We start from the raw sequence: 57671 nt of genomic DNA on the forward strand, positions 1-57671 counted from the left end.
ACTAGACGAATGGGACGCATGGAGCGGGAAAGGAGATTCGAACTCCCGACCCTCGCCTTGGCAAGGCGATGCTCTACCACTGAGCTATTCCCGCATTACTCCGGCTTTCCGGCACCTGACGAGTCGAGTGGCGTCCCATAGGGGGTTCGAACCCCTGTTACCGCCGTGAAAGGGCGGTGTCCTAGACCACTAGACGAATGGGACGCATGTCTCGATCCATCGAGGTGGCGCGAATATTACCGAGCTCTCCCGGGGCTGTCAAGCGGGGTTCCGGCCCTCGTTGGGCTCTCGCGAGCATGGTACAAAATCCATCGCGAAAAGATGCGCGAGATGGTGCCACAATGGGCCTGTCGGCTCGGCAGCCGATGCCGCTACTGAACAGGAGAACCGCCATGCGCAGCAAGATCGAGAAGAGCGACGCCGAATGGCGCGAAAAACTGACACCCGAGCAATACCGGGTGGCTCGTGAAAAAGGCACCGAACCCCCCTTCACGGGCGATTACCAGGTCACCGACGAACACGGCATCTACCACTGCGTCTGCTGCAACGCCCCGCTTTTCGAGAACGAGCACAAGTTCAATGCCAGCTGTGGCTGGCCCAGCTTTGACCGGCCGTTCACGCCAGGCTGCGTAGCGGAACATACCGATACCAGTCACGGCATGCAGCGCACCGAAGTGACCTGCGCGCGCTGCGATGCCCACCTGGGCCATGTGTTTCCCGACGGCCCGCCCGAGACGACAGGGCTGCGCTACTGCATCAACTCGGTGGCGGTACAGTTCCACGCTGGCGAATAGCCGCCCTGCCCGCTCACGCCAACCTGCTGCGGCCGTCCTTCTGCTATGATGACGGCCGTTTTATTTCAGGCTGTCAGGAGAGGCGACAATGCTCGGCTGGTTCCCGGGACACATGAACAAGGCGCGCCGTCAGATCCTGGAAGCGCTGCCGGAGATCGACGTGGTGATCGAGGTGCTCGACGCCCGCCTGCCCTATTCCAGCGCTAACCCCATGCTCGCCGAGCTGACCCGCCACAAGCCGGTGCTGAAGGTCCTCTCGCGGGCCGACCTTGCCGACCCTGAGCGGACGCATGAGTGGACCGCCTACTTCGATGCTCAGCCCGATACCCGCGCACTCGCCGTCACGACCACCCAGGCCCGGGAGCTCAAGCGCATCCCCAAGCTTTGTCACGCACTGGCAGGCCAGGTACGTGCCGACCGCGACGTGCGCGTGATGGTCATGGGCATTCCCAATGTGGGCAAGTCGACGCTGATCAATGGCCTGGCCGGCCGCACCATCGCCAAGACCGGCAACGAGCCCGCAGTCACCAAGCGCCAGCAGCAGGTGCGCATTGGCGGCCGCGTGGCGCTGACCGATACCCCCGGAGTGCTGTGGCCAAAAATCGAGGACCAGGCCAGCGCCTTTCGCCTGGCGGCCAGTGGTGCCATTCGTGATACCGCCATCGATTACGTCGAGGTCGCCTTGGTCACCGCGGCCGAATTGGCCCGGCGTTATCCCGAGGCCCTCAAGGCGCGCTACAGGCTCAAGTGTTTGCCGGCCTACGCGCCCCATCCCGACGCCGAACGCGTCGAGGCCGACGGCCCCCAGCCGCTGGACTTGCTGGCGGTTGCCGGCTTCGACGGCCACGCCATCCTCGGCGAGATCGCCAGCAAACGGGGCGGCCTGCGCGCCGGCGGGGTGATCGACTTCCACCGTGGCGCCGAAGTACTGCTGCATGAACTGCGTGACGGCAAGCTCGGCCGCCTTACCCTGGAAACCCCTGCCGACATCCCCGAGCCTGACCCCTCGACCGAGGCAGAGGATGGCGCCGCTCCCGGCGACTCCGCATAATCACCGAATCCCCGGCTTGCCGCGACCAAGCCCGCACGACCACCGAAGACTGGAAGCCCATGGACACCCACCCGATCCGTAAATCTCACAAGCTGCATAACGTCTGCTATGACATCCGCGGCCCGGTGCTCGACCATGCCAAGCGCCTGGAAGAAGAGGGTCAGCGCATTCTTAAGCTGAATATCGGCAACCCCGCCCCGTTCGGATTCGAGGCCCCTGAAGAGATTCTGCAGGACGTGATGCGCAACCTGCCTACCGCTCAGGGCTACTGCGATTCCAAGGGGCTTTATTCGGCACGCAAGGCGGTAATGCAGGAATGTCAGCGCAAGGAGATTCCCGGGGTCGGCATCGAGGACATCTATATCGGCAACGGCGTCTCGGAGCTGATCGTGATGGCCATGCAGGCGCTGCTCAATGACGGCGACGAGGTGCTGATTCCCGCCCCGGACTATCCGCTGTGGACCGCCGCCGCCAACCTCTCGGGCGGGCGTCCCGTGCATTATCTGTGTGACGAGCAGGCCGACTGGGCGCCGGACATGACCGATATTCGCGCCAAGCTCACCAGCCACACGCGAGCCATCGTGATCATCAACCCCAACAACCCCACCGGGGCCGTCTATCCACCGGCCGTGGTTCGCGAACTGCTCGAGATCGCCCACGAGCACGACCTGGTGGTGTTCTCAGACGAGATCTACGACAAGATTCTCTACGACGGGGTCAAGCATGTCTCCACCGGCGCGCTGGCCAGCGAGGATCAGCTGGTGGTGACCATGAACGGGCTATCGAAGAGTTACCGCTGTGCCGGTTTTCGCTCCGGCTGGATGATTCTTTCGGGGCACCTGGCCAAGCAACGGGCAAGCGATTTCATCCAGGGCATCAACATGCTGGCCTCGATGCGCCTGTGTGCCAACGTGCCGGCCCAGCACGCCATCCAGACCGCACTGGGAGGTTACCAGTCGGTCAACGACCTGATCCTGCCCGGCGGGCGGCTACTCGCCCAGCGCGACATCACCTACGAAAAACTCAACGCCATTCCCGGCGTCAGCTGCGTCAAGCCCAAGGGGGCGCTCTACGCCTTCCCACGGCTCGACCCGAAGGTGTTCAACATCCATGACGACCAGCAACTGGTGCTCGACCTGCTCCTGCAGGAGAAAATCCTGCTGGTGCAGGGAACGGCCTTCAACTGGCCGGAGCCCGACCACGTGCGCATCGTGACGCTACCCTGGGCCGACCAGCTGGACGACGCGCTGGAGCGTTTCGCGCGCTTCCTCTCGCGCTACCGTCAGTAGCACGAAACAATACGTTCAGCCACTTGAAACCTGAGCGTGCCGGGCGTATCTAAGCCATGACTTTTAGGCCGACGAGCCGCGAGGGTCGTCTCTGCCATTCGCTGATGGAGATATAGTCACATGATGAGAATCCTGCTCTTCCTGGGCACCAACCTGGCGGTCATCATCGTTGCCAGCATCACCTTGCGCTTGCTGGGGGTGGAGTCCTACCTCGAAGCCAACGGCATGAACATGACCGGGCTGTTGATCTTCTGCTTCATCTTCGGCATGGCCGGCTCGATGGTGTCGCTGTTCATTTCCAAGTGGATGGCCAAGCGCAGTACCGGCACCGTGGTGATCGAGAATCCGTCCAATGCCACCGAGAAATGGCTGGTGGACACTGTCGCCGAACTCGCTCGCGAGGCGGGCATCAAGACCCCCGAGGTGGGCATCTTCCCTGCCCAGCAGTCCAACGCCTTCGCCACCGGCTGGAACAAGGACGATGCCTTGGTAGCGGTGTCGGCCGGCCTGCTCAACCGCATGCGCCCCGAAGAGGTACGCGCGGTGCTGGCGCACGAGATCGGCCACGTCGCCAACGGCGACATGGTCACCCTGGCGCTGATCCAGGGCGTTCTCAATACCTTCGTAATGTTCTTCGCCAGGATAGTGGCCCAGCTCGTCGACAGCTTCCTGCGTCGCGACGACGGTGGCGGGCTTGGCTTCATGGGCTATTTCGCGGTGGTGATCGTCGCCGAGATCGTGTTCGGGCTGATCGCCTCGATGATCGTCGCCTGGTTCTCACGCTTCCGCGAATACCGTGCCGACAGTGCGGGGGCTCAGCTTGCCGGTTCGGGCGCCATGATCAATGCCCTGGCACGCCTCAAGGCCGAAACCCAGATGCCCGACCAGATGCCGGACACCCTGACGGCCTTCGCCATCACTACCGGCCAGACCCGCAAGATCATGGAGCGTGTCTTCGCCAGCCACCCGCCGCTGGATGATCGTATCCGAGCGCTCAAGGAAGCCGCGTATCGGCAGTAGGTCGCGCTGCTAAGGCTAAGTCGCTCAGAAGTACCAAGGGCTCGCCACCGGCGGGCCCTTGGCGTTTCATCTCCCCTGTCTTAATCGACCACGTGCAAGCCGGCGCCACGCAGCAGCGGCGCCAGATGGCCCGCCTCAGCGCCAAGTTCGACGACCAGGGTGGCGGCCTCGCGACGCAGCGGATAACCGGCTCGACAGGCGTCGAAGCCCTGTGCCATACCCTGGCGCCGTGACTCGCGGCGCAGGCTGTCGTGATCGCGGCGTACGTCGTAGACCGAGCGCAGGCAAAGTCGCAGGGCCTCCTCGGGGGCGAGCCCTGCGTTGAGCGCCAAGCGGCTAACGGCCGGCGGAGGAAGCAGATCCTCGAGTGTCAGCCGCGTCGACAGGCCCAAGTGACGACAAAGCGCATGGTAAACCTGATGGGTGCCTCGCAGCTTGCCGTCCAGGCTATAGCCCGCTACATGCGGGGTGGCGATGGCGGCAAGATCCGCCAGTGCCGTATCGATCGCGGGCTCCGTCTCCCATACATCCAGTACCGCGGTGAGATCGGCCTGTCCGGCGAGGCGCTGACGCAGCGCCGCCCCATCGACACAGTCACCCCGCCCGGCATTGAGCAGCACCGTGTCCGGCGCCAGCGCCGAAATACGCTGTGCATCGAGCAGATGATAGGTAGCGTGAGGTCCACGGCGGACCAAGGGCGTATGCAGGCAAATCACGTCGCAGGCGTCGACCAGCGTATCGAGGTCCACGAAGCCGGCCGTTGCCGGCCGCCCGACACCCTGCAGTTCCACGCGCGGCGGGTCGCAGGCCAGACAGTCGATCCCCATGGCGGTGAGCCGGCCGAGCAGGCGGCCCCCGACATTACCAACGCCGACGATCCCCACGCGCCGGCTGGCGAGCTGCCAGCCTTCCCGCTCGGCCAGGGTCAACAGGCTTGCAAGCACATAATCGACCACCGCCTCGGCGTTGCAACCCGGGGCGCTGGCAAAGGCGATGCCATGCTCCGACAGCGCCTCGCGGTCGATGTGATCGGTGCCGATGGTGCAACTGCCGACGAAGCCCAGCCGTGATCCCGCCCGCCTCGCCGCCTCGATCATCGTCCTGTCGACGCGGGTAATGGAGCGCACCACCAGCGCATCGGCATCACGCAGCGCCGCCGCGTCGATCTCGCGCCCAGGCAGCCGCACCACCTCACCCAATGTCTCGAAACAGGCCTCGGCAGCCGGCACATTGGCATCGACGACAATTTTCATCAGATTGTGCGCGAGATACCCCGACCTTTTAGTGCGGGGAGGGATAGCGCGTCGTCCGCCAGGGCGACCCTATTCCCGCTGCCTCCTTCGCTGGTGGTTGCTATCTTACAGTTTTATCTCTAATTTGTGAGACATGATGAAACGCGCCTACAAGTACCGCTTCTACCCGACGCCTGAACAGGAGCAGCTCATGGCCAGGACGTTTGGGTGCGTGCGTTTCGTCTACAACGCGGTACTTCGCTATCGCATCGACGCCTTCTACGAACGTCGCGAGAAGATCGGTTATGTGGCGGCGAATGCTGAGCTGTCGAGGTTGAAGAAGGCCGTCGACACCGCCTTCCTCAATGAGGTCAGCTCGGTCCCGCTTCAGCAGTGCCTTCGCCACCAGCAGGCCGCCTTCAAGCACTTCTTCGACGGTCGCGCCCGCTACCCCAGCTTCAAGCGTAAGCGGCATCGCCAGTCGGCGGAGTTCACTCGCTCGGCGTTCACGTATCGGGATGGGCAACTGTTCCTCGCCAAGTGCAAGGCGCCGCTGGCGATCCGCTGGAGCCGCGAGCTGCCCAGCGATCCCACCACCGTCACCGTGTCCAAGGACTCGGCAGGCCGCTACTTTGTCAGCTGCCTGTGCGAGTTCAATCCCGAGTCGCTGCCCATCACCCCGAAGATGGTGGGTATCGACCTCGGCCTGAAAGACCTGTTCGTCACCAGCGACGGGCATCGAATCGGCAATCCCCGCCATACGGCGACCTACGCGACCCGCCTAGCCAAGGCACAGCGACGGCTGAGCAAGAAAACGCTCGGCTCGAAGAACCGTGCCAAGGCCAGGCAGAAAGTGGCGCGTCTTCACGCCAAGATTTCCGATTGCCGGAGGGACCGCTTGCACAAGCTGTCCCGCCAGATCGTCAACGAGAACCAAGTGATCTGCGTCGAATCCCTCAAGGTGAAGAACATGCTGCGCTACCCTCGGCTGGCCAAGTCGATCAGCGACGCCGGCTGGGGCGAGTTCGTTCGCCAACTGGCATACAAGGCCGACTGGGCGGGCCGGCAACTGTCGGCCATCGACCAGTGGTACCCCTCCAGCAGACGCTGCTCCGACTGCGGGCATGTGATGCCCGAGATGCCGTTGCAGATTCGCGCCTGGACATGCCCCGAGTGCGCAGCCGAACACGATCGCGACGTAAACGCCGCGATCAACATTAAAGCCGCCGGGCTGGCGGTGTTAGCCCTTGGAGAGAATGTAAGCGGCATGGAGCCCGTCTCCGTGTCCGGTTCTCGGTGAATTGGGAATCCCCTTCCTTCAGGGAGGGGAGCAGTCAAAGCGAACTCCTGACCTTCGGGATCATCTCGCTTGTTCAGTTTGCCCAAGCCCTTACAATACCGCCATAGACCACCCCGAACAGATAACCCAGGCGCCGCAAGGCCGCGACGCCCTTTACCACCGGGAGCTACCGTGATCGTCCGCTGGGAAACCGACCATGACTACGTGCTGGTGCATGTCCATCAGGACATGTTCGGCGACTGGATCTTCAGTCGTGCCTGGGGGCAAATCGGCACGCAGTACGGCGGCCTCAAGCACCGGCTCGCCGACGACCGGAATCACGCCTTGATGTGGCTCGCTGATGAAACCACTATCCTGGCGTCCCGTGGCTTTCGCAAGGTCCTGGAAACCGACGATAACAGCGTGCAGGGTCGCGACGCCGTCAGCCAACTCTCGTTGCTCGACGCGTTGTAGGCGCAAGGCGGCACCGCTAGCCGCCCAGGTAACGCCGCCCACCGCGCATGACGGCACCCCTCGGCGCCGAGGCATAGGGCTCGGCATCACGCTGAAAGCGCGACCAGCTCGCCTCGCCCAGCCAACCCCGCTCGGCCAGCCAGGCCGCCAGGCGTTCGGCCTCGAAGCCGCGATCCAGCTCTTCGCCGGCGTTATCGGCCAGTACCGGAATACGCACGCCGTAGCGCTCGATCAGCGCGTCATCGGCGCTGATCTCCACGCGTTCAAGCTCGACCTCCTCAATCGCCAAGGTCTCCAGCAACGCCTCGAGCTGCTCGCAGAGGTGGCAGCCAAGTGTGGTATAGAGCCTAAGGCGGATCATGCCGGCACCCGGTGGCGAATCAGGAAGCAGTGGTGCAGGCCCGGGCGGCGTTGGCCAGATAAAGAGCGGATCGAAGGGGTCATGCCGACGTCTCCCGGTGACGAATCAGGAAGCAGTGGTGCAGGCTTGGGCGACGCTTAAAATCCGGGTCGAAGGTCTTCGCCGAGATATCTTCCACCTCGTAAAACCTTGTCAGCTCGGAGTCCAGCTGGAAGCGCCGTTGATTGTTGGAGAATACCAGCGTACCGCCCGGGGCGAGTCGTGCCATGGCCAGGCGCACCAGGCGGCCATGGTCGCGCTGCACGTCGAGGGTGTCCGCCATCTTCTTGGAATTGGAGAAGGTGGGAGGGTCGAGAAAGATCAGGTCGAACTCGGTGCCGGCGGTTTCCAGCCAGCGCAGGCAGTCGTCGCGCACTACACGGTGGCGGCTCGGGTCGAGTCCGTTAAGTGCGAAGTTATCGCGCGCCCAGTCCAGATAGGTATTGGACAGATCGACGCTGACGCTCTCGCTGGCTCCGCCGGGCGTCTCGGCGTCCGCTTTCTGCGGCCCCAGGGCGGCATGCACGGTCGCAGCACCGGTATAGCAGAACAGGTTCAAAAAACGCTTGCCCACCGCCATGTTTCCGAGCATCCGACGCACGGGACGGTGATCGAGGAAGAGCCCGGTATCGAGATAGTCGCGCAGGTTGACCCACAGTCGCGCCCGCCCTTCCCTGACCTCGAAGCGCTCGCCGCTGGTGGCTTGTTTGCGGTATTGCGCCTTGCCACTTTGGCGTTCGCGCCGCTTGACCACCAGATTGTCCGGCGCAATGTCGAGCACCTTGGGGATCACCGACAGCGCATCGAACAGCCGCTTCTGGGCCTGGGCAGGCTCGATGGTTTTCGGCGGCGCATATTCCTGCACATGTACCCGGTCATCGTAGACATCGATGGCCAAGGCATATTCGGGCATGTCGGCATCGTATAACCGGTAGCAGCGCTCTCCCGACTGCTTGAGCCACTTGCGTAACCGCTTGTGGTTCTTGATCAGTCGATTGGCAAACATTTGCGCGCCCTCCGAGCGAACCGGCGCGGCGTCTGGCGCTGCCTGCGCGCCCACATGCTCGGGGACCTGCATCAGCAGCAAGCGGGCGTCCAGCGGGCCATTCTTCAACGAATAGACCTTGTGGGCGCGCAGCCCGATACGATGCCCCAGGTCCGGGTTGGCGGTGATCACGGCCAGTTGCCAGCCCGGGAAGGCCGCTTTCACCCGCTCTCCCAGCTGACCATAGAGACGCACCAGCTCCGGCAACTCACCGAGTCGCTCGCCATAAGGCGGATTGGTGATCAACAGCCCTCGGGGTATCTCGGGCAAGCCTTGCGGATTGTCTTGTGGCTTATCTGGTAGATTGACGAGCTCGCCCAGGCTGGCGCCGTGCAGCTCAATCAAGGCCGGAATTCCCGCCCGCATGGCGTTGGCCTGCGCCGCGGCAAGCGCCGGGGGGCTCTCGTCGAAACCGAATAACCGGGCCCTGCAGCGCTTGCGTCCGATGCTCGCCCGCACCTCGGCCTCACGCCGGACCTCTTGCCAAACCGCAGCACGGTGACCGGCCCAGCCATGGAAACCAAAGCGTTCACGCGCCAGATTGGGCGCTATATCCGCCGCCATCAGGGCCGCTTCGATCAACAGGGTACCCGCGCCGCACAAGGGGTCCACCAACGGGGCGCCTTGTTTCGAGAGTGCCGGCCATCCGGCACGCACCAGCAGCGCTGCCGCCAGGTTTTCCTTGAGCGGGGCGTGGCCGACGTCGCGTCGATAGCCACGCCGATGCAGGCTATCCCCGCTGAAATCCACCCCCAGGGTCAGTCGGCCACGATGCAGATTGGCGTAAAGACGCAGATCAGGGCGCTGGAGGTCGACATCCGGTCGCTCCCGCCCTTCCGCCACCAACCGCTCGACGACCCCATCCTTGACGGTCTGTGCCGCGAAGCGTGTATGGCGGATCGCCTCACTATGTCCATGGAAATCCACCGCCAGCGTGCCGCCGGGTTTCAAGTGATTTCGCCAATCGATGGCAGCAGTAGCCTCCCGCAATTCATCGGCGGTTTCGATGCCCTCCTTGCGCACCAGACACAGCACGATGCGATTGGCCAGCCGTGACCACAGGCAAAATCGGTAAGCGGTTTCGAGGCTGGCCCGCACATGCACGCCAGCCACGGTCGTCTTGCCGGGCTCGCCACCCAGCGACGCAAGCTCCTCCGCCAGCAGTAGCTCGATCCCTTTCGGGCAGGTGGCAATAAATTCCAGCATGTCAGGCGGTTGTACTTCATTCATGGACGGGACCATCGACAAGGTGAGCAATAAAGTCGACTTCAAGACGACCGGGTGAACGGGATGTTACAAAACATCAGTCGACAAAGCCGAGCGTGATGGGCTATCACTGAGGTGCTAGCTAGTGAAAAACGCATGTGTTTCCTGCCATTGGGGCTTTACCCAGCATGGCAGTCAAGGTTTGGCGCTGGGTATTCGAAAAAGCCCGAACTTGTTGTAGTGGATCCTTTGTCATGGCGGCATGTCATGGCGAATAATCCAGATCGGTACCTTATCAAGAGGTAGTCCAATGAAACGACAGAAACGTGATCGCTTCCAGCGTGCCTATCTTCATGGCTACAAGGCGGGGGTCTCCGGCCGCTCCCGAGATGACTGCCCCAGTCAAGAAATCAATCTTCGCGAATACTGGATGAGCGGTTGGCGTGAAGGTCGTGGGGACCAATGGTCCGGGATGACGGGAGTCTCGGGCATTCACAAGAACCCCATGGTGATATAACCCTCTTTATCTGTCCCGTATTTACCGCAGTAATGGCGAGATTTGCGACCGCCAAGGTATCGAGCCCGTGCACCATCACGGGCTTTTTTGTGCCTGCCCGCGATCGCCGTGCAAGGCAACGCTATCCGCCAGGGCGCGGGCACATTCCGTCACCAGGCCCGGCCCGCGATAGATAAATCCCGAATAGAGCTGCACCAGATCGGCGCCAGCCGCCAGCTTGGCGACGGCTGCCTGCCCGCTGTCGATACCCCCCACGCCGATGATCGGCATGTCGGGGAGCAGGCGACGCAGCTCGTGGATCATGCTGTTGGAGATCTCGAGCAGCGGTCGACCCGACAGCCCCCCGGCCTCATCGGCATGGGGCAGGCCTGCCACCAAAGGCCGTGATACGGTGGTGTTGGTGGCGATTACCGCATCGATACCGTGCTGGCGAAGCGAGCGAGCAACCATGCCGGCCTCGTCAACGGTCATGTCCGGGGCGATCTTCACCGCCAGCGGGACCCGGCGACCGGCGTCCTGGTCGAGTTGGTCCGCCTCGCTGCGCAGCGTGCCGAGAAGCGAGTCAAGATGCTCACCGAACTGCAGGTTGCGAAGACCCGGCGTGTTGGGTGACGAGATATTCACGGCGACGTAATCGGCATGGGCATGCACCTTGCGCAGGCAGATCAGATAGTCATCGACGGCCTGCTCTACCGGCGTGGTGAGATTCTTGCCAATATTGATGCCGACCACGCCCGCGAAGCGGCTGGCCTTCACCCGCGCCACCAGGTGGTCGACACCGGCATTGTTAAAGCCCATGCGATTGATGATGGCGCCCTGCTCCGGCAGCCGGAACAGCCGAGGGCGCGGGTTACCCTCCTGGGGCTGGGGCGTCACGGTGCCGACTTCGACAAAACCGAAGCCCAGGGCACCCAGCGCATCCAGATGATCGGCATTCTTGTCGAGCCCGGCCGCCAGGCCGACCCGGTTGGCAAACCGCAGCCCCATCAGCGTCGTCGGGTCCTCGACCGCCTTGCCGGCGAGCCGTTTGACGAGCCCCAGCCGCGCTGCCACATCGAGCGTCGAGAGGGTCAGGCCATGCGCCGTCTCGGCATCGAGGCGAAACAGGATGGAGCGGGCAAGCGAGTACATGAGATCTCCCGGGGCGCGGAAACGAACGCTGGCGACTGGCGGCGAGGGCGGAGTATAGCAGTGCAGCCGACCCGCCATCACGAATCGTGATCATCGCATGTGCCGCCGCATGCGGCTTTTATGCTCTACTTAACGACACTCCGGGCCAGCCCTTATAAGTCGGCCCCTCTTGCTTTTCAGTGCCATGGAGGCGATATGAACGACACCACCGAGACGCTGGAACATCGCCTTTCCGGTATTCATGCCGCCCTGGTCAAGGATGAGACCGAACTGGTCGACGAGGTCGTCGCCGACCTGGAGCCGGCCGAGATTGCGCTGCTGCTCGAATCATTGCCGCCCGCCGACCGCATTCGCCTGTGGGAGCGGGTGCCGGCGGAGGTAGACGGCGAAGTCCTGCTGCATGTCCACGATGAGGTGCGCAGCACCCTGCTCGACGACATGGATCATGCCGAGATCGTCGCCGCGGCGACGGGCCTGGACACTACCGACCTGGCCGATCTCTTCGAGGATCTACCACAGCTGGTTGCCGAGGACATGCTGCGCTCCATGGACGAGCAGCAGCGCCAGCGCCTGCAGGAGACCCTCGCCTTCGAGGAAGACAGCGCGGGGCGTCTGATGCGCACCGACACCATCGGGGTGCGCGCCGACGTCAGCCTGGAGACGGTGCACCGCTTCCTGCGCTGGAAGGAAACGGTCCCCGACAATACCGATGCGCTGATGGTGGTCGATCGCAATGGCCTGGTGGTCGGCATCTTGCCGCTGGCGCGTTTGGTCTCCCACGATACCGACATGGCCGTGGCGGACCTGATGGACAGCGACGTGGACTTCATCTCGATGGGCATGAAGTCGCGCGATGTGGCAACGCTCTTCCAGACCCACGATCTCTCCTCGGCTCCGGTGGTCGACGACGAGGGCAGGCTGCTGGGGCGAATCGTCATCGAGGATATCGTCGATGTCATTCGTGACAATTCCGAGCAGGCGTTGATGAACATGGCCGGCCTCGACGAGGAAGAGGACCTGTTCGCTCCGGTGCTGCCCAGCGCGCGGCGTCGGGCGGTCTGGCTCGGCATCAACCTGCTCACGGCCTTCCTCGCCGCTGGGGTGATCGGGCGCTTCGAGGCCGCACTGGATCAAATCGTCGCCCTTGCCGTGCTCATGCCCATCGTGGCGAGCATGGGCGGGATTGCCGGCAGCCAGACCCTCACGCTGGCTATTCGCGGCATGGCGCTGGGTCAGATCAGCCGCACCAACAGCCAGTGGCTGATGCGCAAGGAGATCGGTATCGCCATACTCAATGGTGTCGGGTGGGCACTGGTGGTCGCCCTGCTGGCCATCCTGTGGTTCAAGAGCCTCGGTATTGGGGTGATTATTGCCATTGCCCTGGTGATCAATATGCTGGCCGCGGGGATTGCAGGAATCGCGATCCCATTGGTACTCAAGCGCATGGGTATCGATCCCGCCCTGTCCGGCTCGGTGGTGTTGACCACCGTTACCGACGTGGTGGGCTTCATGGCGTTTCTTGGCCTGGCAACTCTTTTCCTGCTCTAGTTCTGCTCTAGACTAGTCCTGCTCTAGATGCCTTGGCGCGACGCATCCGCTGACAACCCTCAACCCCGCCGATTGGCGGGGTTGAGGATAAGGCAAGTACCTCCCCCGATCGGGGAGGAAAGGTCAATTTTCCTGGTTGCTCTCGGCCAGGTCGACAAGTTCGCGAACGGCCACGGCGAACAGCGGAAAGCCCCCTTGGCTGCCGGTTTTCCCGACCTCGGCGATCAGCCGGCACCAGCGCTCATGCATGGCAGCATGCAACTGCAGCCATTGATCCACTCGCTCTACTGCCTCGCGAGGCCCGCCTTCCATCTTCAGCACGCCGACCGTCAACGCCAGTTGCTGGCGATCGATGTCGTCGCGAAAGCTTTCCCGGGCTTGAGCTTGCCAGCTGTCGCGCACCTTGAGGTCGGTGACCTGCTGAATCATCCAGGGCAGTTCGAGGCGATCGCCGATTTCGTAGAACACCTCGGCGACCTTCTGCGGCTTCTGGTCGGTCTGTCGGGCCGCCTGGATGATGCCAAGGCCGGCATACAGGCTGCCGAAAGCCGCCACCGTAGTGGCCAGCGCCTCGGGCACCCCTGCCGAGACGAAGTCGTCATATCGGGCCCGCCAGTTTTCGTACTCTTCACCACGAAGCCGCTTGCCGATGTTTTCCTGCAGCTGAACCAGACGCGGCGCGAAATAGGCAATGGCATCCTGAGTACTCATGCCGGTGCGATGGCGGAGGAACCAGCGAGTGACCCGACGAATCATGCGCATCAGATCCAGCATCATGGTCGACTGCACTCGACTGGGGATCTGGTTGTCCAGTGCCTCGATCTGTTCCCAGAGACTCGCCAACTGATAGCTTTCACGAGCCACGACATAGGCCCTGGCAATGTCAGCACGGCCAGCGCCCGTGGAGTCTATCAATCGTCGTGTGAATACGATCCCCATGTGGTCGACCAGGTCATTGGCCACCTGGGTGGCGACGATCTCGCGCTTCAGGCGATGCGCGTACATTTGGCCGTGGAAGCGGTTCACCAGCGCGTCCGGGAAGATGCGCTCGACATAGCGGGTAATGACCGGGTCGTCGGGGACGTCCGAGACGATAAGATCGCCCTTGAGCGTGCTCTTGGCATACGAGATGAGCACCGAAAGCTCGGGCAGCAGCATGCCCTGTTCGTTCGCGACGCGTTCACGCAGCGTCTCGTCCGACGGCAGGAATTCCAGTTCACGGTCGATCTGCCCCACCGCCTCGAGCTCGCTGATGAAGCGACGAAAGGGGCCTATGCCCTGGCGAGACAGTTGCTCGGCGAGATCGAGCGCCTGGGTCTGGCGATAGTTGTCGAGAATCACCAGGTCGGCGACATCCTCGGTCATCTCGGCAAGCAACTGGTTGCGCTGCTTGCCCGTCATGTCGCCACTCTCGACGACCTCGTCGAGCAGGATCTTGATATTGACCTCATGATCCGAGCAGTTGACCCCGCCGGCGTTGTCGATGAAATCGGTATAGACACGCACGCCCTTGGCCGCCGCTTCCATGCGCCCGCGCTGGGTCAACCCGAGATTGCCGCCCTCGCCGATCACGCGACAGTTGAGGTCTTGCCCATCGATGCGCAAGGCATCGTTGGCCTTGTCGCCGACCTCGGCGTCGGTCTCTTCACTGCTCTTGACGTAAGTGCCGATACCGCCGTTCCAGAGCAGGTCCACGTTGGACTTGAGCATGGCGCGGATCAGCTCATTGGGAGAGAGCTTGTCCTCCTTGATGGCGAAGACTTGCTTCATCGCTTTGGAAATCGGAATCGACTTGGCACTGCGCTTGAAGATACCGCCACCCTCGGAGATCAGGCGGGTATCGTAATCCTCCCAGCTCGAGCGCGGCATCGCGAACAACCGGCTGCGTTCGGCAAAGCTCGCCGCCGCATCCGGCGTGGGATCGACGAAGATATGCAGGTGGTTGAAGGCGCCGACGAGGCAGATCGTCTCGGAGAGCAACATGCCGTTGCCGAACACATCACCCGCCATGTCGCCAATGCCGACCACGCTGAACTCGTCCACCTGGGTGTTGAGCTCCAGGCCGCGAAAGTGGCGCTTGACCGACTCCCAGGCCCCCTTGGCGGTAATTCCCATCTTCTTGTGGTCATAGCCGTTGGCGCCCCCGGAGGCGAAGGCATCACCCAGCCAGTGCCCGTACTCGAGGGAAATCTCGTTGGCGATATCCGAGAACGTGGCGGTGCCCTTGTCGGCCGCCACCACAAGGTAAGTATCGTCCTCATCGTGGCGAACCACGCTCTGCGGCGGCACCACGTCACCGCCCTTGAGGTTGTCGGTCACGTCCAGTAGCGCACGAATGAACGTCTTGTAGCAGGCGATCCCCTCGCGCTGCATGGTTTCACGATCGGCGCCTTCCGGCATGCGCTTGCAGATGAAGCCACCCTTGGCGCCTACCGGAACAATGACCGCATTCTTGACCTGCTGCGCCTTGACCAGCCCCAGCACCTCGGTGCGGAAATCCTCCTGGCGATCCGACCAGCGCAGTCCGCCACGGGCTACCTTGCCGCCACGCAGATGCACCCCCTCGACGCGGGGCGAGCAGACGAAAATCTCGAACATCGGCCGAGGCTTGGGCATTCCTGTGACCTGGGACGGGTCGAGCTTGAGGGCGATATAGTCCTTGTCGTGTCCCTCTGCGTTGCGCTGATAGTAGTTCGTGCGCAGCGTGGCCTGGATGAGCTCGGCATAGCGACGCAGCAACTGGTCGTCATTGAGGCTGGCCACGGCATCGAGAAGGCCGTTGATCCGGCCCAGGCAGGCGTCAATCTGGCCGTCCCCGGGCCGCTGGTCGGGGTGAAAACGCAACTCGAACAGGACCACCAGTTCGCGGGTAATCTCGGGATGATTGGCCAGCGTGGCTGCCATGTACTCCTGAGATACCCCGAAGCGGATCTGCTTGAGGTAGCGGGCATAGGCGCGCAGCATGGCCACTTCGCGCCAGTCGAGATTGGCCCCAATAATCAACCGGTTGAAGGCGTCGTTCTCGGCTTCCCCGATCCAGATACGCTGGAAGGCCTCGACGAAGCTTTCGCGCATATCCTGAAGATTGACCTCGGTGCTGGTGTGGTGCTCCAGATCGAAGTCATGGATCCAGTAATCGGCATCCGTCGCCTGGATTTCGTACGGTCGCTCACCGATGACTCTCAGCCCCAGATTCTCCATCATCGGCAATACATCGGAGAGCGGGATGGGGTGGTCACGATGGAAGAGCTTGAGATTGACCCCGCTCGCCTCTTCCTCGACCAGTCGATACAGGGACAGCGCCAGCGGCGCCCCTTGGTCCAGTTCACTGATGTGTTGAAGGTCATAAACCGCGGTACGGGCATTGAAATCGTCGCGATAGCTGGCAGGAAAGCCATCACGAAAGCGATCCATCAGACGGTTGGCCTGTTCTTCGCCGAACCCCTCGATGCTGGCGGCCTGCAGATCGTCGCGCCAGTTGCGGGCCAGCTGCGCGACCTTGGCTTCCAGTCGCTTGATATCGTAGTCGCGGGGCTGGCCGTCCTTGAAGCGCAGAATGAACTGGATCCGTGCCAGCACCGATTCCGAAAGATAGGTATTGAAGTCGCCGAAAGTGGCATCGAGCTCCTCGCAGAGCAGTGCCTGAATGCGCAGGCGCAGGTCGGTGGAGAAGACGTCTCGTGGTACGTAGACCAGGCAGGAAAAGAAGCGACCGAAGCGATCCTCACGAATGAACAATCGCACGCGGCGCCGTTCGCGAATTTCGAGAATGCCCAACGCCGTCTGGGTCAGTTCCTCGATATCGATCTGGAAGAGGTCGTCTCGCGGGTAGACCTCGAGGATCTGCAACAATTGCTTGCCGTTGTGCCCCCTGGGGTCAAAGCCGGCGATATCCATGACGGACTTGAGCTTGCGGCGCAGAATCGGAATGTTGCGCGGCGACTCGTTGTAGACCATTGCGGTAAACAGGCCCAGGAAGCGATGTTCACCGATGACGCGTCCCTGTTCATCGTAGCGATCGATGGAAATGTAGTCAGGGTATGTCGGTCGATGTATCCGAGCATGGTGAGCACTCTTGGCGAACGACAGCAGCTGTGGCAACAGCACGTAGTGGTCGCCATCAACGCCCAGATCGGTACGGATACGCTCCCGATAACGTGGCACATCAAGCCGAAAGACGCCCAACTCACTGCCCTCGGCCCGCTCGAGCCGGGCGTTGTGTTCTTCCTCCGATACCTCGTAGGCGTCGTAGCCGAGGAAGGTGAAATTGTCCTGGAGCAGCCATTCGAGGAAGGCAATCGCTTCTTGATGGTCCGCCGGGTCGATCTGCGACGGGCAATTGGCCCGGATTTCCGCCAGGGCCTGGTCGACGCGTTGGCGCATCGGGTTGAAGTCCGCCACGGCGGTGCTGACCTCGACCAGCACCTCGAGCAGACTTTGCTGAAGGTCACCGAGTACCGCGGGGTCCGAGTGCCGATCGATCTCGATGGCGATCAAAGACTCGTAGGCTTCCGAGGATTTTGCCTCGCCGGGGACAGCTACCTGTTCGAGGCGGTGCTGCGCATCGCGCTTGGTTTCCAGCACCGCGTTATGAATGGCATGAACGGTGATGCCGCGCCGATTGAGTTCGATGCGCACCGAGTCGACCAGAAACGGCATATCCGCGTGGAGCACGGCGACGAAGGTATGCGTCGACTGCCAGCCGTGCTCCTCGAACTCGGGATTGAAGACACGCACCTTGGGTTCGGCAGGATCAAACTGCTGGATAAAATGCCAGACGGAAAGCGTGGCGCCATAGAGATCGTCCAGCCGCCGATCCGCCAGGTCATCAAGGGGGACATTGGCATAGAAGTAGCGAGCGAAGGCCTCTACTTCCCTGGCCCTGTCCTTGTCGAGTCGACTAGCCAACCGCTCGGCAAGCTGCTTGAGAAAATCCTTACGGGCGTCTTCATTCGCAACATGCTGCATCCATCACCTCGGCTACCGGCGGTCGCAATGGCGACCGGGAAAATTCGATACGACGGCTCGATGGGCCGTAGTGGTTTCAGCTTACGCCTATGTCTCGCTTCACCCCAGCGGAGTCCCGACTTGCACATGGAACATGTCGGATAGGCATCCCCGCTTGACAGCGGCTCGAAACATTCACTGTCTTCCCCTGTCTCTCGTCAATCTCCTCAATCTCGTCGATCCAATACGACCCCACATTCACAGTGATCAGTCCAGGGAAACTGGTCGAAGAGCGCAAAGTGCGTCATGTCATGAGTCTCGGTCAGTCGCGCCAGATTGTCCGCTAATGTTTCAGGGTTGCATGAAATATAGACGATTCTGCGATAATCGCTGAGCTGCCGGCAGCTCGCTTCGTCCAGGCCCGCGCGGGGCGGATCGACCAGCACGGTGGTAAAGTCATAGTCATCCAGCGCCCACGCCGTGACACGCCGCCCGCCCTTCTCGCCCGTGAGCGCCAGGGAAAATTCTTCGGCCGACATCCGGCCGATGACGGCATTCTCGATGCCGTTGGCCTCGAGATTACGCTGCGCACTCGCCACAGAGGTCCGGGATATCTCGGTGGCCAGCACACGTCTGAAATTCTCGGCAAGCGCCACGGTGAAGTTACCATTCCCACAGTAGAGCTCGACGAGATCCCCCGACTGGCTATGACGCGTCACCTCCCTCGCCCAGCGCAGCATCGAACGACAGACCTCGGCATTGGGCTGGGTGAAGCTGTTCTCGACTTGCTGATAGAGAAACGCGCGGTCTTCCACCTCGAGACGCTCCCAGACATGATCCCGCGCAAGGACCCGCCGCTGCTTGCGCGCACGGCCAATGATCATCGCGCCCAGGACGTCTTGCAGCCGATGCGCCTCGGCCTCCCAGGCCTCGTCGAGCGGGCGATGGTAGATCAGGGTAATCAGCGCCTCGCCCGAAAGCGTGGTGAGAAACTCCACCTGGAAGAGCTTGCGTCGCAAGTGGGCGTTCTCGCGAATGGCGTCCAGCAGGCGTGGCATCAGGGCGTTGATTGGCTGACTGGCGACAGGATAGTCATCGAGACGCACCACCCGCTTCTTGTCGGGCGCATCAGGGTCCCGCTCGAACATCGCATAAAAGAGATCGTCGCCTTCGTGCCAGATTCGAAATTCGCAGCGCTGCCTGAAATGAGTGGGTGGCGAGGCAAAGACCTCCAACCTGGGCGGCGAAAAGCGCGCGAACGCTTGCTCGATGAGCTGGCGCTTGGCAGCAAGCTGCTGGTCATAGCGGGCAGGGTCGACGACGGGAATGGCCACGGGGTCTCCTGGGTGATGAAGCACGATAAGGAATGAAAAATGCCAAGGTGGTAAAAAACGAATGGACGAAGGCAGCGACACCAACGAGACCGCTGACCATCAACCGATGTTAAGCCTCTGCGGTTCGGCAAACCCATAGGTTGCCAGGCTCGCCGTCAACCGAGTATCGGGGGCAGTGACGAAACTGGCCCCCGGAGCACGGTCACAGGAGGCATCAGGCACCACTTCAGCGACACGCCGGGCGATGGCCTCGCCGGAGTCGATCCAGCTGACACCTCTCGGCGAGGCGTTCGCCAGGACTTCCTTCAATAGCGGAAAGTGCGTGCAGCCCAGCACGACCACATCCAGCTCAGGGTCGGCCCACAACGGCGCGAGTGCCTCGTGAATTACCGCGGTATCCACTGACTCACCGGCAAGCCAGCGCTCCGCCTGGACCACCAGGGCGTCGGCGGCGACACGAGTGACGTGGCAATCGGCGGCAAAATCATGAATCAGCTGGAGGGTATAGGGGCGAGATATGGTGGCGCTGGTGGCCAGCAGGCCGATATGGCGTGACTGGCTGAGGCGTGCCGCGGGTTTGATCGCCGGCACGGTACCGATCACCGGCACACTGAGCCTGGCTCTCAAGGGAGCCAGGGCAAGGGTACTGGCCGTATTGCAGGCAAGCACCAGCGCCGAGCAGCCACTGACAGTGACTGCCGCCTCACACACGTCCAGGATGCGCGGTATCAGCCAGCCATCCTCCCGCCGGCCATAGGGCATCATGGCATTATCGCAGGCATAGACCAGCGAGACGCCGGGAAGACGGCGTCGCAAGGCCTCCACGACGGAGAGCCCCCCCACGCCGGAATCGAAAACCAGTACCGGACCAGCCGTCAAGGTCGATGCTCCCCCCTGGCTTGCCTCGACAGTGCAGTCAAATGACGCGAGAAAGTCCCCACATGTTCATGGCATGGGGGCTTGGCGTTCCATTCGGTGTCTAACTTGGTTCTGCAAGGACAGCGGCTGAGCATGCTCGGATACGGGGGCTGATGGCGAAGGGGATGAATTCTACCTCAAATCCCTTCAGATCGGTTGTTCCGGGGCTTCACGGAGTTCCGCGTACAGTTCAGGGTAAGCTTCCTGCAAGCGCTCCAGCTTGGCGGCGGCACCTTCGGGCAGGGCGTCGGCCAGCTCATCCAGCGCCGCATCGTCGAAGTGCTCCCGAATCAACGGAAAAAGCAGTTCGCGCTCATCACGCAGATAGGCACGATGACTATCCAGGTAGGCCTTGAGATCTTCGGCGAAACGATCCATCGGTATCACGGCATCCATGAGGATCATGTCGATATCATTGGAGAGCCGCTTGAGGCGCGCCTTCAATTGCCGGTAATCACTGGCCAACCGTTCGGTGATCTCGACGCTATGCGGCGCGACTCCCCTGAGCTGCTCGGCACAGACACGCTCCAGTGGCATGGTGAATCCGTCCATGTAATCGAGAATGTAGTCGACGACTTCCCTGACCAACTTGAAGTTGGGACGCTCTCCCTTTGCCAGAGTCTTCTGCTTGAGTTGCAGGACGTGCAGAATACGCGCCATGTTGGCATGATCCAGGCGCAATTGGGTCAGCATCGCCATGTCGTGGCCTCCTGTGATTCGGTAAGTGGTAACGAAGGCACCCCCATTGGACGCGCCAATGACATCGGTGTTCATCGGATGATGGTGTACATTGCCGCACCGACTTACCCCGGCAACCAAGCTCACCGGATCGTATCAAGCTAGCGGCTTGTCGCAAATCTTGCCTCTGTCCCAAGGTCGTATTGCCGATTCAGCAGTCTTCAATTTAGCAGTCTGTCGTCGAGGAGTCAGACAATGGATCTTTTCCCCTCGCCCACGTTTGACGAGGACGCCCCGCTTGCCTATCGCATGCGGCCCAGGCAGTTGGACGATTATGTCGGTCAACAGGCGCTGGTGGGGCCCGCTAAACCGTTGCGCCGCATGGCCGAAAGCGGCATCGTGCGCTCGATGATTCTCTGGGGGCCACCCGGGACCGGCAAGACGACGCTCGCCGAGATACTGGCCGCCGAATCCGGTGCCCAGCTGGAGCATCTCTCGGCGGTAATGGCCGGCGTGAAAGAGATCCGCGCGGTCGTGGAGCGTGCTCGCGTGCGCCAGGGCCAGCAACTCCCCACGCTGCTGTTCCTCGATGAGATCCACCGTCTCAACAAGAGCCAGCAGGACGCCTTGCTGCCCCATGTGGAATCGGGACTGCTGACGCTGATCGGTGCAACCACCGAGAACCCCTCATTTGAGGTCAACTCGGCACTGCTCTCTCGGGCGCGGGTCCATGTCCTGACCTCACTCTCCGAAGAAGAATTGGTGGAGGTGTTACGCCGTGCCCTGGCCGACCCCGAGCGCGGGCTCGGCAAGCGTCGCATCGAGGTTGACGACGAGGTGCTGGGCATCCTGGCTCGTGCGGCGGCTGGCGATGCCCGGCGTGCCCTGGGGCTTCTGGAGACCGCCTGCGACTTTGCCATCGCACGAGGCAATGGCGAGTACCTGCCCCGCCAGGCGCTGGAAGACGTGATCGGCTACCAGGCCAGCGCCTTCGACAAGCAGGGAGACCATTACTATGACCTGCTGTCGGCCATTCACAAGTCGGTGCGCTCATCTCGCCCCGATGCCGCCTTGCTCTACATGGCTCGCTTCATGCAGGGCGGTGGTGACCCTCTGGACGTGGTACGTCGCCTGGCGGCCATCGCCTCGGAAGACGTGGGTAACGCCGACCCACGCGCCCTGCCCCTGGTCATGGCCGCCTGGGATGCCTACCTGCGCCTCGGGGATCACGAGGGCCAGCGGGCCATCGCCCATGCCGCCATTCACCTGGCCGTGGCGCCCAAGAGCAATGCCATCGACCGCGCCTGGAAACAGGCCAAGACCTTTGTTGCCGGCCAGCCAAGCCTTGAAGTGCCCGGCTACCTGCGCAACGCGCCTACCCAGTTGATGGAGTCGCTGGGGCACGGCCACGGCTACCGCTACGCCCACAACGAGCCCAACGCCTATCCGGCCGGCCGCACACACGACTGCTGGCCGGAAGGCATTCCCGCCGCCCGCTTCTATGCTCCCAGCGAATACGGCCAGGAGAAACGCTTCAAGCAGATGCAGGAATGGCGCGCCGCGTTGGATGCTGCGGCAGATGGCGAGCCATCCGCCATCCAGGACCCAGCAAAAAAAGACTCGGCAAACGAAAACCCTGCAAGCGAAAACCCCGGCTCACCGTGAAAGTGAGCCGGGGTCCGTATCGCGCCACATCAAGAGTTTGAAATTAGAGCGTCAGCGCGCCGCCTGGCCAGACTCGCGAATCACATCGGTACCTTCGGGGATCTCGAACTGAAAGCGCGAGTCGGCAATGTCGCTATTCTGCTCGACCTCATTGAACTCGATGGCCGTTCGCTGACCGGTGCTGTCGGTCATCTGCAGCTGGCCCAATTGCTCGCCGTAGAAGGTCATCTCGAGTTCCTCGAACAGCGTATCCGGGTCACGGGGCATCAATGTGAATGACTCGGCATTGCCTCGTTGCGAACGCGAGACGGTATAACTTTCGGTTAGCTCATCCGCACTTCCCGACAGCAGCAACGCCGGGGTGTGGGTCACGCGATGATCCAGCTCCCTGACCGTGGCCTGTTCAAGATCCGGGTCGTAGACGATCACTTCTTCACCATCGGAGACCACCAACTGCTGATAAGGCGCGTCCACTTCCCAGCGAAAACGGCCGGGGCGTGACAGCCAGATGCGCCCGCTGGCTTCCTGAAGACGCTGGCCGCTGCCATCGAGAATCTGCTGTTCGAAGTCGGCTGAATAGGTCTTGAGAGGCTCCAGCATCAGTGTCAAGCGCTCGGCGCCTTCGCTGGCAAAGGCCGCCAGCGGCATGGCGAACGTCATGGCCAGTACGGCGAGGGGCTTGTTCATTATCATCGTCTCTGTCTCCCTGGACGGGTCCAACTCGGAAATCGTGTCACTGGGACCCAAAAACCACCGGTGCGTTGCATCGAGGCCGGCGCTTCCATGGTTACTGCAAGGTTGAGCGTCGGGTTGCCTCAGCCGCCTGCCGGGGGCGGCGCAAGGACCTCGCGCGCCCCATTGGTCCCCATGGTAGTGACCACGCCGGCCATTTCCATGGCTTCGACGAGCCGTGCGGCACGGTTGTAGCCGATCTTGAAGCGCCGCTGCACCGCCGAAATCGACGCGCGTCGCGTCTCGGTGACGAACTGTACCGCCTCGTCATACAGTGCATCCTGCTCGGCATCGCCACCATCACCGGCGCCATCGGCTTCAAGCCCCACCAGGGCATCGGCCGACACCCCGCCCGAGAGAATCTCCTCGATGTATTCCGGCTCGCCGCGACGCTTCCAGTCCTCCACCACGCGGTGGACCTCGTCGTCATCGACAAAGGCACCGTGCACGCGGGTCGGCATTCCCGAGCCGGCCGGCAGATAGAGCATATCGCCGTGCCCCAGCAGGTTTTCGGCACCGCCCTGGTCCAGGATGGTGCGCGAATCGACCCGCGAGGACACCTGGAAGGCCATGCGCGTCGGGATATTGGCCTTGATCAGACCGGTGACCACGTCTACCGAGGGGCGCTGGGTGGCGAGTATCAGGTGGATCCCGGCGGCCCGCGCCTTCTGGGCCAGCCGGGCGATCAGCTCCTCGACCTTCTTGCCGACGATCATGAACATGTCGGCGAACTCGTCGATCACCACCACGATATAGGACAGTTTTTCGAGCACCGGCGGTGATTCATGCATTTCCCAGGGTTGGGGCTCCCATAGCGGATCGGCGACTTGCGCACCGGCCCGCTCCGCCTCGTCGAGCTTGGCGTTGAAACCGGCAATGTTGCGCACGCCCATCGAGGCCATCAGCTTGTAGCGGCGCTCCATCTCGGCCACGCACCAGCGCAGGGCATTGGCCGCCTCCTTCATGTCGGTGACCACCGGCGCCAGCAGGTGCGGAATACCGTCGTAGACCGACAGCTCGAGCATCTTGGGATCAACCATGATCAGCCGCAGCTCGTCGGGGGTCGCCTTGAGCAGCATTGAGATCAGCATGGCGTTGACCCCCACCGACTTGCCCGAGCCGGTCGTGCCGGCCACCAGCAGGTGGGGCATCTTGCCGAGATTGGCGACCACGGCGCCACCCCCGATGTCCTGGCCCAACGCCATGGTCAGTGCCGAGGCTTCCTGCTGGTAGCGGTCGGAGTCGATCACCTCACGCAGGCGAATCATCGCGCGCTTGGGGTTGGGAATCTCGATGCCCACCGTGGGCCGACCGGGAATCACCTCCACGACCCGCACGCTCTTGACCATCAGTGAACGGGCCAGATCCTTGGCCAGGTTGCTGATCTTCGACACCTTGACCCCGGCCGCGGGCTTGATTTCGAAGCGTGTGATCACTGGCCCCGGCCAGGTAGCAACCACCTCGGCCTTGACCCCATATTCGCGCAGGCGAACTTCGAGCAGTTCGGCCATGTCGGCTAGCTGAGCGTCGGTGTAGTTGGGCTGGTACGCCTCAGGAGGCGTCAGCAGGCGCAGGCTCGGCAGCTCACCCGAAGGCTCGGGCAGCCCTTCCAGCTGCGGCCGTTGGCTCTGCAGGTGCTCGACGGTCCACAGCGCCGGGCCATCGGGCTGGTCGGCGGCGGCGCGGCCTTGTTCGGCAGTGGCCAGGTGCGGGCTGTGTTCCGTTGCCGGCTCCGACGGGCTGAAGGCTTCAGCTCCCGTCGTCTCGACCGGCAATGTCTCTTCAACCGCAGCATCTTTGCTCTCGAGGTTTTTCCTTTCAACGGCTGCCGATTCGGCCAATGTCGGCTCACGCCGGCCGCTCTCATAGGCCGACGCCGTCGGCGAGGCTTCCGAAGAAGCCCAGGGAGACGGTTCCTTGCGCTGTTTCGTTGCTTCCTTCGGCGCCGACACCGCCTCGTGTGGCGCGTCAGCGGCCGCTGAAACGTCAGGCTCATGGGCGCGAGCCACATCCTCGTCATCGCGACTCGCACGCAGGGCAGGGCCTTGCCAGGCTGCCGGCACATCGTCATCTTCTGCCAGCACGGGCTCGGGGACGCTTTCCGGCCCAGGGCCAACGCCAGGAGCAGACGCGGCGGGTCTTTGGGTAGTCGCTATTTTTTCTCTTTCTGACTTGGTCGGTCTTTCCGACTCGGTAGGTCTATCTGACGTGGCTGGCCTTTCTGGTGTGGTTGATGGATCAGCCGCCGGCGGTGACGGAGGCCATGCCGGCCCAGGCGGCATCGCCGATGGCCCAGCCGGAGCATGTGACTGCCGAGCGGTATAGGCGGCCTCGGGCCTTTTCGCCGAGGGGGTATGCTCGGGCACGTCCCAGGGAATATCGGTCTTGCCGTCGTTACCGAAGCCTGGCTCACGCCGCGCCGACTCCTCGGCTGCCAGCGTAGGTTCGGCGGCGCGGCGTACCCCGGACGCCAGGTGCTGCCACCAGCGCGCAGCGAAGGAGGTTTTCTCCTCCTCGACGGGCGGCTTAGCCGGTTCGGCGGTCGCGGATGATCGAGCCTGCGCATGGCTGCCCTTGTCGTTGCGCTCACTGCGCCGCTCACGCATCAAACCGAAGCTATCGGCGACCCAGCGCCACAGGCGCACAGCACGCAGCCCAAGCTCATCCATGACCGCAAGCCATGATGTCCCAGCGAAAAGGGGGAAGCCGCAGAGGATTGCCGCCAACGCCAGCAGACCGGTGCCACCGATATCGACCAGGGGCATCAGCGCACCGACCAGCCCTTCGCCAAGAATGCCCCCCGACGAGTAGGGCAGTACGCTGTCGGGATGATAGAAATGCAGCGCACCAAGGGTCGTGGTTCCCAACAGCAACAGCACGAGCCCCCCGCTTCGCACGGCCAGGGCCGTGCTGTCCCAGGCAAGGTGCACCTGGCGGGAGCGAAGGAGACGCCAGGCAGCGAACCCCAACATTCCCGGCCACCAGAGCGCACTGACCCCGAACAGCGAGTAGAGTACGTCGGCGATCCAGGCGCCGATGGGTCCCATCCAGTTGGCGACGCTCGTTTCCGGCCCCGTTTGCGACCAGCCGGGATCGCCGGGCTGGTAAGAATAAAATGCCAGCAGCAGAAAGACGCAGGCCGCGAGGAGCATGATGGCCACCCCTTCGCGCGCCGCGCCCTGCAAGCGCAGGCCGAAGCGTTTCGCCGTTTCCCTGGCTTTTGCCGTGTTCACTCGCCGTGGCACGGACTTGTCATGGGCACTCAATCGTCAATTCCCCTTACGCCATCTATGACGTCATACGTTTACATCGCGCTAATCATACCCAGCAAGGGCTTGGCATCACAGGGCCTTTACGGCCTAGTGTCTACTTGAGCTATACCACAGCGGGCGTCACACTAACGTCTACGCCCGCAAGTAAGCGACTCCTGCATGCTGCCCTGGCTTACCGAACATCCTGTTCTCTTCCCCCCGGTGGAGCTCGCGCTGCGCGACCCGGACGGCTTGCTTGCCGCTGGAGGCGATCTCAGCCCGGAGTGGCTGTTGGCGGCCTACCGGCGCGGCATCTTTCCCTGGTATGGCGACGAGCAGCCGATCCTCTGGTGGAGTCCCGACCCACGCATGGTGCTGTTCCCCAAAGAATTGCGGATACGGCGCAGCCTTGCCAAGCGGGCACGCAATGGCGGATTTCGTGTCAGCGCCGATCGTGCCTTTTCCCGAGTGGTCGCGGCATGTGCCGCTCCTCGACCGGGCCAGCCTGGCACCTGGATCACCGAGGAAATGCGTCACGCCTACGAGCGGCTGCATACCCTGGGTGCGGCTCACTCGGTGGAAGTATGGCAGGACAATCGTCTGGTCGGTGGCCTTTACGGTATCGCCATGGGTCCCGTGTTTTTTGGTGAATCGATGTTCTCGCATCGACCCGATGCCTCGAAGATAGCCTTGATGCATCTGGTCGACGCCATGCGGAACGGGGGCGGTAAATTGATCGACTGTCAGATGCACACCGCCCACCTTGCGAGCCTGGGTGCCCGGGACATCGCCCGGGCCGAATTCATCGGCTATCTTGAGAAGTGGCTGGATGATGAGGAGCGGCTAGGGAAGTCGTCAGACGAGGCAACCAAGTCTGGCGTGATTATTCCACCGACCTGGTCGTTCGCAAGTATTGGCAGCGCGCAAGAGTCGACTTCAGGGAGCAAGCCGTCGTGAGCAGCAATACCCCGCGGCAGCCGGTACGTGATCTGCGGTTCTTCCTTACAGTGCCGCATGCCTGCAGTTATCTACAGGGACGCGAAGCCACAACCCTGTTTCTTGATCCTCAGGAAGCGCCTGGGCAAGGCGTTTATGATGCGCTGGCGCTGCTGGGCTTTCGCCGCAGCGGACGTCACCTCTATCGCCCCCATTGCGAGGGCTGCAGCGCCTGCATCTCGGTGCGTATTCCCGTGGATGACTTCATCGCGAGTCGCAACCAGCGCAAGGTAGCTGCGCGCAATGCCGACCTTACCTTGCGTACCCGGCCGGCGACTTTCGATCCCGAGCATTACTCACTCTACGCCCGTTATATCCGCGCCCGGCACGCTGACGGCGACATGTTCCCCCCGAGCCATGAACAATACCGAACCTTTCTGACCCTCAATCAGCCTTATGCGCGACTTCTCGAATTTCGCCTGGATGAACGGCTGGTGGCGGTGACGGCCTTCGATCAACTCGAGCATGGCCTGTCGGCGATCTACACCTTCTTCGACCCCGATGACGCCATGGCTCGCCGTTCGCTCGGCACCTTCGCCGTCCTGTCACTGATAGAGCGAGCCCGTGAGCTGACCATGCCGCATGTCTACCTGGGTTACTGGATCCGGGAATCCAGGAAAATGAACTACAAACAAGCCTTTCGCCCTCTGGAAATGCTGGATGGCAGCCATTGGCGACGCCTGCTGCCCGTGTGATCCCTCGCACTGCTTTTTTGCCTTGACGCCCCGCATGCGGCACAATATCGCGCTATTGTATCGGCATGGTAGCGAGCGCATGCTCTCGCACCAGTCCGCTTGGTTATTTCCATCCGCGAGGAATCGCCTATATGGCACGTGAAGATCATATCGAAATGGAAGGCGTCATCGTCGACACCCTTCCCAATACCATGTTTCGCGTAGAGCTGGAAAACGGTCACGTGGTCACTGCGCATATTTCGGGCAAGATGCGCAAGAACTACATCCGCATCCTGACGGGCGACAAGGTCAAGGTCGAGCTGACTCCCTACGACCTGTCAAAAGGCCGTATCGTCTACCGCTCCCGCTGAGCGGCAAGCGGCGCGTCCGACCGCCTCTTCCTCCCGAGCACAGCGCCTGACACACAAGACAACGCCCCGTCCGAAGACGAGGCGCTGTTTCCTGGCGTCACCACCCACCCTGTCAGGGTGCGTCGGCCATTTCCGTCTCGGTGGAGAGATGCAACTCCCCTTCCTCGACATTGACGTGTACCACGCCGCCATGCTCGGAAAGCTCGCCGAAGAGGATCATCTCGGCCAGCGGCTTCTTGAGCTTTTCCTGAATCAAGCGAGCCATCGGTCGAGCCCCCATATCAGGGTCGTACCCCTTCTCTGCCAGCAGGTCGCGGGCAGCATCGTCCACGTCGAGTTGCACGCGCTTCTCGTCCAGCTGCGCCTGAAGCTCCACGAGGAACTTGTCCACCACGCTGCGCACCACGGAGGTAGGCAGGGAATGGAACTGGATGATGCCGTCGAGCCGGTTGCGGAACTCCGGTGTAAAGGTCTTGCGGATGACTTCCATCGCATCGGTGGAATGATCCTGATGCTGGAAGCCGATAGAGCGCCGCGAAGCCTGCTCCACCCCAGCATTGGACGTCATGATCAGGATGACGTGACGGAAGTCCGCCTCGCGTCCGTTGTTGTCGGTCAGGCGCCCATGGTCCATCACCTGCAGCAACAGGTTGAAGACCTCCGGGTGGGCTTTCTCGATTTCGTCGAGCAACAGCACGCAGTGGGGCTGCTTGGTGATCGCCTCGGTCAGCAGGCCACCCTGGTCGTAGCCAACGTAGCCGGGAGGGGCACCGATCAGGCGCGATACGGTGTGTCGCTCCATGTACTCCGACATATCGAAGCGCACCAGCTCGATGCCCATGATATGCGAGAGTTGCCGCGCCACCTCGGTCTTGCCCACCCCGGTGGGGCCGGCGAACAAGAAGCTGCCAACCGGCTTGTCCGGTGACTTGAGGCCGGCTCGCGACAGCTTGATGGCCGCCGCCAGGCTGTCGATGGCCTCGTCCTGGCCGAACACCAGCATCTTGAGGTCGCGATCGAGGTTGGCCAGCAACTTGCGATCCGAGCTCGAGACGCTCTTCGGCGGAATCCTGGCGATGGACGCCACAACAGCCTCGACCTGATCGACATCGATGGTGTCGACGCGCACCTCTATCGGCAGAAGGCGCTGATGCGCACCGGCTTCATCGATCACGTCGATGGCCTTGTCGGGCAGATGCCGGTCATTGATGTAACGATCGGCCAGGCGTGCCGCACTCTCCAGGGCTGCATCGGTGTACTTGAGCTGGTGGTGCTCTTCGAAGCGCGAGCGCAACCCCTTGAGGATACGGATGGTGTCGTCGACAGAGGGAGCCGGCACATCGACCTTCTGGAAGCGACGAGCGAGCGCTCGATCCTTTTCGAAGATGCCCCGGTATTCCTGGAATGTCGTGGACCCGATACAGCGCAACTCTCCCGACGAAAGCATGGGCTTGAGCAGGTTGGAAGCATCCATCACACCACCGGATGCCGCCCCCGCGCCGATCACGGTATGGATCTCATCGATGAACAGTACCGCATTAGGCTGCTTGCGCAACTCGGCCAGCAGGCTCTTCAGGCGCTTCTCGAAATCGCCGCGATACTTGGTGCCCGCGAGCAGCGCACCCATATCAAGGGAATAGACCACGGCATCGCCAATGACCTCGGGGACGTCCTCCTCAACGATGCGCTTGGCCAGCCCCTCGGCGATGGCTGTCTTGCCCACGCCAGCCTCACCGACCAGCAGCGGATTGTTCTTGCGACGCCGGGCGAGGATCTGGACCACGCGCTCCAGCTCCCGGTCGCGACCGATCAACGGATCGATCTTGCCCAGACGTGCCTGCTCGTTGAGGTTGGTAGCGAAACCTGTCAGCGGGTTGGTGCTGTTATCGCTGCCACCCTCCTCCGACTCCTCTGCCTCTGGCGAAGGAGAAGACTGGCTGTGGCCATGTCCTGCCACCTTGGAAATGCCATGGGCGATGTAGTTGACCGCATCGACACGCGCGACGTTCTGCTGCTTGAGGAAGTACACCGCCTGGCTCTCCTGCTCGGAGAAGATGGCGACCAGCACATTGGCGCCAGTGACTTCGCTCTTGCCTGAGGACTGGACATGGAAGACGGCGCGTTGCAGCACGCGCTGAAATCCTAGCGTTGGCTGGGTCTCGCGATCGCTCTGATCATCGGGAATCAGCGGCGTGGTGGAATTGATGAAATCCTGCAGGTCGGACCGTAGCTTGTCGAGATTGGCCCCACAGGCTCTCAGCACATCCGCGGCAGAGGCATTATCCAACAGCGCCAGCAGCAGATGTTCAACGGTCATGAACTCGTGACGCTTGGAGCGCGCCACGGTGAAGGCCGTGTTCAGGGTCAGTTCAAGTTCTTTACTAAGCATGGCAGTCCCCTTCTCGCCGCATAGGGCTTGCGTCGGATCTATCAAGGTCCGGCATCATCAACATCGGGTACAAACGCCGCCGTTGCAAGTCTCTTCGGCCAACGGCATTACATTCACCCCAAGCGACCATGTCCGGGGGGTCAGTCCGCCGCCTCGATGTCGCTGAGCAGCGGATGCTGACATTCTCTTGCATATTGATTGACCTGATGACTTTTGGTTTCAGCAATATCATGCGTAAAGATACCGCAGGTAGCCTTGCCCTGGGTATGCACCGTCAGCATTACTTGCACCGCGGCCTCACTATCCAGGTAAAAGAAGGTCTGCAGCACCTCTACCACGAACTCCATCGGGGTAAAATCGTCGTTGTGCAATACCACTTTGTACAAGGGCGGCTGAGCAAGATCCGGCTCCGCGTTTTGCACCGCCAGATCATCATCATCCTGCTCCCCGGGCTCCCCAGGGCGCGTCATGCCAGCATTGAGCGACGCATGAATTGCCCACCGCGCCTTCTCGTCTGTCTTCAACATAAGGGCCACTATCCATCTCGACAAGCCGACCGACGATAACTGACTCAACTGTCTTTCGACGCCATCGCCGCGGCAGGGTTCATCAACTCGATACCGTATCTGACTCGCTACAAGGGTTTTATCGCGCTTTGGAGCTTTAACGCAAAGGCCCCCACCCGCCATGCGGCGAGCGGGGGCCCGGATCCGGCATCATGCGTTACATGTTATCGGCGACGGCCTGGCCGAACTCGGAGCACTTGAGTAGCTTGGCATCGTCCATCTGGCGATGGAAGTCGTAGGTGACCTCGCCCTTGGAGATGGCCTTCTCCATGCCCTTGAGTACCAGATCGGCGGCTTCGACCCAGCCCATATGACGCAGCATCATCTCCGCGGAGAGAATCAGCGATCCCGGGTTGACCTTGTCCTGGCCGGCATACTTCGGCGCCGTACCGTGCGTGGCCTCGAACATGGCCACCGAATCGGACAGGTTGGCGCCCGGGGCGATGCCAATGCCACCCACTTCCGCTGCCAGGGCGTCGGAAATGTAGTCGCCGTTGAGGTTAAGGGTGGCGATCACGTCATACTCGGCCGGACGCAGCAGGATCTGCTGCAGCATGGCGTCGGCAATGACATCCTTGACCACGATATCCTTGCCGGTCTTGGGATTCTTGAAGGTCATCCAGGGACCGCCATCGAGCAGCTCGGCGCCGAACTCTTCCTTGGCGAGCTCGTAGCCCCAATCCTTGAAGGAGCCTTCGGTGAATTTCATGATGTTGCCCTTGTGCACCAGGGTCAGCGACTCGCGGTCGTTATCGATGGTGTACTGCAGGGCCTGACGGACCAGACGCTTGGTGCCCTCGACAGAAACGGGCTTGACACCGATACCGCAGTTCTCGGGGAAACGGATATTGGTGACACCCATCTCCTCGCGCAGGAACTTGATGACCTTGTCAGCGTCCGGTGTGCCGGCCTTCCATTCGATGCCGGCATAGATATCTTCGGAGTTCTCACGAAAGATGACCATGTCCACATCGGCCGGCTTCTTGACGGGGCTCGGCACGCCTTCGAACCAACGAACCGGACGCTGGCAGACGTAAAGATCGAGCTTTTGACGCAGCGCCACATTCAAGGAGCGGATACCACCGCCCACCGGCGTCGTCAGCGGCCCCTTGATGGACACCACGTAGTCCTTCACGGCTTCCAGCGTCTCTTCCGGCAGCCAGGTGTCGGCATCGTAGATCTGGGTGGACTTCTCGCCGGCGTAGACCTCCATCCAGTGGATCTTGCGCTCGCCGTTATAGGCCTTCTGCACGGCCGCATTGATAGCGATCATCATGGCCGGCGTCACGTCGACACCAATGCCATCACCCTCGATGTACGGGATGATCGGATCAGTGGGCACGTTCAGGGTGCTGTCGGCATTGACGGTGATCTTGTGGCCGCCATCGGGCACGACGATTTTCTGGAACCCCATTGAGAAATCCCCTGTCTGGTCTGTTCAGTGGAGCGCGAAGTATAGCATTCACCCGTGGGTTCGGAGTAGGCTTGGCCCAATATTTGTCGACAATCCATGGTAGCAAGACCTTGGTCGAATGAGCTCGCTCTACCTGCTGCACAAGCCCTATCGCGTGTTATCCCAGTTCACCGACCGCTCCGCCGCCGGCGAGAAGCCCCGCGCCACCCTGGCCGACATCATCGCGGTACCGGATATCTACGCTGCCGGTCGGCTCGACTATGATTCGGAGGGATTGCTGCTGCTGACGGATAACGGCCAGCTGATCCATCGTATTGCCGACCCGCGTCACAAGCAGCCCAAGGTGTACCGCGTGCAGGTCGAGGGCTGCCCTGGCGATGCGGCTCTGCAGGCCCTGCGGCAAGGCGTTACCTTGAAAGACGGTCAAACGCGGCCGGCCAAGGCGCGACGACTGGCCACCAGCGGCCTTGACGAACGTGACCCGCCGCTTGACCCGAAGCGCCATCCTGACACGCAATGGCTGGAAATGACCCTCACTGAAGGGCGCAATCGACAGGTCCGCCGCATGTTGGCCCATGTCGGCTTTCCCGTACTGCGCCTGGTGCGCGTCGCCATCGGTCCCTGGCGGCTCGACGGTCTGGCCCCAGGCGAGTGGCGTCGCGAGACGCTTCACGTCCCGCGCCAGTCCACCCCCCACCCAACACGATCGTCGGCGAAAACGCCGCGTCCCAACCGCCGCAATGGAGAGCGCCGATGAAACGCTGGCAACCTTACGTGACCGTGGCCTGCGTCGTGGAACGCGCCGGCCGCTTTCTGATGGTCGAGGAGGACCGCGGCGGTCCTCATACTCTGTTCAATCAACCGGCTGGCCATCTCGAACCCGATGAAAGGATCCGCGAGGCGGCGCTGCGTGAAGTGCGCGAGGAAACGGCCTGGCAAGTCGGCATCACCGATTACCTGGGCATGTACGTCTACCAGACGCCGGAGGGCCACACGTTTCACAGCCACGGCTTCTTCGGCATGGCCCTGGCTCACCTGGGCAATGACCTCGACAAGGGGATTCTCGCCGCCCACTGGCTGACACTTGAAGAACTCGAGGCACTCGAGCGCAAGGGACGCTTGAGAAGCCCCATGGTGATGCGTCGCATCCGCGACAGCCTGGCCGGTAAATTCTTTCCCATGAACGTGATCCACGAGCGTTAGTCGGTCGAAGCGCGACACCTGCATCGTGTATAATTCCCGCCCATTTACGTCACGTTATCCGAGAGCTCCTATGACAGCCCCTCCAGGCAAGGTGATCGTCGGCATGTCCGGCGGCGTCGACTCTTCCGTATCCGCCCTTCTGCTGCTTGAGCAGGGCTTCGACGTCGAAGGTCTGTTCATGAAGAACTGGGATGAGGACGACGGCACCGAATATTGCACCGCCAAGGACGATTTGGCGGATGCCGAAGCGGTCTGCACGAAGCTCGGCATCAAGCTGCACACCGCCAATTTCGCGGCTGAATACTGGGATAATGTGTTCGAGCATTTTCTCGCCGAGTACCGGGCCGGACGCACGCCGAACCCGGACATCCTGTGCAACCGCGAAATCAAGTTCAAGGTGTTCCTCGAGTACGCCGAGATGCTCGGTGCCGAGAAGATCGCCACCGGTCACTATGTGCGTCAAGGCATCCGCGATGGCAGGCCACGCCTGCTCAAGGGCCTGGACGCCAACAAGGACCAGAGCTATTTCCTGCACGCCGTGCCGGAGGCCGCCATCGCGCGCACGCTGTTCCCGGTCGGCGAACTGGAAAAGCCCGAGGTGCGCGCCATCGCCGAGCGGCACGACCTGGTCACGGCGACAAAGAAGGACTCCACCGGCATCTGCTTCATCGGCGAGCGGCGCTTTCGCGACTTTCTCCAGCAGTACCTGCCGGCCCAGCCGGGGCGCATCGAGACGCCTGATGGCGAGGTCATCGGTGAACATCAGGGCTTGATGTACTACACCCTGGGGCAGCGACAGGGCCTGGGCATCGGCGGTGTGGCCGACTATCCGGACGCCCCCTGGTACGTCGCCGCCAAGGATCTCGAACGCAACGTGCTGGTCGTCGTCCAGGGCAAGCACCACCCTATGCTGTATACCGATTCGCTTGCCACCGAAGCAGTGGACTGGGTGGCCGGCACTCCGGTGGCCGGCACTCCGGTGGCCGGCACTCCGGTGGCCGGCATCCCGGTGGCCGGCACTCCGGTGGCCGGTGAACCCCCGGCGCGCGAGGCTCGCTACATGGCCAAGACCCGCTATCGCCAGGAAGACGTGCCTTGCCAAGTCCAGGTGCGCGACGACGGCGGCGTCGACGTCCACTTTGATCAGCCCCAGCGTGCCGTCACGCCAGGCCAGTCGCTGGTGCTCTACGACGGCGACATCTGCCTCGGCGGTGGGGTGATCCGCCAAACCTGGAATGCCAAGGAGCTCGCCGCATGAGCGCTTCCACTCCGATCCATCGCGCCCCGGACACTCCCGTGGCGCGCCAGGCGCTGGCCTTGGCCGGTGTCTTCCAGGCCGCCAGCCTGGTCGATGAACTGGCCCGCACCGGCCAGGTCGATCAGCGCGCCTGGGAAACCCTGATCCATGCCACCCTGGACACTAACCCGGAAAGCTTCGAGGCGATCTACGGCGGCCACCCCAACAATCTGCGCCGCGGCCTCGAGGTGCTGGAAACGGTCGTCGGCCGCCGCCAGGCCAACCCGGTCGTGCTGCGCTACGGTTTCTCGCTGCTGATGCTGATGAGCAAGCTGCGCAGCAATAACGCCATGATGGACGAGCTGGGCCAGCACCTGACCCGCATCCAGGGCCAGGCCGAGCATTTCGGCGAAACCCACGAGAACGTGATCGCAAGCCTCGGCGAGGCCTACCAGAAAACGGTGTCCACCTTCAAGACGCGCATCGTCGTCCAGGGTGACCCCTCGCTGTTGCAGAGTCGCATGATGCCCGAGCGCGTGCGCGCCATCCTGCTCGCCGGCATCCGCTTCGCGCTGCTGTGGCACCAGCAAGGCGGTCGCCGCTGGAAGCTGGTCGTCCAGCGCGGCTCGCTCAAGAAGACGCTCGACCAGCTGGGCTGATCCCCTTTCTTTTCCCTGTTTGGACATCCACGCCATGCCAGCCGCTTCCCTGCCCCTCTCCGCCCTTACCGCCCTCTCGCCGGTCGACGGCCGCTACGCCACCAAGGCGGAAAGCCTGCGCGAGCACTTCAGTGAATTTGGCCTGATTCGAGCCCGCGTGATCGTCGAGATTCGCTGGCTGCAGCGACTCGCCGAAATCAAGGAGATCGGCGAAGTCCCCGCGCTTTCCGCCGAGGCCAATGCCTTTCTGGAAGCGATCATTGATGGCTTTTCGGTGAGCGATGCCGAGCGCATCAAGGAAATCGAGCGAACCACCAACCATGACGTCAAGGCGGTGGAATACTTCCTCAAGGAGCGCATCGTCGACCAGCCCGAGCTGCATGCCATCACCGAGTTCGTGCACTTCGCCTGTACCAGCGAGGACATCAATAACCTCTCCTACGGCGTGATGCTCACCGACGGCCTCGCCGCCCTGCTGCCGGTGATGCACCAGGTCACCGACCAGATCGCTGACCTTGCCCATGAGCATGCCGACCAATCGATGCTGTCGCGGACCCATGGCCAGACGGCGACGCCCACCACGCTGGGCAAGGAGATGGCCAACGTGGCTTATCGCCTCAAGCGCCAGTTGCGCCAGATCGAGAGCGTCGAGGTGCTGGGTAAGATCAACGGCGCGGTCGGCAACTACAATGCCCACCTGGTCACCTACCCCGAGGTCGACTGGCAAACCAACGCGCGTCACTTCGTCGAGGGGCTGGGGTTGACCTTCAACCCCTACACTACCCAGATCGAACCCCACGACTACATCGCCGAGCTGTTTGATGCGATCTGCCGTTTCAATACCATCCTGATCGACTTCGCCCGTGACGTCTGGGGCTACATCTCGCTGGGTTACTTCAAGCAGAAGACCGTCGCCGGCGAGATCGGCTCCTCGACCATGCCGCACAAGGTCAACCCAATCGATTTCGAGAATGCCGAGGGCAACCTGGGGCTTTCCAACGCGATTCTCGGCCACCTGACCCAGAAGCTGCCGATCTCGCGCTGGCAGCGCGACCTGACCGACTCCACGGTGCTGCGCAATCTCGGCGTGGGCCTGGCTTACGGGCTGATCGCCTACCACGCCGCGCTCAAGGGCATCGGCAAGCTCGAGGCCAACCCGACGCGCCTGGCCGACGATCTCGATAGCAGTTGGGAAGTGCTCGCCGAGCCCATCCAGACCGTGATGCGCCGCTACGGCATCGAGAAGCCCTACGAAAAGCTCAAGGAACTGACCCGCGGCAAGCGCATCGACCAGGCCGGCTTTGCCGCCTTTATCGACACGCTGGACCTGCCGGCGACGGTCAAGCAGGAGCTCAAGACGCTGACACCCGCTACCTATATCGGCAATGCCGCCGACCAAGCCAGGAAACTCTGACCCTATGTCCGCCGACACGCCCCGCGTCTTGCTGGGCGGCCTGAGCGCCGCCGAGTTTCTCCACGATTATTGGCAACGCCAGCCCCTGTTGATCCGTGGTGCCATCCCGGGCTTCGAGAGCCCGCTGGATGCCGACGAACTGGCAGGCCTCGCCTGCGAGGAAGGAATCGAGTCCCGCCTGGTCGAAGAGCATGGCCGCGACTCGCAAGGCCACCAGCGACCCTGGCAGATCCGTGACGGCCCCTTCGATGAAGCCACCTTTGCCGAGCTTCCCGAGGGCGATTGGTCGCTGCTGGTTCAGGCCGTGGACCACTACGTGCCCGAGGTGGCCGAGCTGCTTGCCGCCTTCGACTTCCTGCCCCGTTGGCGGCTTGACGACATCATGGTCAGCTATGCGCCGCCCGGCGGCAGCGTCGGGCCGCATGTCGACCAGTACGACGTCTTCCTGCTGCAGGGCAGCGGTACGCGGCGCTGGCAGCTGGGGGGCCGGGTCGCCGATGACGCGCCGATTCTCGAGGGGATCGACCTGCGCATTCTCGAGCGTTTCGAGGTCACGCCGAACCAGGACTGGCTGCTCGAGCCCGGCGACATGCTCTACCTGCCCCCCGGCTGGGCGCATCACGGCGTCAGTCAATCCGACGACTGCATGACCTTCTCGGTGGGCTTTCGTGCGCCGTCGGCGGATGAGGCCATCACCTCGTTCGCCGATTATCTGGGCGAGCAGCTGCCCGCCTCGCGGCGCTATGCCGATGCCGGCATGACGCCACCGCGGGACCCGGCGGAACTCGACGATGCCGCGCTTGCTCGCATGCGGGCATTGATTCTCGACACCCTCGATGATCCGGCCCAGCTTGCCCAGTGGTTCGGTCGGGTGATGACCCAACCCAAGTATGTTGACCAGCTGGTCGTCAACGAGGAGCCGTCCGACATCGAAGCGCTTGTCGCCACGCTACAGGACGGCGAAGAGCTGGTGCGCAGCCCCGGCTCCCGCTTCGCCTGGCGGGCCATGGAAGACGATCAGGCAACGCTTTTCGCCGATGGCGACGGCATTATCTGCAATCTGCAGCTGGCCAGAGCGATCGCCTCTGACACGCCACTCGATGCAGAGCTGCTCGCGCTTGAGGGCGCTCCCGAGGTACTGACGCAACTGCTCGATGCCGGCAGCCTGGGGTGGGTCGGCGAATTCGATACGGATTAACCATGTTCTCATCACTGGAGATCCTCGAAGGCGACTGGCTATCTTTGAGAGACGCGGCCAGCGGCATTCGACGCGTGGTGTTCATCGAGGAACAGCACGTCCCCCGTGAGGAAGAGTGGGACGGTCGGGACCCCGAGAGCCATCACTTTCTCGCCCTGATCGACGGCCGTCCCGTGGGCACCGCACGCTTGCTGCCCGATGCCCACATCGGCCGCGTTGCGGTACTGGCCGAGGTACGTGGGCGCGGCATCGGTGTAGCGCTAATGCAGGCAGCCATCGCCGCCGCAAGACGCCATGGACATACCGCCGTCGAGCTCGCCGCCCAGACCCATGCTCTGGCCTTCTATGAAGCACTCGGCTTTCGCCCCTTCGGAGAGGAGTTCATCGAGGCGGGCATTTTGCATCGCAATATGCGGCTACTGCTGACGTCTTGAGCCCTTTCCAGACTGACGAGCGCCGGCAAATGACTACAAGAATCACCCGCGAAACGCCGCGCTTGTAGTCAAGCTACAACCTACCTTTCCCCCAAATGCCAATTGCCGAAGCCCGCCATCAAGGCACACAGTAGGCTCTATGACGAGGTAAGTGATCACCAGGCAGACAGCGATTGGGCTCTGGGTGTTCAAGAGGATGTTCTAGAGACATCGCCTCGCTCGAAGTTCGACCAAAGCCGTAGTGACAATGCACGGCTACTGGCCGAATCTAAAATGACTTCGCAGGTGCAGCATAAACGAGAACAAATATTGCGCCCCGCGATTCCAGCGACCGAAATGCCTAGAAAGCAATCAGGCATTACGATCACGAAACACCCTCCTGACCTGAAGGATGGCCCCATGGCAGCATTCAACGACGAACTCAAGGCACTGGCTCAGCTGCGCGAGGCCCAGCGTGGCAAGTGGGACAATATCAATCCCGAGTACGTGGCGCGCATGCGCGTCCAGAACCGCTTCCAGACCGGCCTGGACATTGCCCGCTACACCGCCAAGATCATGCGTGACGACATGGCGGCCTATGACGCCGACAGTTCGCAATACACCCAGTCACTGGGTTGCTGGCACGGCTTCATCGGTCAGCAGAAAATGCTCTCGATCAAGAAGCATTTCGGCACCACCAAGCGCTCGTATCTCTATCTTTCCGGCTGGATGGTCGCTGCCCTGCGCTCTGAGTTCGGGCCGCTGCCCGACCAGTCCATGCACGAGAAAACCACCGTACCGAGCCTCATCGGCGAGCTCTATACCTTCCTGCGTCAGGCCGATGCCTGGGAGCTCAACCACCTGTTCCGTGATCTGGAAGAGGCTAAATCAGCGGGCGACAACGCCAAGGCCGAGCAGCTGATCGCGAAAATCGACGCCCATGAAACCCATGTGGTGCCGATCATTGCCGACATCGATGCTGGTTTCGGCAATGCCGAGGCCACCTACCTGTTGGCCAAGAAGATGATCGAAGCCGGCGCCTGCTGTATCCAGCTCGAGAACCAGGTATCCGACGAAAAGCAGTGCGGTCATCAGGATGGCAAGGTCACCGTGCCTCACGAGGACTTCATCGCCAAGATCAACGCCGTGCGCTACGCCTTCCTGGAACTGGGGGTCGAAGACGGCGTGATCGTCGCGCGCACCGACTCGCTGGGCGCCGGCCTCACGCAGAAGATCGCCGTGACCAAGGAACCGGGCGACCTGGGCGATCAGTACAACAGCTATCTGGATGGCGATGAGATCGACAGCGCAGCGGATATCAACAACGGCGACGTGGTCATCAAGCAGGATGGCAAGCTGGTCAAGGTCAAGCGTCTCGCCTCGGGGCTCTACCAGTTCAAGCCGGGCACCGGTGAGGACCGCGTGGTGCTCGACTGCATCACCAGCCTGCAGAACGGCGCTGATCTGCTGTGGATCGAAACCGAAAAACCCCATGTTGGTCAGATCGCGGCAATGGTCAACCGCATTCGCAACGTCATGCCCGACGCCAAACTGGTCTACAACAACTCGCCGTCGTTTAACTGGACCCTCAATTTCCGCCAGCAGGTGTTCGATGCCTGGGAGAAGGAAGGCAAGGACGTTTCCGCCTACGACCGTGCTGCCCTGATGAGTCCCGAGTACGACGATACCGAACTTGGTAAGCTGGCCGATGACTGGGTGCGCAACTTCCAGCGCGACAGCGCCCGTGAAGCCGGTATCTTCCACCATCTGATCACCTTGCCGACCTACCACACTGCTGCGCTGTCCACCGATAACCTGGCCAAGGGTTACTTCGGCGAGGAAGGCATGCTGGCCTACGTGGCAGGCGTGCAGCGCCGCGAGCTTCGCGAAGGCATCGCCACGGTCAAGCATCAGGACATGGCCGGCTCCAACATCGGCGATGATCACAAGGAGTTCTTCCACGGCGATGCGGCGCTGAAAGCCGGCGGCAAGGATAACACCATGAACCAGTTCGGCTGAGCACCGCCCGCCTCGATAACGACGGGCAAGCCTTAAGGGGGAAGCGATCTGCTTCCCCTTTTCTTGTGCCAAATTTTCACACTTATTTACCAACGCAGCGCGTACACTGGCCAGCAATTACACCCCGCTGGACTGGTCAAACATACAATAGGTCTTTAAGCTGTTTAATGAACACTGTTTTTAAATGATTCGTGTCCGGCAGCAGGACAAGAGCCCACCTCACAGCTCGCTGCTCCGAACGAATGTCCCGATATCCTGCAGGAGGTTCTCCATGAAACGTCTTCTTCCCGTGCTGGCACTCAGCGCCTTGACACTGGCCGGTTGTGCCAACACCTCTCCTTATTCCGGCAATGTGTATTCGGGCAACCAGGCCAAGTCGGCACAGACCGTGAGCTTCGGGACCATCACCGCCCTTCGCCAGGTTCAGATCCAGGCCGATAGCCGCGCCGGAGGCTTGCTGGGAAGCGGTGGCGGCGCCGTGATCGGTGGTCTGCTGGGTAATCAGGTCGGCGGTGGCTCAGGACGCCAGCTTGCGACCGTTGCCGGTGCGCTGGGTGGCGCCGTCGCCGGCACCAAGGCCGAGGAGTCCACGAATCGTGTCACCGCCTGGGAGATGGAAATCCGCCAGGACAACGGCCAGAACGTCGTGATCGTTCAGAAAGCCGACCAGAACTATCAGGTCGGTCAGCGAGTCCGCCTGATCGGCAGCGGCTCGAATGTCAGCGTTGCGCCCTATTGATCCAGCCGTGAGCTACTGAGGTAGCCCAGATAAACGTGATAAACCATAAACGCCCGCGGCAATAGGTTGCCGCGGGCGTTTATGGTTTTCGGACACACTTTGTTCAGGGCTTATTTGCTGCCCGGGCCGCTCAGTGAAAGTCTGCCCTGGTCTTTGCCCAGCCGACCAGCTTGACCCCGATCAGGACCGCCAGGCCAATGAGAATGGCCGTCAGCAGGATATCCACCGGACGAACCACAGTCGTGGCGCCGAGCACGGCCAGCGCCAGGCTCCATACCAGGCGGTTGTTGCCGTGGGTCTTCATCACTGACGGCAGGATCTTGTCGAGTCCGCGACTGACGCTGGGCTCCCAACGGGCATAGCACAGGTAAAAGATCACGGCGAAGGCGATCAGCCAAATCACGGCTTGGGTCATGGATACTCTCCAGAGGGGTGAACAAGCATTTGAATGAAAACATCAATGTGCCAAGGGTATCGCCGCCGGTTAAGCCACGCAACCAGGTTAGTGGGTGTTCAATCTACGCTGGCGAGCGTGAAATCGCCTCAGGATTCAGAGAAGTATCCTGAAATTCTTCCATTACCCTGTCAGCGCATTGATTCCCGCGTTACCATGTCGCGCTACATGCACTCACCGAAAGGTATCTCCATGCAGATTGAGCAGAATTCCGTTGTCGCGATTCACTACACTCTGACCAACGACGCAGGTGAGGTGCTGGACAGCTCGGAGGGCCGCGAGCCGCTTACTTACCTCCACGGCGCTGGCAACATCATCCCGGGCCTCGAGAAGGAACTTGAAGGCCATGCAGCCGGTGAAAAGGTCCATGCCACCGTTGCACCTGAAGAAGGCTATGGCGAGAAACAATCGCAGCTGGTGCAGGAAGTGCCACGCGATGCCTTCCAGGGTGTCGAAAGCGTCGAGCCGGGCATGCAGTTCCAGGCGCAGACCGAGGGCGGCCCGCTGATGGTCACTGTCACCCAGGTGGAAGGTGATACGGTCGTGGTTGACGGCAATCACCCCCTCGCGGGCCAGACGCTCAACTTCGACGTGGAAATCGCCGAGGTTCGTCCCGCCAGCGAAGAAGAGGTCGAGCACGGCCATGTCCATGGCGAAGGCGATGGTCACGGCGAAGGCGAACAGGCTCAACAGCACTGAGCCGACGCTAAACGCTCAATGCCAGCACGCAAGGCAGAATCCAGGGGCAGCCATCGGCTGCCCCTTTTCTTTGCGTAAGCATTTCTTTCATAGGTTCTTTTTTATAGGCTTGCCGATACTGGCGATGCCTCCTGTCGAACGATCCTCGCTAATATTTTCTCAGCGTCCTGTAACCACCCCAGAGGCGGGTCGCCGTGGTTATCAGACAGGCGAGTGCGAAGATGCTGGCCAGCCACGGAAAGTGCGCTGGCCACAGACAGAAGATTACAAACGCCATCACCGTTTCGGTTCCCTCGGTGAGCCCATGCAGATAGTAGAAGGCCTTGCGTTCGAATTGCGGCCGCTCGAGCTGGTGCTTGGTCGCCATGATCGCGAAGGCCAGAAACGAGGTGCCGGTACCGATGAAGGCAAACAGCAGAAAGGCGGCAGGAAGCGCATTGAACGGCGGATCCGCCAGGGCGAAACCCAGCACTACCGCCGCGTAGAAGACGAAATCCAGGCCGATATCGACGAAGCCTCCGGCATCGCTGGTATGGCCAAGATGACGTGCCAGTGCGCCGTCCAGGCCGTCGCCCAGGCGGTTGAGGAGGATCACGGCCAGCGCAGTGAAATACCACTCCATGGCCAGTAGCGGCAACGCCAGCATGCCGACCAGAAAGCCCACCAGAGTCACCTGGTCGGGACGCACCCCCAGCCTCGCGATGCGTCGCGCCAGCGTCGTCAACGGCCCTTGGGTCAATGGCATGGTCCAGCGGTCGAGCATCTCAGCGTCCTGTCGTGTCGTCGTGTCGTGTCTCGCCACGCCGCCAGGCGAAATAGCGCGCCAGCCATCCCAGCACGCGTTCCGGCTTGTGGGCATTTTTCCAGCTCCCCGCCGTGGCCTTCACCGCCTCGCTGAACGTCGGGTAAGGATGGATCGTGCCCAGCAACTTGTTGAGCCCGATCCCCTGGGTCATGGCCAGGGTGAATTCGGCAAGCATCTCTCCGGCGCCGTGGCCGACGATTGTTGCGCCGAGAATACGGTCCTTGCCCGGCACGGTCAGCACCTTGATGAACCCCCGGGTCTGGCCCTCGGCGATAGCGCGGTCCAGCTCGCCGAGCTCATAGCGCGTCACTTCGACCTCGGTGCCCTCACGGCGGGCCTCGTTCTCATTGAGGCCGACCCGTGCCACCTCGGGGTCGGTGAAGGTGACTGCCGGCAAGGCCCGGTAACTGACCCGAAAGCGCTTGAACTCACCGAACAGGGCATTGACCGTGGCGTGCCAGGCTTGGTGGGCGCTGGCGTGAGTGAGTTGGTAGGGGCCTGTCACATCGCCACAGGCCCAGACATTGGGCAGCACGCTTTGCAGCGACTCGTCCACGGCGAGCGTGCCGTCCGCGCGCGTCTCGACTCCCAATGCCTCCAGCCCCAGGCCTTTCACGTTCGCCTGACGACCCACGGCCACCAGCAATCGGTCGAAAGGCAGCGTCTCACAGGGCGACTCTCCTGCCTCGGCGGCCTGCACTTCCAACCCATGCCCTCCCTCAGTATCAGTCACCACGCGCAGCGCACGCGTGCCGGTGCGCACCACGACGTCCTCCTCGATCAGGCGCGCCTCGACCTGGGCCGCCACATCGTGATCCTCACGCGGCAATAATTGCTCCCCCATCTCGATCAGAGTTACGCGACTGCCCAGCCTGGCAAAGCTCTGCCCCAGCTCGCAGCCGATGGGCCCGCCACCCAGTACCGTCAGGCGTTGCGGCAGGTGCTCTAGCTGCCAGAGATTGTCCGAGGTCAGCACCTCGATACTTTCCAGGCCCGGCAAGGGCGGCACGCGCGGCTTGGCGCCACTGGCGATGATCACATGGCGCGTCGTCAAGACACGCTCACCGACGCGCACCCGCCAGGGATCGTCCAGGTGCGCCTGGCCGCCGATCACTTCCACTCCCAGGCCCTCGTAACGCTCGCGGCTGTCGTGTGGCGCCACCTCACGGACGGCCCGATGCACATGGCCCATGACCGCCGCGAAATCCACCTGCGGCTCGCCCGCCCGAATGCCGAAACGCTCGGCATCGCGAATATCGCTGGCCAACCGCGAGGCCCGGATCAACGCCTTCGAGGGCACACAACCGGTGTTCAGGCAATCCCCGCCCATCTGGTCGCGCTCCACCAGCGCCACCTTCGCCTTGACCGCCGAGGCGATGTAGCTTGCCACCAACCCCGCGGAACCGGCACCAATAACCACGATATCGTGATCGAAATGCCGCGGCCGATCGAAACGCCTGGCCAGTTGGCGGCGCTTGCCCAGCGCCACGAGGCCACGCGCCAGCCAGGGAAACAGCCCAATCAGTGCGAAAGAGCCGATCAACCCCGGCGACAGTACCCCGCCAAGCGACTCGAGCTCGCCCAACTCCCGGCCCGCGTTCACGAAGACTGCCGTCCCGGGCAACATGCCGAGCTGACTGACCCAGTAGAAGGTCCAGAGGCGCATGCGCGTCAGCCCCATGACCAGATTGATCACGAAGAAAGGGAACAATGGAATCAGCCGAAGGGTGAAGAGGTAAAACGCCCCTTCCCGTTCGATACCGGCATTGATCCGCCTTAGCTGAACGGCGAAGCGACGCTCCAGCGGCTCCCGCGCCAGCGTGCGAGCGATCAGCGCCGCCAGCGTCGCCCCCAGCGTACTGGCGAAGGAAATCAACACCAGGCCCCAACCGAAACCGAACAGGGCACCGCCTAGTACCGTCAGCAACGTGGCGCCGGGAAGCGACACCGCGGCCATCATCACATAAAGGAGGAAGAAGCCACCGGCCACCGTCAATGGCTCTGCCGCCAGCCAGGCCTGAAAGCGCGATTGTTCGGCTTGCAGATTGGCCAGGGTAAGAACGTCATGCGCCCCGCTGAGAAAATAGATGGCCACGACAAGCACAATGGCAGCCAAGAGAATCAAGCGACGTCGGGTCAAGGCTAGGCTCCTGGAAAAGGCTGCCCGCGTGGCAGCCAAGGTATCAGTGAGTTGGGTCGTGGTGTGTCGCGATACCTTACAGCACCTTGTCAGCGCATTGCGCCGGTACGCGGATCATGTTTAAACAAGGGTTGTACGGAACCCTCCGCAAGCGACAACATCCAATCTACCATCCCTGAGCCAAGGAACCATCCCATGACACGTTTTATGACGCTATCGCCAGGCCGCTGCCTCGTGCTCGCCCTGCCCGCCGCCATTGCTCTGGGCGCCCCCGCCATGACGATGGCTGAAGAAGAAGCCTCCAGCGCTCGTGCCGTCTTCGCCGGCGGCTGTTTCTGGTGCGTGGAGGAGGCCTTCGACCCGGTGGACGGCGTGCTCTCCACTACCTCGGGTTTCAGCGGCGGACACGTCGAAGACCCCACCTACAATCAAGTCGTGGCGGGTGACACCGGCCATACCGAGGTGGTGGAGATCGAATACGATCCGAGCGTGGTCGACTACGCAACGCTGCTTGAGGTGTTCTGGCGCAATATCGACCCCTTCGCCGTGGATCGTCAGTTCTGCGACGTGGGCGACAGCTACCGCAGCGAGATCTTCGTGCTCGATGACGAACAACGCTCCCTCGCCGAGGCAAGCCTTGCCAGCTTGCAAGAGCGCTTCGATGAGGAGATTGCCACCGAGATCACCGATTTCGAGGCCTTCTACCCCGCCGAGGACTACCACCAGAACTACTATCAGGAAAACCCGGTGCGCTACCGCTTCTACAAGTCGGCCTGCGGCCGCGTCGAGAGGCTGGAAGAGATCTGGGGCGATGAAGCCGGCGGCCTATCCTGAAAGCCGTGCATTGACCGCTTTCTCGCGGCGCCATAGCCAGCCGGCGATGGTGAGGGTCGCGCCCAGCACCAGCCAGGAGCCGATCGCCACGCCCGTCCATCCGCCCAACTGCCAGAACGGCTCCAGCCACAAGCCCCCGAGGCTCGCCCCACAATAATAGAAGACCAGATACAGGGCCGAGGCGCTGCCTCGGGCCCGCTCGGCGTGGCGCCCCACCCAACTCGACGCCATCGAATGCGAAAGAAAGAAGCCGAAGGCATTGATCGTCAGACCCACGATGATCACCGGCAGCGAGCTTGCCAGGGTAACGATCGTGCCGCCCATGAGGATGCCGATCCCCAGCATCATGCATACCGGCTGGGGCAAGGACCTGGCCAGACGCCCCGACAGCGCCGACCCCAGGGTACCGCCGAGATAGGTCACGAAGATCAGGCCGATTAGACGGGCGCCCAGGCCGAAGGGTGCATCGGCCAGGCGGAAGGTGATGTAGCTGTATTGGTTGATGAAGATCAGGAAATTGAAACCACCCAATAAGTAGGCGCCGAGCAACAGGGGGTTGCGCAGGTGGCCGGCCAGGTCGGCCACGGCGCCCTTCAGCTCGAAGGGGCGCGGCGTGAAGGCCCGTGACGCCGGCAGCAGCTTCCAGAACAGTGCCACACCGACAAGCGTCATCAGGCCCACCGTCATGAAGCTTGCCGGTGCGCCGCCGACTTCGGCCACGGCGCCACCAACCACACGACCGCCGATTCCGCCCAGGGTGTTGGCGCCGATGTAGAGCCCGACCGCCGAGAGCAGCGCCGGCCGGTCGAACTCGTCTCCCATCCAGGCGATGGCCACTGCCGGTAGCCCTCCCAGCACGAAGCCTTGCAGGGTGCGCAGCAGCAAAAGCGTCTCGAAGTTCGGCGCCAGTGCCAGCCCCAGCGACATCAAGCCGGCCGTCAGCAGCGTGTAGCGCATGATGCGGTCACGGCCAATGGCATCGGAAAGCGGACCAAAGACCAACAGCGAGGCCGCCAGGGACAAGGTGGCCAACGACATCACCAGGCTGACCACCAGCGTCGAGACGCCAAACTCGGTCCGCAAGGCCGGCAACAGCGGCTGGGGAGCATAGAGATTGATGAAGACGAGAAACGACCCCAGGCAGAGCGCCAGGGTCGCGCGCCACCAAGGGCGGCTGCGCGCCGCGATACGGCCGGCCGTATCGCTCATCCGTTGCCGGTAGTCGCGGCTCGCTGAGCCAGTTGTACCGGCTCGAGGGGCCGCCGGGCCTGCCAGTAATAACGCTGCCAGTAGTGGTTGTCGAGTTCCGAGATCATCACCCCTTGCGACCTGGAAGCATGCAGGAACAACCCCTCGCCAAGATAGATACCCACATGCCGGTAGGGACCCGGCGGCTGGAAGAACACCAGGTCGCCGGCCTGTAGCTGGCTACGCACTACTGCTTCGCCCAGTTCCACCTGCTCACCCGTGGTTCGCGGCAGCTCATAGCGAAAACTGTCACTGAAGATATTCTGCACCAGCGCCGAGCAATCGACACCTTGCCCCGTCGTCCCGCCCAATCGGTAGGGTGTACCCACCCAGCGCTCATGCTGGTCGAGAAGCGCTTGGCGCACCACGGCGGGTGAAGGCTGCTGAAAGCGTTCCAGGTTGCGGACAGGATTGTCGATCGGTGACATCATGGGATCCCAGTCGTCGGGTAACCCCGGCAGCTGCTGGGCGAAATAATCGTCCGGGACCGGCTGGGCGCCGGGATCATGCGGTGCGTTGGCACAACCAACCAGAAAGGCAACGCAAGCCACAATTATTGTGATTCTGTATGACCGGGGGGCGCTCATCTGGCAACGACCTCATTTCTTGAGCCGCACCCTATCCGTCGGCGCGATCGCTCGCGTGTCTCGATTCGGTGGATGTCGTTGTGGCAGTGATGCCGGAAAAATTTAGGTATCACTGCCGCAGCGGCCTGCCGGCGACTCACTTCAATGGCGCAGACTGCCCACATGGGAGCCTGTCGATAAGGCCTGCACTATAAATCACCTGCTCGGCACAAGGCGAGTGCTCAATGCAGGGCGTGGGTATCGCCTGGCAAGGTGTCGATGTGCATGGGCGCCCAGTGACTGGGGCGAGCCCCGGGGTAATCGAGGCTTGCCCAGGGTCCGGCCAAGGGAGGGGCTGCCGTCAGCCAGGCGACGAGCGCTTGCCGGAAGCCGGCGAGAAAGGCCTCCCGCTCCGGCGTCTCGCCCATGAAGAACGAGAAGCCCGCGTAAAGGCCCCGGGCGAATTCCTCCCAGCCGCCGTAGTGGGCGGCGGCCAGGGCGTGGGCCCGTTCCAGCAGCGAAACGAAGTCCGACGCGCCGAGCCAGCCGAGCTGGCGGCCGGCAATGGCCAGGTCAACGGCCTGCGAGATGTCCCAGGCCGCCAAGTCGGTCTCGTTGCAGCCATCCTCGTTGTCGCGCACCCGCTTCAGCCGGAGCAGATGATGCCCCTCCTCTTCGCTGCACTCGCCCGACTCCAGCGTGCTGATCTCCGAGGCGAGTCGACCGGCATTCAGGGTATAGGGGGCATAGTTGATCTGATACTCCTGCCGGTCGCCGGCCTCGAGCAGGGTGTCCAGAAAATCGATCAACTCATCGGCCGAGTGCAGGCCATAATGCCCATCGACCCACTCCCGAATCGCAACACATTCGCGCTCGCTCTCGGCGTGCGGCAGGCTCCAGGCGGCGCTGTTCAGTGGACCTACCAGCGACATCGCCGTGAAGTGTGCAAGGCTCGGCCGCGGACCAGGCTCCTGCCAGGCAACCGTCTGCCAATCAAGCCAATGGAACACGCTGCCCGGATCGTCCAGGTGCCAGCGGATCTCGTCGACCAGCGACGGCTGGCCTTCCTCGGGCAGCAGCGCTTCCCAACTGGCCCAGGCCTCGAGCAAGCGTCGGCCGTCGGGGTAGAAGCGGCACAAGGAGCTGCGCAGCGCTTCGCACAGCACGTTCAAGCCCTCACTATCGAAGGCTTCGCTATCAAAGGCCATCTGCAGATAGAACGCGTACTTCTCGGCCATGTGGACGGTCGCGGCATGACGGCTCGCCTGGCGCAATGCATCGCGGCTCGCCAGGGCCTCGGGGTCGGGGCGTCCGAAGAAAGTTTCTGCCGGTGGCAAGCCACCGTGTACCGCATCGGCGGCCAGCTGGTTGAGATGGTGAGCCTGGGCCGGCAACCAGTAGCGGGCCAGCGCCTGCACGCCCTCCTCGGCATGCAGGTCCAGGGTCTCGCGCAGATACTCCCGCGCATCCTCGCGACGCACCGCAAGCGGAGCGGAGCGGGGACCCTGGCGGGTCGCGACTTCCGGCTCGCGCACCGCCGAAAACGCCAGCACCCAGTGATGCGGGTCGCGCCGCCAGCCACGAATGAACTGACGCGACGCCTCGATCGATGCCGGCGCCAACAGGCCCTGAAGCGGCGTGCGCCACGGGCTCACCGGCGACTGCAACAACAATCGCCAATCGCTGCCGAGTGACGAGAGACGATTACGCCCTTCGAACAGGCTGCGACCGCGCTGATAGGCCCGGGCCAGCGCCGACCAATCGCTGTAACGGCGAACGATCAGATCGCCGCCATGCAGGGCGAATCGTTCGGCTTCTTCGGCGCCGAGCCATCCCAGACATGCCCCCGCCCACGCCAGGTCGATCAGCCGCAGCCAGTCCCAGGCAGCCCACTCCAAAGGCTCGCCCTGATCAACGAAGCCCAGCAATACTCGGCCATAGCCCCGCTCGGTGCCCTCCAGACCGTCGCGCCATTGGCGCCGCTCAATGTCGTTCAGTGTCAGCAGGCGCGTGGCGTCGAGATCCCATCCCTGTCGATCGCCTTGAGCCCCCAGCCACAGCAAGGCACGTATCAAGTCGTCGCGTCCGCGGACCTGCCAGGCCTCGACCAGCCACCCTTCCAGGTCGGCCCAGTCGATCACCGAGCCCGGCACGTCGAGCACCGGCGCGAAGCCAGCGCGCAGGCGCCAGACCCGCTCGCCGGGCGCATCGGGCCAGAGCGGCAGTGTCTCGTCATGGATGGCCAGCCACGCCTCGAGCCGCTCCCAGGTGATGCCATCGCCCTCATGCTCCAGCACGGAAAGCGCGTCGCAGGCCTCACAAAAGCCATCGTCCCCTCGCTCCCACCCCTGGGCGCTGCGCGCCTGGCGCAAGGCGACCAGCCAGGCATCGAGGTCGGCGTAATGGGCGGTGATTTCCTCGGCCAGGCGCTGCGTCCAATGGCAAGCCCTAGAAGACGACAGCCACCCGGCGGCCCCCGCCAGGGCAATCAGCTCAAGGCCATCCAGCAAGTGGCCCGCATCGACGCCACTGCCGCCACTGTCCATGATGCCCAGCAAGCGCCAGCCCAGTTCACCCCGGTCATTGATGCCCAGAGCAGACAGGCGTGCGACCGCCGCGTCGGCGGGTATCGACAGCGGGTCGGGCGCAAAAGCCCAATCACATAGCACCAGCTGCTGGGCCCACCAGGCATTCAGGGCATCGACCAAGGCTCACCTCGAGTTTTGCAAAAGACCAACGGCACACCGAAGCGTGCCAAAAAAATTCGGCGACTGATTGTAGCCGAAAGCCAAGCCGGCGCCGATGGTTCAAGATCATGAATTCGCGATCATGCCGAATGCCCACGCTGGCAAAACGGTGAGGCTTGGCGCGGCGTTTTAAATACTGCACACTTGTTCGACATGATGATCAATCGCCTCAGGAGTGGACATGACCCCGCAAGCCGATCTGCTGATCGACAAGGTCTATATTGCTGGCCAATGGCGTGATGGTGAACGCCGTTTTGCTGTCACCAATCCCGCCACCGGCCAGGTGATCGCTGAGGTGCCCGATCTCGATGGCGACGCGGCGCGCGAGGCGATTGCCGCCGCCGAGGCCGCCTGGCCCGCCTGGCGCAAGCTGCCCGCCAAGGAGCGGGCCTCCCTGTTGCGTGCCTGGTTCGACGCCATCATGGCCCACCAGGAACCCCTCGCCAGGCTGATGACCCTGGAGCAGGGCAAGCCGTTGGCGGAATCGCGGGGCGAAGTGGCCTATGGCGCCTCCTTCGTCGAGTTCTACGCCGAAGAAGCCAAGCGCATGGCGGGCGAAACCCTACCCAGCCATGGCGTCGACAAGCGTATCCTGGTCTTTCGCGAACCCATCGGGGTCGTGGCAGCGATCACGCCGTGGAATTTCCCCCTGGCGATGATCACCCGCAAGTGCGCCCCGGCCCTCGCCGCGGGCTGCCCGGTGGTCATCAAGCCCGCCGAGGCGACGCCGCTTACCGCCCTGGCGCTGGCCAAGCTGGCCGAGAATGTCGGCTTCCCTGCCGGGGTGCTCAATGTCGTGACCGCCTCGCGTCCAGCCGAGATCGGTGAAGTACTAACCACCGACCCGCGAGTGCGCAAGATCTCCTTCACTGGCTCCACCCCGGTGGGCAAGAAGCTGCTCGCACAGTGTGCCGGCACCGTCAAGAAGGCCTCGATGGAGCTGGGCGGCAACGCGCCGTTCATCGTCTTCGACGATGCCGATTTGGATGCCGCGGTCGAAGGCGCCATCGCCTCCAAGTACCGCAACTCCGGCCAGACCTGCGTGTGCACCAACCGTCTGCTGGTGCAGTCGGGCGTCTATGAGACGTTCCTCGATAAGCTGGCCGCCCGTGTCGCCGAGCTCAAGGTCGGCAACGGCCTGGACGACGGCGTGGTCCAGGGGCCGCTGATCAACCAGGCCGCCGTCGACAAGGTCCAGGCGCACATCCACGATGCGCTGGCCAAGGGCGGCCGACTGATCGCCGGGGGTGAGCCGCATGCCCTTGGCGGCACCTTCTTCCAGCCCACCATCATCGCCGACGTCACCACCGAGATGCGCGTCGCCAGCGAGGAAACCTTCGGCCCGCTGGCGCCGGTCTTTCGCTTCGACACTGAGGAAGAGGCCGTCGCGATGGCCAATGCCACCGAATTCGGCCTGGCAGCCTATTTCTATGCGCGCGATTACCGACGCATCTGGCATGTCATGGAAGGGCTGGAATATGGCATGGTAGCCGTGAATGAAGGCATTCTTTCCACGGAATTGGCGCCCTTCGGTGGCGTCAAGGAATCGGGCCTGGGTCGCGAGGGTTCACGACACGGCCTGGACGAGTACACTGAACTAAAATATGTCTGTGTCGGCGGCCTCTGATCGCCCGCAACGTCTCACAAGGAGGCAGGATTCATGAATAACGCAGAGCTCAACGAACTCAAGCAGCGCTATGTAGCCAACGGCGCCGCCAGCCCCGCCACGGCTTTCGCCGACCGTGCCGAGAACGCACAGGTATGGGATGCCGACGGCAATCGCTTCGTCGATTTTGCCGGCGGTATCGGCGTGCTCAATATCGGCCATCGCCACCCCAAGGTCGTCCAGGCGGTCAAGGACCAGCTCGACAAGGTCATGCATACCTGCCAGACGGTGATGCCCTATGAGGGCTACGTGAAGGTAGCGGAAAAGCTCAGCCAGATCACGCCGGTGCGGGGTCATGCCAAGGTCATGCTGGCCAACTCAGGGGCCGAGGCACTTGAGAACGCGGTCAAGGTCGCCCGCGCCGCCACCGGCAAGAATAATGTGATCTGCTTCGATGGCGGCTATCACGGCCGGACCTTCATGACCATGGCCATGAACGGCAAGGTTAATCCTTATCAGACCGACTTCGGTTCCATGCCGGGCAACGTCTTCCGCGCCCCTTACCCAGTGCCCTACCACGGCGTCAGCGAGGACGAGGCCCTGCGCGGCCTGAAGATGGCGCTGAAGACCGACGCCAATCCCAAGGACACCGCAGCGATCGTGCTGGAGCCGGTCCTCGGCGAAGGCGGCTTCTATGCTGCGCCGACGAGCTTTTTGAAGGCGATCCGCGAAATCTGTGACGAGCACGGCATGCTGATGATCGTCGACGAGGTCCAGAGCGGTTTCGGCCGCACCGGCAAGATGTTCGCCATCGAGCACAGCGGCGTGGAGCCGGACATCATCGCCATGGCCAAGAGCATGGCCGATGGCATGCCGATCTCGGCCATCGTCGGGACCGACAAGGTCATGGACGCGTCTGGCGCCAACTCGCTGGGCGGCACCTATACCGGCAGCCCCGTCTCATGCGCGGCGACGCTGGCGGTACTTGAAGTCTTCGAGCAGGAAGGCATTCTCGAGAAGAGCCAGGCGCTCGGCGACAAGCTGGCCAAGCGCTTCGCCCAGTGGCAGCAGGACTTCGACTGCGTGGACAATGGCCGCAACATGGGCGCCATGGCAGCGATTGATCTGGTATCCGATAAGGCCAACCATACCCCGGATGCCGACCTGGCGGGCGCGCTGTGCAAGAAGGCCCGCGAGAAGGGCTTGATCCTGCTGTCCTGCGGCATGTACGGCAACACCATCCGCTTCTTGATGCCCGTCACCATCGAGGATGACGTGCTCGAGGAAGGCCTCGGCATTCTCGAGGCAGCGCTCAAGGAGCTGGTTGGCGCCAAGCAGACCGCCAGCGCCTGACGCTATTGGCAAGTCACTAAAGAAAACGCGCCCCCAACAGGAGGCGCGTTTTTTCATGCCGCAGCAGGCGCGTCAAGCCGTTCCCGTGATTGATACTCAGGCCGACATCAGCTTGGCCTTTTCGTCACGCGACCAGACGCGATGCTGTCCCATGGCCTTGGTGAGAGGCGTGAAGACATCATCCAGCGTCGCGCCGAGAATGATGCCGTCCTCCTGCGTTGGCACCTCGGCGGCGCTCAGCAGCGCCTGGCCCTCGCCGATTGCCGCAATGGCCTTGAGATGCTTGTAGGCTTCCTGCACGTAGTAAAGCCCCATGCCGGATTGCGAGAGTGTCTTCACACTTTGCTCCCCGCCCGCCACGATCACCGCATCCAGGGTCACCGATGGCTGACCGTTGAGCATCGCGTCGGGCACGATAGCTTTGCCGCTGGTGGACTTGACCGGTGCCATGCTGGGCGCAATGACCATGCCCTGCGCCCCTTCGGCCTTCAGTTTCGCCTTGGCGGCTTCCACCTGGTCACCGTCCACGCCGTCGGCCACCAAGATCGCCACCTTGCGATACAGGATATTGTTCGGCAGGCGCGCCATCAGGCTTAGCGCCGGGGAGGACTGCAGCGAGCTCCGCCCCAGCTCTTCGGCCGGCGCAGGCTTGCTGGTCGGCGCCTCGATGCCATGGTTCTCGCCAACGCGACGGGCCAGTTCAAGATCGATATTGGGCAGTATCTCCTGGATTACCCGCTCACGAATCCACGGCCGGGCGACCTTGGACAGCTCGAAGGTATAGGCATCGATGATGTGCTCCTTCTCGACATCGGTCTGGCTGTTCCAGAACAGCGTCGCCTGCGAGTAGTGATCACCGAACGAGTCACTGCGCGCCCGCACCTTGTGGGCATCGACACGCTCGTAATAACTCTCGAAACCGCCATTTTCCGCCGCTGCTGGTGTCTCGCTGGGCCAGCCGCCATCGATCGAGTTGGGCTCATAGGACGCCTGGCCTTTGTTGATTGTCTGGCGATGCATGGAATCGCGCTGGTTGTTGTGGAACGGGCATACCGGCTGGTTGATGGGAATTTCGTGAAAGTTGGGCCCGCCCAGCCGCAGCATCTGGGTATCCAGGTACGAGAACAGCCGTCCCTGGAGCAGCGGATCATTGGAGAAATCGATCCCCGGCACGATATTGGCCGGATTGAAGGCGACCTGCTCGGTCTCGGCGAAGAAGTTGTCCGGATTACGGTTGAGCACCATCTTGCCGATCAGGGTAACCGGCACCTGCTCCTCGGGAATGATCTTGGTGGGATCGAGGATGTCGAAGTCGAACTTGTGCTCGTCCTCCTCTTCCACCACCTGAACACCCAGCTCGTATTCCAGGAAGTCGCCATTTTCGATATCGTCCCACATGTTACGGCGGTTGAAGTCGGGGTCACGGCCCCAGAGCTTCTGGGCCTCGTCCCAGATCAATGAGCAGGTGCCCGCCAGCGGCTTCCAGTGGAACTTGACGAAGCGACCCTTGCCTTGCTTGTCGATCAAGCGAAAGGTATGCACGCCGAAGCCTTCCATGTTGCGGTAATGCCGAGGGAACGCCCGGTCGGACATCGTCCACAACACCATATGGGTGGATTCCGGCATCAGGGAGACGAAATCCCAGAAGGTGTCGTGGGCCGATTGCCCCATGGGAATCTCGTTATGGGGTTCGGGCTTCACCGCATGTACGAAATCGGGGAACTTGATCGCATCCTGAATGAAGAATACCGGCATGTCGTTACCGACGAGGTCCCAGTTGCCCTCGTCGGTATAGAACTTGGTGGCGAAGCCGCGAACGTCGCGCACGGTATCGTTGGAACCACGCGAGCCCTGAACCGTGGAGAAACGCACGAAGACGGGAGTCTTCTTGCCGGGGTCCTGAAACAGACCCGCCTTGGAATACTGGGCCGCGTTCTTGTAAGGCTGGAAGTAGCCGTGCGCTGCCGCCCCCCGTGCGTGCACGATACGTTCGGGAATACGCTCGTTATCAAAATGGTTGAGTTTCTCGCGGAAGATGAAATCTTCCATCAGCGTGGGGCCGCGCTCTCCGGCTTTCAGCGAGTTGTGATTATCGGAAATACGCAAACCTTGGTTGGTGCGCAGGTCGTGCCCTTCGGCATCGCTGCGGTACCGCTCCAGGTTATCCGACTTGCTGTTCTCGGTCGTCTTGACGTCCGTATCGTTGGGGCCGCCACTGTTCGGCGTCGTATGCGGATTATTGGCCATGCAAACGCTCCTCCTTTGCGCTTAGTCTCAACCCGGCTAGCCAGTCGCTACTGATTCACCGAGCGGTCCTGTTGCTAACATGCTCAGTCCATAACTGACACCCCTTTTCAAGGTAGACGGTGAACCGATGCAGGCCTAATAGACAGGGCTTATTAATCGAACAGGCCAGGGCAATGGCGGCGAGGCTGGCCGCGCGCTCACGCTCGCTGGGACTCGTCTGGCGTAACCTGCTAATCTTGCCGCGTTAAGGCGTTGACGACGCGTGGCGTCGAACGGTCACGCCTCGGATGGAGTCACGATGTTTCGTACCCTCGCGATGCTTCGCTCGCTGCAAAGCGCACACCACTCCCTGGAGGATGCCCAGGCCACCGTCCAGCAGGCCTGCGATTACCGCTGGCTGAGAGAGCACCTGCCTCGCGGCGTGATAACCGGCAGTAATGTCACGCTATCAGATGGCACGCCTGCGGTGGCCATCACCCTGCCGTTCCTGGCGACCCCGGCGCGACGGCAGGGCGGGAAGTGGCCGGAAGCACCCGACGAGCGCGAACGCTGCCACGTGGAGGGCGCCCATGCCTGCCGTGCCGCCGGTGCGCCGACTTATCGCAAGCTCGAAAGCCTGTCGCAAGGACTGGCCCATGGCGCTCTTTCGGTCATGAAGGACGCCGCGCGTTTCGACTATCTAGTGGCCCGCCATGCGCTGCGACTAACCTGGCGGCGCCTGGACCATGTGGCGGGTCCCCTGGCTCGCCACTTGGGCCGATGGCTTTCCGGCAACAGCCAGCGCGCCGAACGTCATGGCCTGTTCCTGCTCGAGGTGAAAGTCCCCAGCGCGAGCGCCGAGGTCTCGCTTGAGGGGCAATGGCTGGATACCCAAGTGGACAAGTACCGGCGCATCGTGCCGTCCCGCGCTCAAGGTTGAACCCTTCCCTGGCGGCGGCTGTCATGACACCACCTCAGGCGTTTCGGCCCATGCGCTGAACGCCAGACACGCCTGGACACCTCGGGAATCGCCCAGGCTGAGCGTCCGGTCGAGACGCAAAGGATCTCGCCCGCAGCGATACAGGGAGGAAGGAATGAGCGACACCGATCTCGGCACGATGGATGCCAGTGCTCTTGCGGCACGCTATGCCGCGGGGGAGGCCTCACCGCTTGAAGCGACCGGGGCGGCA

47 protein-coding genes and 2 tRNA genes (1 of these 49 cut by a window edge) are annotated in these 57671 nt (G+C 62.5%); 27 read left to right on the plus strand and 22 right to left on the minus strand.

The window, feature by feature from the left end:
- Nucleotides 1-19: 19 nt before the first annotated feature.
- Both BM341_RS02800 and BM341_RS02805 read right to left on the minus strand, forming a co-directional pair.
- Nucleotides 20-94: transfer RNA gene (locus tag BM341_RS02800), tRNA-Gly, on the minus strand.
- A gap of 34 nt (nt 95-128) precedes the next feature.
- Nucleotides 129-204: transfer RNA gene (locus BM341_RS02805), tRNA-Glu, on the minus strand.
- Nucleotides 205-392: 188 nt separating this feature from the next.
- Here BM341_RS02805 and msrB point away from each other — a divergent pair.
- The 4 genes from msrB (at nt 393) to htpX (ending at nt 4154) form a co-directional block, all read left to right on the plus strand.
- A complete protein-coding gene (msrB, locus tag BM341_RS02810; protein ID WP_089792733.1) occupies nt 393-794 on the plus strand; it encodes a peptide-methionine (R)-S-oxide reductase MsrB in 402 nt (133 codons plus the stop codon).
- Between the two features lie 88 nt (nt 795-882).
- Nucleotides 883-1845, plus strand: coding sequence for a ribosome biogenesis GTPase YlqF (ylqF, locus tag BM341_RS02815; protein WP_089792736.1), 963 nt, complete (start codon nt 883-885; stop codon nt 1843-1845).
- A gap of 59 nt (nt 1846-1904) precedes the next feature.
- Nucleotides 1905-3134 (plus strand): pyridoxal phosphate-dependent aminotransferase, encoded by a 1230-nt coding sequence (locus tag BM341_RS02820; protein ID WP_089792738.1) that lies wholly within the window; start codon nt 1905-1907, stop codon nt 3132-3134.
- Nucleotides 3135-3254: 120 nt separating this feature from the next.
- Complete coding sequence (gene htpX, locus BM341_RS02825) at nt 3255-4154, plus strand: protease HtpX (RefSeq protein WP_089792739.1); 900 nt, start codon at nt 3255-3257, stop codon at nt 4152-4154.
- A gap of 80 nt (nt 4155-4234) precedes the next feature.
- On the opposite strand, the gene pdxB is transcribed toward htpX, so the two are convergent.
- Complete coding sequence (gene pdxB / locus BM341_RS02830) at nt 4235-5407, minus strand: 4-phosphoerythronate dehydrogenase PdxB (protein WP_089792741.1); 1173 nt, start codon at nt 5405-5407, stop codon at nt 4235-4237.
- A gap of 133 nt (nt 5408-5540) precedes the next feature.
- Between pdxB and BM341_RS02835 the strand changes: the two genes are divergently transcribed.
- Together BM341_RS02835 and BM341_RS02840 are read left to right on the plus strand one after the other, a co-directional pair.
- The gene (locus BM341_RS02835) at nt 5541-6686 is read left to right on the plus strand and encodes an RNA-guided endonuclease InsQ/TnpB family protein (RefSeq protein ID WP_089792743.1); all 1146 of its coding nucleotides are present in this window, start codon (nt 5541-5543) and stop codon (nt 6684-6686) included.
- A gap of 171 nt (nt 6687-6857) precedes the next feature.
- On the plus strand, nt 6858-7139 hold the full coding sequence (locus tag BM341_RS02840; RefSeq protein ID WP_089792745.1) for a hypothetical protein: 282 nt from the start codon (nt 6858-6860) through the stop codon (nt 7137-7139).
- Nucleotides 7140-7155: 16 nt separating this feature from the next.
- Here the strand turns inward: BM341_RS02840 and BM341_RS02845 are convergent, their stop codons facing one another.
- Nucleotides 7156-7500 carry a glutaredoxin family protein gene (locus tag BM341_RS02845; RefSeq protein ID WP_089792747.1) on the minus strand — a complete coding sequence of 115 codons (345 nt, stop codon included), beginning with the start codon at nt 7498-7500 and terminating at the stop codon, nt 7156-7158.
- A 79-nt stretch (nt 7501-7579) separates the two neighbouring features.
- Nucleotides 7580-9814, minus strand: a complete 2235-nt coding sequence (gene rlmKL, locus BM341_RS02850) for a bifunctional 23S rRNA (guanine(2069)-N(7))-methyltransferase RlmK/23S rRNA (guanine(2445)-N(2))-methyltransferase RlmL (protein WP_089792749.1) — start codon at nt 9812-9814, stop codon at nt 7580-7582.
- Nucleotides 9815-10100: 286 nt separating this feature from the next.
- On the opposite strand from rlmKL, the gene rmf reads away from it, so the two are divergent.
- On the plus strand, nt 10101-10307 hold the full coding sequence (rmf, locus tag BM341_RS02855) for a ribosome modulation factor (protein WP_089792751.1): 207 nt from the start codon (nt 10101-10103) through the stop codon (nt 10305-10307).
- Nucleotides 10308-10382: 75 nt separating this feature from the next.
- On the opposite strand, the gene BM341_RS02860 is transcribed toward rmf, so the two are convergent.
- On the minus strand, nt 10383-11438 hold the full coding sequence (locus BM341_RS02860; protein ID WP_089792753.1) for a quinone-dependent dihydroorotate dehydrogenase: 1056 nt from the start codon (nt 11436-11438) through the stop codon (nt 10383-10385).
- A 195-nt stretch (nt 11439-11633) separates the two neighbouring features.
- Between BM341_RS02860 and mgtE the strand changes: the two genes are divergently transcribed.
- Nucleotides 11634-12986, plus strand: a complete 1353-nt coding sequence (gene mgtE / locus BM341_RS02865; protein WP_089792754.1) for a magnesium transporter — start codon at nt 11634-11636, stop codon at nt 12984-12986.
- Nucleotides 12987-13109: 123 nt separating this feature from the next.
- On the opposite strand, the gene BM341_RS02870 is transcribed toward mgtE, so the two are convergent.
- The 4 genes from BM341_RS02870 to BM341_RS02885 form a co-directional block, all read right to left on the minus strand.
- Nucleotides 13110-17954, minus strand: a complete 4845-nt coding sequence (locus BM341_RS02870; protein WP_089792755.1) for an NAD-glutamate dehydrogenase — start codon at nt 17952-17954, stop codon at nt 13110-13112.
- Between the two features lie 206 nt (nt 17955-18160).
- Nucleotides 18161-19267: a tRNA (uridine(54)-C5)-methyltransferase TrmA gene (gene trmA, locus BM341_RS02875; RefSeq protein ID WP_089792756.1), complete on the minus strand. Its 1107-nt coding sequence runs from the start codon at nt 19265-19267 to the stop codon at nt 18161-18163.
- A 99-nt stretch (nt 19268-19366) separates the two neighbouring features.
- On the minus strand, nt 19367-20146 hold the full coding sequence (gene murI, locus BM341_RS02880; protein ID WP_089792757.1) for a glutamate racemase: 780 nt from the start codon (nt 20144-20146) through the stop codon (nt 19367-19369).
- A gap of 186 nt (nt 20147-20332) precedes the next feature.
- A complete protein-coding gene (locus BM341_RS02885; protein ID WP_089793404.1) occupies nt 20333-20878 on the minus strand; it encodes a hemerythrin domain-containing protein in 546 nt (181 codons plus the stop codon).
- 240 nt (nt 20879-21118) lie between these two features.
- Between BM341_RS02885 and BM341_RS02890 the strand changes: the two genes are divergently transcribed.
- Nucleotides 21119-22528, plus strand: coding sequence for a replication-associated recombination protein A (locus BM341_RS02890; protein WP_089792759.1), 1410 nt, complete (start codon nt 21119-21121; stop codon nt 22526-22528).
- Nucleotides 22529-22579: 51 nt separating this feature from the next.
- Here the strand turns inward: BM341_RS02890 and lolA are convergent, their stop codons facing one another.
- Together lolA and BM341_RS02900 are read right to left on the minus strand one after the other, a co-directional pair.
- Nucleotides 22580-23221, minus strand: a complete 642-nt coding sequence (gene lolA / locus BM341_RS02895; RefSeq protein WP_089792761.1) for an outer membrane lipoprotein periplasmic chaperone LolA — start codon at nt 23219-23221, stop codon at nt 22580-22582.
- 122 nt (nt 23222-23343) lie between these two features.
- Entirely contained in the window at nt 23344-26412 is a 3069-nt protein-coding gene (locus tag BM341_RS02900) for a DNA translocase FtsK (RefSeq protein ID WP_425431973.1), read from the minus strand.
- Between the two features lie 279 nt (nt 26413-26691).
- Between BM341_RS02900 and aat the strand changes: the two genes are divergently transcribed.
- From aat to infA, 3 genes are all read left to right on the plus strand, one after another.
- Complete coding sequence (gene aat / locus BM341_RS02905) at nt 26692-27468, plus strand: leucyl/phenylalanyl-tRNA--protein transferase (RefSeq protein ID WP_089792764.1); 777 nt, start codon at nt 26692-26694, stop codon at nt 27466-27468.
- Nucleotides 27465-28202 (plus strand): arginyltransferase, encoded by a 738-nt coding sequence (locus BM341_RS02910; RefSeq protein ID WP_089792766.1) that lies wholly within the window; start codon nt 27465-27467, stop codon nt 28200-28202. The genes aat and BM341_RS02910 overlap by 4 nt, the downstream gene beginning before the upstream one ends.
- 131 nt (nt 28203-28333) lie before the next feature.
- Nucleotides 28334-28552 (plus strand): translation initiation factor IF-1, encoded by a 219-nt coding sequence (infA, locus tag BM341_RS02915; RefSeq protein ID WP_007111068.1) that lies wholly within the window; start codon nt 28334-28336, stop codon nt 28550-28552.
- A 112-nt stretch (nt 28553-28664) separates the two neighbouring features.
- Here the strand turns inward: infA and clpA are convergent, their stop codons facing one another.
- From clpA to icd, 3 genes are all read right to left on the minus strand, one after another.
- Nucleotides 28665-30941, minus strand: coding sequence for an ATP-dependent Clp protease ATP-binding subunit ClpA (gene clpA / locus BM341_RS02920; RefSeq protein WP_089792767.1), 2277 nt, complete (start codon nt 30939-30941; stop codon nt 28665-28667).
- A 140-nt stretch (nt 30942-31081) separates the two neighbouring features.
- On the minus strand, nt 31082-31411 hold the full coding sequence (clpS, locus tag BM341_RS02925; protein WP_089793406.1) for an ATP-dependent Clp protease adapter ClpS: 330 nt from the start codon (nt 31409-31411) through the stop codon (nt 31082-31084).
- A 253-nt stretch (nt 31412-31664) separates the two neighbouring features.
- Complete coding sequence (icd, locus tag BM341_RS02930; RefSeq protein ID WP_089792769.1) at nt 31665-32921, minus strand: NADP-dependent isocitrate dehydrogenase; 1257 nt, start codon at nt 32919-32921, stop codon at nt 31665-31667.
- Nucleotides 32922-33039: 118 nt separating this feature from the next.
- Between icd and BM341_RS02935 the strand changes: the two genes are divergently transcribed.
- The 9 genes from BM341_RS02935 (at nt 33040) to BM341_RS02975 (ending at nt 41803) form a co-directional block, all read left to right on the plus strand.
- On the plus strand, nt 33040-33678 hold the full coding sequence (locus BM341_RS02935) for a pseudouridine synthase (RefSeq protein ID WP_089792771.1): 639 nt from the start codon (nt 33040-33042) through the stop codon (nt 33676-33678).
- A complete protein-coding gene (locus tag BM341_RS02940) occupies nt 33675-34124 on the plus strand; it encodes an NUDIX domain-containing protein (protein WP_089792773.1) in 450 nt (149 codons plus the stop codon). Before BM341_RS02935 ends, BM341_RS02940 begins: the two co-directional genes overlap by 4 nt.
- A 70-nt stretch (nt 34125-34194) precedes the next feature.
- Nucleotides 34195-35382 carry a tRNA 2-thiouridine(34) synthase MnmA gene (gene mnmA / locus BM341_RS02945; protein WP_089792775.1) on the plus strand — a complete coding sequence of 396 codons (1188 nt, stop codon included), beginning with the start codon at nt 34195-34197 and terminating at the stop codon, nt 35380-35382.
- Entirely contained in the window at nt 35379-36020 is a 642-nt protein-coding gene (gene hflD, locus BM341_RS02950; RefSeq protein ID WP_089792778.1) for a high frequency lysogenization protein HflD, read from the plus strand. The genes mnmA and hflD overlap by 4 nt, the downstream gene beginning before the upstream one ends.
- Nucleotides 36021-36069: 49 nt before the next feature.
- On the plus strand, nt 36070-37434 hold the full coding sequence (purB, locus tag BM341_RS02955) for an adenylosuccinate lyase (RefSeq protein ID WP_089793408.1): 1365 nt from the start codon (nt 36070-36072) through the stop codon (nt 37432-37434).
- A 4-nt stretch (nt 37435-37438) separates the two neighbouring features.
- A complete protein-coding gene (locus BM341_RS02960) occupies nt 37439-38632 on the plus strand; it encodes a cupin domain-containing protein (protein ID WP_089792781.1) in 1194 nt (397 codons plus the stop codon).
- A gap of 2 nt (nt 38633-38634) precedes the next feature.
- Nucleotides 38635-39066, plus strand: a complete 432-nt coding sequence (locus BM341_RS02965) for a GNAT family N-acetyltransferase (RefSeq protein ID WP_089792783.1) — start codon at nt 38635-38637, stop codon at nt 39064-39066.
- Nucleotides 39067-39465: 399 nt separating this feature from the next.
- Complete coding sequence (locus BM341_RS02970; protein ID WP_089792785.1) at nt 39466-41064, plus strand: isocitrate lyase; 1599 nt, start codon at nt 39466-39468, stop codon at nt 41062-41064.
- Nucleotides 41065-41335: 271 nt separating this feature from the next.
- A complete protein-coding gene (locus BM341_RS02975; protein WP_089792787.1) occupies nt 41336-41803 on the plus strand; it encodes an outer membrane lipoprotein in 468 nt (155 codons plus the stop codon).
- Between the two features lie 130 nt (nt 41804-41933).
- On the opposite strand, the gene BM341_RS02980 is transcribed toward BM341_RS02975, so the two are convergent.
- Nucleotides 41934-42218 (minus strand): hypothetical protein, encoded by a 285-nt coding sequence (locus tag BM341_RS02980; protein WP_089792789.1) that lies wholly within the window; start codon nt 42216-42218, stop codon nt 41934-41936.
- 231 nt (nt 42219-42449) lie between these two features.
- On the opposite strand from BM341_RS02980, the gene BM341_RS02985 reads away from it, so the two are divergent.
- Nucleotides 42450-42956: an FKBP-type peptidyl-prolyl cis-trans isomerase gene (locus BM341_RS02985; protein WP_089792791.1), complete on the plus strand. Its 507-nt coding sequence runs from the start codon at nt 42450-42452 to the stop codon at nt 42954-42956.
- A 148-nt stretch (nt 42957-43104) separates the two neighbouring features.
- Here the strand turns inward: BM341_RS02985 and BM341_RS02990 are convergent, their stop codons facing one another.
- Together BM341_RS02990 and BM341_RS02995 are read right to left on the minus strand one after the other, a co-directional pair.
- A complete protein-coding gene (locus tag BM341_RS02990; RefSeq protein WP_089792793.1) occupies nt 43105-43719 on the minus strand; it encodes a CDP-alcohol phosphatidyltransferase family protein in 615 nt (204 codons plus the stop codon).
- Nucleotide 43720: 1 nt separating this feature from the next.
- Nucleotides 43721-45901 (minus strand): FAD-dependent oxidoreductase, encoded by a 2181-nt coding sequence (locus BM341_RS02995; RefSeq protein ID WP_089792795.1) that lies wholly within the window; start codon nt 45899-45901, stop codon nt 43721-43723.
- 195 nt (nt 45902-46096) lie between these two features.
- Between BM341_RS02995 and msrA the strand changes: the two genes are divergently transcribed.
- A complete protein-coding gene (gene msrA, locus BM341_RS03000) occupies nt 46097-46735 on the plus strand; it encodes a peptide-methionine (S)-S-oxide reductase MsrA (protein WP_089792797.1) in 639 nt (212 codons plus the stop codon).
- Here msrA and BM341_RS03005 read toward each other — a convergent pair.
- The 3 genes from BM341_RS03005 to BM341_RS03015 form a co-directional block, all read right to left on the minus strand.
- Nucleotides 46727-47944: an MFS transporter gene (locus BM341_RS03005; protein WP_089792799.1), complete on the minus strand. Its 1218-nt coding sequence runs from the start codon at nt 47942-47944 to the stop codon at nt 46727-46729. The two genes, msrA and BM341_RS03005, sit on opposite strands and share 9 nt — an antisense overlap.
- A complete protein-coding gene (locus tag BM341_RS03010; RefSeq protein WP_245784140.1) occupies nt 47941-48534 on the minus strand; it encodes an NlpC/P60 family protein in 594 nt (197 codons plus the stop codon). The genes BM341_RS03005 and BM341_RS03010 overlap by 4 nt, the downstream gene beginning before the upstream one ends.
- A 257-nt stretch (nt 48535-48791) precedes the next feature.
- Nucleotides 48792-51257, minus strand: a complete 2466-nt coding sequence (locus BM341_RS03015) for a DUF1266 domain-containing protein (RefSeq protein WP_089792804.1) — start codon at nt 51255-51257, stop codon at nt 48792-48794.
- Between the two features lie 220 nt (nt 51258-51477).
- Here BM341_RS03015 and BM341_RS03020 point away from each other — a divergent pair, with 220 nt between their 5' ends.
- Entirely contained in the window at nt 51478-52923 is a 1446-nt protein-coding gene (locus tag BM341_RS03020) for an NAD-dependent succinate-semialdehyde dehydrogenase (RefSeq protein ID WP_089792806.1), read from the plus strand.
- A gap of 33 nt (nt 52924-52956) precedes the next feature.
- Nucleotides 52957-54255: a 4-aminobutyrate--2-oxoglutarate transaminase gene (gene gabT, locus BM341_RS03025; RefSeq protein WP_089792808.1), complete on the plus strand. Its 1299-nt coding sequence runs from the start codon at nt 52957-52959 to the stop codon at nt 54253-54255.
- 96 nt (nt 54256-54351) lie between these two features.
- Here the strand turns inward: gabT and katE are convergent, their stop codons facing one another.
- Complete coding sequence (gene katE, locus BM341_RS03030; RefSeq protein WP_089792810.1) at nt 54352-56502, minus strand: catalase HPII; 2151 nt, start codon at nt 56500-56502, stop codon at nt 54352-54354.
- 298 nt (nt 56503-56800) lie between these two features.
- Here katE and BM341_RS03035 point away from each other — a divergent pair, with 298 nt between their 5' ends.
- Both BM341_RS03035 and BM341_RS03040 read left to right on the plus strand, forming a co-directional pair.
- Complete coding sequence (locus BM341_RS03035) at nt 56801-57421, plus strand: hypothetical protein (RefSeq protein WP_089792811.1); 621 nt, start codon at nt 56801-56803, stop codon at nt 57419-57421.
- Nucleotides 57422-57575: 154 nt separating this feature from the next.
- Nucleotides 57576-57671 carry the beginning of an amidase gene (locus BM341_RS03040; RefSeq protein ID WP_089792813.1) on the plus strand. The gene runs 1320 nt beyond the window's last position, so the window shows 96 of its 1416 coding nt (coding positions 1-96); its start codon is at nt 57576-57578; the stop codon falls past the right edge of the window.

The organism is Halomonas korlensis (assembly GCF_900116705.1).
Taxonomy (GTDB): Bacteria; Pseudomonadota; Gammaproteobacteria; order Pseudomonadales; family Halomonadaceae; genus Halomonas; species Halomonas korlensis.

What these genes read in the sequence shown, in the direction of transcription:
- gabT (WP_089792808.1), top strand. Translation starts at nt 52,957, where the DNA reads ATGAATAACGCAGAGCTCAACGAACTCAAGCAGCGCTATGTAGCCAAC.
- mnmA (WP_089792775.1), top strand. Translation starts at nt 34,195, where the DNA reads ATGACAGCCCCTCCAGGCAAGGTGATCGTCGGCATGTCCGGCGGCGTC.
- rlmKL (WP_089792749.1), bottom strand. Translation starts at nt 9,814, where the DNA reads ATGAATGAAGTACAACCGCCTGACATGCTGGAATTTATTGCCACCTGC.
- BM341_RS02890 (WP_089792759.1), top strand. Translation starts at nt 21,119, where the DNA reads ATGGATCTTTTCCCCTCGCCCACGTTTGACGAGGACGCCCCGCTTGCC.
- clpS (WP_089793406.1), bottom strand. Translation starts at nt 31,411, where the DNA reads ATGACGCGCCCTGGGGAGCCCGGGGAGCAGGATGATGATGATCTGGCG.
- BM341_RS02845 (WP_089792747.1), bottom strand. Translation starts at nt 7,500, where the DNA reads ATGATCCGCCTTAGGCTCTATACCACACTTGGCTGCCACCTCTGCGAG.
- clpA (WP_089792767.1), bottom strand. Translation starts at nt 30,941, where the DNA reads ATGCTTAGTAAAGAACTTGAACTGACCCTGAACACGGCCTTCACCGTG.
- msrA (WP_089792797.1), top strand. Translation starts at nt 46,097, where the DNA reads ATGACACGTTTTATGACGCTATCGCCAGGCCGCTGCCTCGTGCTCGCC.
- BM341_RS03035 (WP_089792811.1), top strand. Translation starts at nt 56,801, where the DNA reads ATGTTTCGTACCCTCGCGATGCTTCGCTCGCTGCAAAGCGCACACCAC.
- hflD (WP_089792778.1), top strand. Translation starts at nt 35,379, where the DNA reads ATGAGCGCTTCCACTCCGATCCATCGCGCCCCGGACACTCCCGTGGCG.
- BM341_RS02900 (WP_425431973.1), bottom strand. Translation starts at nt 26,412, where the DNA reads ATGCTCCTCGCGGCCTGCGTCTTTCTGCTGCTGGCATTTTATTCTTAC.
- BM341_RS03005 (WP_089792799.1), bottom strand. Translation starts at nt 47,944, where the DNA reads ATGAGCGATACGGCCGGCCGTATCGCGGCGCGCAGCCGCCCTTGGTGG.
- BM341_RS02985 (WP_089792791.1), top strand. Translation starts at nt 42,450, where the DNA reads ATGCAGATTGAGCAGAATTCCGTTGTCGCGATTCACTACACTCTGACC.
- aat (WP_089792764.1), top strand. Translation starts at nt 26,692, where the DNA reads ATGCTGCCCTGGCTTACCGAACATCCTGTTCTCTTCCCCCCGGTGGAG.
- BM341_RS02975 (WP_089792787.1), top strand. Translation starts at nt 41,336, where the DNA reads ATGAAACGTCTTCTTCCCGTGCTGGCACTCAGCGCCTTGACACTGGCC.
- BM341_RS02960 (WP_089792781.1), top strand. Translation starts at nt 37,439, where the DNA reads ATGTCCGCCGACACGCCCCGCGTCTTGCTGGGCGGCCTGAGCGCCGCC.
- BM341_RS02860 (WP_089792753.1), bottom strand. Translation starts at nt 11,438, where the DNA reads ATGTACTCGCTTGCCCGCTCCATCCTGTTTCGCCTCGATGCCGAGACG.
- BM341_RS02885 (WP_089793404.1), bottom strand. Translation starts at nt 20,878, where the DNA reads ATGCTGACCCAATTGCGCCTGGATCATGCCAACATGGCGCGTATTCTG.
- ylqF (WP_089792736.1), top strand. Translation starts at nt 883, where the DNA reads ATGCTCGGCTGGTTCCCGGGACACATGAACAAGGCGCGCCGTCAGATC.
- BM341_RS02835 (WP_089792743.1), top strand. Translation starts at nt 5,541, where the DNA reads ATGATGAAACGCGCCTACAAGTACCGCTTCTACCCGACGCCTGAACAG.
- BM341_RS02820 (WP_089792738.1), top strand. Translation starts at nt 1,905, where the DNA reads ATGGACACCCACCCGATCCGTAAATCTCACAAGCTGCATAACGTCTGC.
- BM341_RS02870 (WP_089792755.1), bottom strand. Translation starts at nt 17,954, where the DNA reads ATGCAGCATGTTGCGAATGAAGACGCCCGTAAGGATTTTCTCAAGCAG.
- msrB (WP_089792733.1), top strand. Translation starts at nt 393, where the DNA reads ATGCGCAGCAAGATCGAGAAGAGCGACGCCGAATGGCGCGAAAAACTG.
- mgtE (WP_089792754.1), top strand. Translation starts at nt 11,634, where the DNA reads ATGAACGACACCACCGAGACGCTGGAACATCGCCTTTCCGGTATTCAT.
- pdxB (WP_089792741.1), bottom strand. Translation starts at nt 5,407, where the DNA reads ATGAAAATTGTCGTCGATGCCAATGTGCCGGCTGCCGAGGCCTGTTTC.
- BM341_RS02970 (WP_089792785.1), top strand. Translation starts at nt 39,466, where the DNA reads ATGGCAGCATTCAACGACGAACTCAAGGCACTGGCTCAGCTGCGCGAG.
- BM341_RS02940 (WP_089792773.1), top strand. Translation starts at nt 33,675, where the DNA reads ATGAAACGCTGGCAACCTTACGTGACCGTGGCCTGCGTCGTGGAACGC.
- icd (WP_089792769.1), bottom strand. Translation starts at nt 32,921, where the DNA reads ATGGGGTTCCAGAAAATCGTCGTGCCCGATGGCGGCCACAAGATCACC.
- infA (WP_007111068.1), top strand. Translation starts at nt 28,334, where the DNA reads ATGGCACGTGAAGATCATATCGAAATGGAAGGCGTCATCGTCGACACC.
- BM341_RS02965 (WP_089792783.1), top strand. Translation starts at nt 38,635, where the DNA reads ATGTTCTCATCACTGGAGATCCTCGAAGGCGACTGGCTATCTTTGAGA.
- rmf (WP_089792751.1), top strand. Translation starts at nt 10,101, where the DNA reads ATGAAACGACAGAAACGTGATCGCTTCCAGCGTGCCTATCTTCATGGC.
- BM341_RS02980 (WP_089792789.1), bottom strand. Translation starts at nt 42,218, where the DNA reads ATGACCCAAGCCGTGATTTGGCTGATCGCCTTCGCCGTGATCTTTTAC.
- BM341_RS02935 (WP_089792771.1), top strand. Translation starts at nt 33,040, where the DNA reads ATGAGCTCGCTCTACCTGCTGCACAAGCCCTATCGCGTGTTATCCCAG.
- lolA (WP_089792761.1), bottom strand. Translation starts at nt 23,221, where the DNA reads ATGATAATGAACAAGCCCCTCGCCGTACTGGCCATGACGTTCGCCATG.
- BM341_RS03020 (WP_089792806.1), top strand. Translation starts at nt 51,478, where the DNA reads ATGACCCCGCAAGCCGATCTGCTGATCGACAAGGTCTATATTGCTGGC.
- htpX (WP_089792739.1), top strand. Translation starts at nt 3,255, where the DNA reads ATGATGAGAATCCTGCTCTTCCTGGGCACCAACCTGGCGGTCATCATC.
- BM341_RS02990 (WP_089792793.1), bottom strand. Translation starts at nt 43,719, where the DNA reads ATGCTCGACCGCTGGACCATGCCATTGACCCAAGGGCCGTTGACGACG.
- katE (WP_089792810.1), bottom strand. Translation starts at nt 56,502, where the DNA reads ATGGCCAATAATCCGCATACGACGCCGAACAGTGGCGGCCCCAACGAT.